59 protein-coding genes (2 of these 59 cut by a window edge) are annotated in these 57,396 nt (G+C 53.7%); all 59 read right to left on the bottom strand.

Annotated elements, in window-relative coordinates:
* Positions 1-253, bottom strand: the 5' portion of a protein-coding gene (locus ACI7RC_RS02025) for a DUF503 domain-containing protein (protein ID WP_408106540.1). The gene continues 29 nt to the left of window position 1, outside the view; 253 of the gene's 282 nt are visible here — the first part of the coding sequence; the start codon lies at positions 251-253; its stop codon lies off the left edge, out of view.
* Positions 253-2,706 (bottom strand): translation initiation factor IF-2, encoded by a 2,454-nt coding sequence (gene infB / locus ACI7RC_RS02020; protein WP_408106539.1) that lies wholly within the window; start codon positions 2,704-2,706, stop codon positions 253-255. Before infB ends, ACI7RC_RS02025 begins: the two co-directional genes overlap by 1 nt.
* Positions 2,707-2,717: 11 nt before the next feature.
* Entirely contained in the window at positions 2,718-3,029 is a 312-nt protein-coding gene (locus ACI7RC_RS02015) for a YlxQ family RNA-binding protein (protein ID WP_408106538.1), read from the bottom strand.
* Positions 3,026-3,316 (bottom strand): RNase P modulator RnpM, encoded by a 291-nt coding sequence (gene rnpM / locus ACI7RC_RS02010; RefSeq protein WP_408106537.1) that lies wholly within the window; start codon positions 3,314-3,316, stop codon positions 3,026-3,028. The genes ACI7RC_RS02015 and rnpM overlap by 4 nt, the downstream gene beginning before the upstream one ends.
* Positions 3,313-4,410, bottom strand: coding sequence for a transcription termination factor NusA (nusA, locus tag ACI7RC_RS02005; RefSeq protein WP_408106536.1), 1,098 nt, complete (start codon positions 4,408-4,410; stop codon positions 3,313-3,315). Before nusA ends, rnpM begins: the two co-directional genes overlap by 4 nt.
* 27 nt (positions 4,411-4,437) lie before the next feature.
* On the bottom strand, positions 4,438-4,896 hold the full coding sequence (rimP, locus tag ACI7RC_RS02000; RefSeq protein ID WP_408106535.1) for a ribosome maturation factor RimP: 459 nt from the start codon (positions 4,894-4,896) through the stop codon (positions 4,438-4,440).
* Positions 4,897-5,072: 176 nt separating this feature from the next.
* On the bottom strand, positions 5,073-9,383 hold the full coding sequence (locus tag ACI7RC_RS01995; protein WP_408106534.1) for a PolC-type DNA polymerase III: 4,311 nt from the start codon (positions 9,381-9,383) through the stop codon (positions 5,073-5,075).
* A gap of 108 nt (positions 9,384-9,491) precedes the next feature.
* On the bottom strand, positions 9,492-11,213 hold the full coding sequence (locus tag ACI7RC_RS01990; protein WP_408106718.1) for a proline--tRNA ligase: 1,722 nt from the start codon (positions 11,211-11,213) through the stop codon (positions 9,492-9,494).
* Positions 11,214-11,320: 107 nt separating this feature from the next.
* Positions 11,321-12,376: a flavodoxin-dependent (E)-4-hydroxy-3-methylbut-2-enyl-diphosphate synthase gene (gene ispG, locus ACI7RC_RS01985; protein WP_408106533.1), complete on the bottom strand. Its 1,056-nt coding sequence runs from the start codon at positions 12,374-12,376 to the stop codon at positions 11,321-11,323.
* A 61-nt stretch (positions 12,377-12,437) separates the two neighbouring features.
* Entirely contained in the window at positions 12,438-13,703 is a 1,266-nt protein-coding gene (gene rseP / locus ACI7RC_RS01980) for an RIP metalloprotease RseP (RefSeq protein ID WP_408106532.1), read from the bottom strand.
* A gap of 54 nt (positions 13,704-13,757) precedes the next feature.
* The gene (locus tag ACI7RC_RS01975; RefSeq protein ID WP_408106531.1) at positions 13,758-14,900 is read right to left on the bottom strand and encodes a 1-deoxy-D-xylulose-5-phosphate reductoisomerase; all 1,143 of its coding nucleotides are present in this window, start codon (positions 14,898-14,900) and stop codon (positions 13,758-13,760) included.
* A 53-nt stretch (positions 14,901-14,953) separates the two neighbouring features.
* On the bottom strand, positions 14,954-15,748 hold the full coding sequence (locus tag ACI7RC_RS01970) for a phosphatidate cytidylyltransferase (RefSeq protein WP_408106530.1): 795 nt from the start codon (positions 15,746-15,748) through the stop codon (positions 14,954-14,956).
* A 20-nt stretch (positions 15,749-15,768) separates the two neighbouring features.
* Entirely contained in the window at positions 15,769-16,542 is a 774-nt protein-coding gene (gene uppS / locus ACI7RC_RS01965) for an undecaprenyl pyrophosphate synthase (RefSeq protein WP_408106529.1), read from the bottom strand.
* A gap of 86 nt (positions 16,543-16,628) precedes the next feature.
* Complete coding sequence (gene frr / locus ACI7RC_RS01960) at positions 16,629-17,186, bottom strand: ribosome recycling factor (protein WP_408106528.1); 558 nt, start codon at positions 17,184-17,186, stop codon at positions 16,629-16,631.
* Positions 17,186-17,911 carry a UMP kinase gene (gene pyrH, locus ACI7RC_RS01955; protein WP_019119150.1) on the bottom strand — a complete coding sequence of 242 codons (726 nt, stop codon included), beginning with the start codon at positions 17,909-17,911 and terminating at the stop codon, positions 17,186-17,188. Before pyrH ends, frr begins: the two co-directional genes overlap by 1 nt.
* Before the next feature lie 100 nt (positions 17,912-18,011).
* Positions 18,012-18,899: a translation elongation factor Ts gene (gene tsf / locus ACI7RC_RS01950; protein WP_408106527.1), complete on the bottom strand. Its 888-nt coding sequence runs from the start codon at positions 18,897-18,899 to the stop codon at positions 18,012-18,014.
* A gap of 106 nt (positions 18,900-19,005) precedes the next feature.
* Positions 19,006-19,710 (bottom strand): 30S ribosomal protein S2, encoded by a 705-nt coding sequence (rpsB, locus tag ACI7RC_RS01945; protein WP_408106526.1) that lies wholly within the window; start codon positions 19,708-19,710, stop codon positions 19,006-19,008.
* A 185-nt stretch (positions 19,711-19,895) separates the two neighbouring features.
* The gene (locus ACI7RC_RS01940; protein ID WP_408106525.1) at positions 19,896-20,420 is read right to left on the bottom strand and encodes a hypothetical protein; all 525 of its coding nucleotides are present in this window, start codon (positions 20,418-20,420) and stop codon (positions 19,896-19,898) included.
* Positions 20,413-20,931: a DUF6115 domain-containing protein gene (locus tag ACI7RC_RS01935; protein WP_408106524.1), complete on the bottom strand. Its 519-nt coding sequence runs from the start codon at positions 20,929-20,931 to the stop codon at positions 20,413-20,415. The genes ACI7RC_RS01940 and ACI7RC_RS01935 overlap by 8 nt, the downstream gene beginning before the upstream one ends.
* 24 nt (positions 20,932-20,955) lie before the next feature.
* Positions 20,956-21,282 carry a hypothetical protein gene (locus tag ACI7RC_RS01930; RefSeq protein ID WP_408106523.1) on the bottom strand — a complete coding sequence of 109 codons (327 nt, stop codon included), beginning with the start codon at positions 21,280-21,282 and terminating at the stop codon, positions 20,956-20,958.
* Positions 21,283-21,310: 28 nt separating this feature from the next.
* The gene (locus ACI7RC_RS01925) at positions 21,311-22,711 is read right to left on the bottom strand and encodes a flagellar assembly protein A (RefSeq protein WP_408106522.1); all 1,401 of its coding nucleotides are present in this window, start codon (positions 22,709-22,711) and stop codon (positions 21,311-21,313) included.
* A gap of 27 nt (positions 22,712-22,738) precedes the next feature.
* Positions 22,739-23,527, bottom strand: a complete 789-nt coding sequence (locus ACI7RC_RS01920) for a FliA/WhiG family RNA polymerase sigma factor (RefSeq protein ID WP_408106521.1) — start codon at positions 23,525-23,527, stop codon at positions 22,739-22,741.
* 14 nt (positions 23,528-23,541) lie between these two features.
* Complete coding sequence (locus ACI7RC_RS01915; RefSeq protein WP_408106520.1) at positions 23,542-23,964, bottom strand: hypothetical protein; 423 nt, start codon at positions 23,962-23,964, stop codon at positions 23,542-23,544.
* A 3-nt stretch (positions 23,965-23,967) separates the two neighbouring features.
* Positions 23,968-24,453: a chemotaxis protein CheD gene (locus tag ACI7RC_RS01910; RefSeq protein WP_408106519.1), complete on the bottom strand. Its 486-nt coding sequence runs from the start codon at positions 24,451-24,453 to the stop codon at positions 23,968-23,970.
* Complete coding sequence (locus tag ACI7RC_RS01905; RefSeq protein WP_408106518.1) at positions 24,440-25,072, bottom strand: chemotaxis protein CheC; 633 nt, start codon at positions 25,070-25,072, stop codon at positions 24,440-24,442. Before ACI7RC_RS01905 ends, ACI7RC_RS01910 begins: the two co-directional genes overlap by 14 nt.
* A gap of 2 nt (positions 25,073-25,074) precedes the next feature.
* Positions 25,075-25,551, bottom strand: a complete 477-nt coding sequence (locus ACI7RC_RS01900; protein WP_408106517.1) for a chemotaxis protein CheW — start codon at positions 25,549-25,551, stop codon at positions 25,075-25,077.
* A 15-nt stretch (positions 25,552-25,566) separates the two neighbouring features.
* The gene (locus ACI7RC_RS01895) at positions 25,567-27,606 is read right to left on the bottom strand and encodes a chemotaxis protein CheW (protein ID WP_408106516.1); all 2,040 of its coding nucleotides are present in this window, start codon (positions 27,604-27,606) and stop codon (positions 25,567-25,569) included.
* An 18-nt stretch (positions 27,607-27,624) separates the two neighbouring features.
* Positions 27,625-28,671, bottom strand: coding sequence for a protein-glutamate methylesterase/protein-glutamine glutaminase (locus tag ACI7RC_RS01890; RefSeq protein ID WP_408106515.1), 1,047 nt, complete (start codon positions 28,669-28,671; stop codon positions 27,625-27,627).
* Between the two features lie 31 nt (positions 28,672-28,702).
* Complete coding sequence (locus tag ACI7RC_RS01885; RefSeq protein WP_408106514.1) at positions 28,703-29,566, bottom strand: MinD/ParA family protein; 864 nt, start codon at positions 29,564-29,566, stop codon at positions 28,703-28,705.
* Positions 29,559-30,797, bottom strand: a complete 1,239-nt coding sequence (gene flhF / locus ACI7RC_RS01880) for a flagellar biosynthesis GTPase FlhF (RefSeq protein ID WP_408106513.1) — start codon at positions 30,795-30,797, stop codon at positions 29,559-29,561. Before flhF ends, ACI7RC_RS01885 begins: the two co-directional genes overlap by 8 nt.
* Positions 30,794-32,836, bottom strand: coding sequence for a flagellar biosynthesis protein FlhA (flhA, locus tag ACI7RC_RS01875; protein WP_408106512.1), 2,043 nt, complete (start codon positions 32,834-32,836; stop codon positions 30,794-30,796). Before flhA ends, flhF begins: the two co-directional genes overlap by 4 nt.
* Before the next feature lie 21 nt (positions 32,837-32,857).
* Positions 32,858-33,964, bottom strand: a complete 1,107-nt coding sequence (gene flhB, locus ACI7RC_RS01870; protein ID WP_408106511.1) for a flagellar biosynthesis protein FlhB — start codon at positions 33,962-33,964, stop codon at positions 32,858-32,860.
* A complete protein-coding gene (fliR, locus tag ACI7RC_RS01865; protein ID WP_408106510.1) occupies positions 33,964-34,743 on the bottom strand; it encodes a flagellar biosynthetic protein FliR in 780 nt (259 codons plus the stop codon). Before fliR ends, flhB begins: the two co-directional genes overlap by 1 nt.
* A 3-nt stretch (positions 34,744-34,746) precedes the next feature.
* Positions 34,747-35,016: a flagellar biosynthesis protein FliQ gene (gene fliQ / locus ACI7RC_RS01860; RefSeq protein ID WP_408106509.1), complete on the bottom strand. Its 270-nt coding sequence runs from the start codon at positions 35,014-35,016 to the stop codon at positions 34,747-34,749.
* A 28-nt stretch (positions 35,017-35,044) separates the two neighbouring features.
* Positions 35,045-35,761, bottom strand: a complete 717-nt coding sequence (gene fliP / locus ACI7RC_RS01855; protein WP_408106717.1) for a flagellar type III secretion system pore protein FliP — start codon at positions 35,759-35,761, stop codon at positions 35,045-35,047.
* A gap of 37 nt (positions 35,762-35,798) precedes the next feature.
* A complete protein-coding gene (locus ACI7RC_RS01850; protein ID WP_408106508.1) occupies positions 35,799-36,488 on the bottom strand; it encodes a flagellar biosynthetic protein FliO in 690 nt (229 codons plus the stop codon).
* 7 nt (positions 36,489-36,495) lie between these two features.
* Positions 36,496-36,858 carry a response regulator gene (locus ACI7RC_RS01845; RefSeq protein ID WP_408106507.1) on the bottom strand — a complete coding sequence of 121 codons (363 nt, stop codon included), beginning with the start codon at positions 36,856-36,858 and terminating at the stop codon, positions 36,496-36,498.
* A 27-nt stretch (positions 36,859-36,885) separates the two neighbouring features.
* Positions 36,886-38,133: a flagellar motor switch phosphatase FliY gene (gene fliY, locus ACI7RC_RS01840; protein ID WP_408106506.1), complete on the bottom strand. Its 1,248-nt coding sequence runs from the start codon at positions 38,131-38,133 to the stop codon at positions 36,886-36,888.
* The gene (gene fliM, locus ACI7RC_RS01835; protein WP_408106505.1) at positions 38,126-39,118 is read right to left on the bottom strand and encodes a flagellar motor switch protein FliM; all 993 of its coding nucleotides are present in this window, start codon (positions 39,116-39,118) and stop codon (positions 38,126-38,128) included. Before fliM ends, fliY begins: the two co-directional genes overlap by 8 nt.
* A gap of 37 nt (positions 39,119-39,155) precedes the next feature.
* Complete coding sequence (locus tag ACI7RC_RS01830; protein ID WP_408106504.1) at positions 39,156-39,596, bottom strand: flagellar basal body-associated FliL family protein; 441 nt, start codon at positions 39,594-39,596, stop codon at positions 39,156-39,158.
* A gap of 13 nt (positions 39,597-39,609) precedes the next feature.
* Positions 39,610-39,831 carry a flagellar FlbD family protein gene (locus tag ACI7RC_RS01825; protein WP_408106503.1) on the bottom strand — a complete coding sequence of 74 codons (222 nt, stop codon included), beginning with the start codon at positions 39,829-39,831 and terminating at the stop codon, positions 39,610-39,612.
* Between the two features lie 75 nt (positions 39,832-39,906).
* The gene (flgG, locus tag ACI7RC_RS01820; RefSeq protein WP_408106502.1) at positions 39,907-40,722 is read right to left on the bottom strand and encodes a flagellar basal body rod protein FlgG; all 816 of its coding nucleotides are present in this window, start codon (positions 40,720-40,722) and stop codon (positions 39,907-39,909) included.
* Positions 40,723-40,803: 81 nt separating this feature from the next.
* Positions 40,804-41,211: a TIGR02530 family flagellar biosynthesis protein gene (locus ACI7RC_RS01815; protein WP_408106501.1), complete on the bottom strand. Its 408-nt coding sequence runs from the start codon at positions 41,209-41,211 to the stop codon at positions 40,804-40,806.
* 14 nt (positions 41,212-41,225) lie between these two features.
* On the bottom strand, positions 41,226-42,560 hold the full coding sequence (locus ACI7RC_RS01810; protein WP_408106500.1) for a flagellar hook-length control protein FliK: 1,335 nt from the start codon (positions 42,558-42,560) through the stop codon (positions 41,226-41,228).
* A 64-nt stretch (positions 42,561-42,624) separates the two neighbouring features.
* Entirely contained in the window at positions 42,625-43,509 is an 885-nt protein-coding gene (locus tag ACI7RC_RS01805; RefSeq protein WP_408106499.1) for a magnesium transporter MgtE N-terminal domain-containing protein, read from the bottom strand.
* Positions 43,510-43,522: 13 nt separating this feature from the next.
* Positions 43,523-43,975, bottom strand: a complete 453-nt coding sequence (fliJ, locus tag ACI7RC_RS01800) for a flagellar export protein FliJ (RefSeq protein WP_408106498.1) — start codon at positions 43,973-43,975, stop codon at positions 43,523-43,525.
* Entirely contained in the window at positions 43,972-45,297 is a 1,326-nt protein-coding gene (gene fliI / locus ACI7RC_RS01795; RefSeq protein ID WP_408106497.1) for a flagellar protein export ATPase FliI, read from the bottom strand. Before fliI ends, fliJ begins: the two co-directional genes overlap by 4 nt.
* Complete coding sequence (gene fliH / locus ACI7RC_RS01790; RefSeq protein ID WP_408106496.1) at positions 45,284-46,111, bottom strand: flagellar assembly protein FliH; 828 nt, start codon at positions 46,109-46,111, stop codon at positions 45,284-45,286. The genes fliI and fliH overlap by 14 nt, the downstream gene beginning before the upstream one ends.
* Positions 46,095-47,108, bottom strand: coding sequence for a flagellar motor switch protein FliG (fliG, locus tag ACI7RC_RS01785; RefSeq protein WP_019119116.1), 1,014 nt, complete (start codon positions 47,106-47,108; stop codon positions 46,095-46,097). The genes fliH and fliG overlap by 17 nt, the downstream gene beginning before the upstream one ends.
* A 13-nt stretch (positions 47,109-47,121) precedes the next feature.
* Complete coding sequence (fliF, locus tag ACI7RC_RS01780; protein ID WP_408106495.1) at positions 47,122-48,708, bottom strand: flagellar basal-body MS-ring/collar protein FliF; 1,587 nt, start codon at positions 48,706-48,708, stop codon at positions 47,122-47,124.
* A 31-nt stretch (positions 48,709-48,739) separates the two neighbouring features.
* The gene (fliE, locus tag ACI7RC_RS01775) at positions 48,740-49,039 is read right to left on the bottom strand and encodes a flagellar hook-basal body complex protein FliE (protein ID WP_408106494.1); all 300 of its coding nucleotides are present in this window, start codon (positions 49,037-49,039) and stop codon (positions 48,740-48,742) included.
* A 15-nt stretch (positions 49,040-49,054) separates the two neighbouring features.
* Positions 49,055-49,516 (bottom strand): flagellar basal body rod protein FlgC, encoded by a 462-nt coding sequence (gene flgC, locus ACI7RC_RS01770; RefSeq protein ID WP_408106493.1) that lies wholly within the window; start codon positions 49,514-49,516, stop codon positions 49,055-49,057.
* 6 nt (positions 49,517-49,522) lie between these two features.
* Positions 49,523-49,939, bottom strand: coding sequence for a flagellar basal body rod protein FlgB (gene flgB / locus ACI7RC_RS01765; RefSeq protein WP_408106492.1), 417 nt, complete (start codon positions 49,937-49,939; stop codon positions 49,523-49,525).
* A 470-nt stretch (positions 49,940-50,409) separates the two neighbouring features.
* Positions 50,410-51,189, bottom strand: a complete 780-nt coding sequence (gene codY / locus ACI7RC_RS01760) for a GTP-sensing pleiotropic transcriptional regulator CodY (RefSeq protein ID WP_408106491.1) — start codon at positions 51,187-51,189, stop codon at positions 50,410-50,412.
* 37 nt (positions 51,190-51,226) lie between these two features.
* Complete coding sequence (hslU, locus tag ACI7RC_RS01755; protein WP_408106490.1) at positions 51,227-52,621, bottom strand: ATP-dependent protease ATPase subunit HslU; 1,395 nt, start codon at positions 52,619-52,621, stop codon at positions 51,227-51,229.
* Between the two features lie 7 nt (positions 52,622-52,628).
* Positions 52,629-53,183: an ATP-dependent protease subunit HslV gene (gene hslV, locus ACI7RC_RS01750; protein ID WP_408106489.1), complete on the bottom strand. Its 555-nt coding sequence runs from the start codon at positions 53,181-53,183 to the stop codon at positions 52,629-52,631.
* Positions 53,134-54,114, bottom strand: coding sequence for a tyrosine recombinase XerC (xerC, locus tag ACI7RC_RS01745; RefSeq protein ID WP_408106488.1), 981 nt, complete (start codon positions 54,112-54,114; stop codon positions 53,134-53,136). Before xerC ends, hslV begins: the two co-directional genes overlap by 50 nt.
* 60 nt (positions 54,115-54,174) lie before the next feature.
* Positions 54,175-55,488 (bottom strand): FADH(2)-oxidizing methylenetetrahydrofolate--tRNA-(uracil(54)-C(5))-methyltransferase TrmFO, encoded by a 1,314-nt coding sequence (gene trmFO / locus ACI7RC_RS01740; RefSeq protein WP_408106487.1) that lies wholly within the window; start codon positions 55,486-55,488, stop codon positions 54,175-54,177.
* Between the two features lie 19 nt (positions 55,489-55,507).
* A protein-coding gene (topA, locus tag ACI7RC_RS01735) for a type I DNA topoisomerase (RefSeq protein ID WP_408106486.1) crosses the window boundary here: on the bottom strand, positions 55,508-57,396 show its 3' portion. The gene runs 190 nt beyond the window's last position; only the last 1,889 of its 2,079 coding nucleotides appear in the window; the start codon falls outside the window, past its right edge — the gene reads right to left on this strand; the stop codon is at positions 55,508-55,510.

Raw genomic sequence — 57,396 nt, 5'->3', positions numbered from 1 at the left:
TCAACTCGACATCCGGGGCGTTCTCGACAAAGCGGACGCACGCGGCCAGCTCTTTTTGTAAAAAGGCCATGTCATTGGCAACGGCAGCGATTACCAATTCGGTACGCTGCCATTGCTCCAGATAGGTCATTTCCGCTACGGAAACATTAAATTTGCCGCGCAGGCGATGAATAGCGCTCTTCACGATCGCGCGTTTATCCTTCAAGTTCTGGCAAGCGGGCAGATGCAATTCTACTCGTGCCACCCCAACCATCAGGCCTTCACTTCCTCCATCACAAACGCTTCAACAATGTCGCCCTCTTTAATGTCGCTGAAGCGCTCCAGGGTAAGACCGCACTCGTACCCGGCTGCCACTTCTTTCGCATCGTCCTTAAAGCGTTTCAACGTATCCAATTTCCCTTCATAAATGACGACGCCGTCGCGGATCAGGCGGGCTCCTGCGTCGCGGGCAAGCTTGCCTTCCGTCACATAGCAGCCGGCGATGTTGCCCACTTTGGACACTCTGAACACTTGACGAATTTCGGCCTGACCGATAACCGCTTCCTTGTACACCGGATCTAGCATACCTTTCAGAGCAGCTTCAATCTCTTCAATTACGCTATAAATAACGCGGTGCAGGCGGATGTCAATCTTTTCTTGTTCCGCCATATTACGGGCATTCGGCTCTGGCCTTACGTTAAACCCGATGATGATCGCATTGGACGCGTTTGCCAACGTAACATCGGATTCGGTAATAGCTCCAACGCCGGTATGAATGATTTTGACCCGCGTTCCGTTCACATCGATTTTTTCCAGCGAACCGCGCATCGCTTCCACAGACCCATGTACGTCTGCCTTGACGATCAGGTTGAGCTCTTTGATATCGCCCTCCTGGATGTGTTGGAACAGATCGTCAAGCGATACCCGGGTGTTGGCTCTGCGTTCGGACTCGCGCTGCTTGGCCGCCCGCGATTCCCCAATCGAGCGGGCCTTTTTCTCGTCCTCAAACACCATAAACTGATCGCCGGCCTGCGGTACGTCGTTCAAACCGGTTATTTCCACCGGTGTCGACGGGGCCGCTTCCTTGATCCGCCGGCCTTTGTCATTCACCATGGCGCGCACGCGTCCAAAAGCGGAACCGACGACGATCGGGTCGCCAATTTTCAGCGTTCCGTGCTGCACCAGGACAGTCGCAACCGGTCCGCGACCTTTATCCAGCTCGGCTTCGACCACTGTACCGCGAGCCCGCTTGTTGGGGTTGGCTTTCAGTTCCTGTACCTCTGCCACCAGCAGAATGTACTCCAAAAGCTCTTCAATGCCGCTGCGCTGTTTGGCCGAAAGCGGGCAGTAGATCGTATCGCCGCCCCATTCTTCTGCAACCAGGCCGTACTCGGTCAGCTCTTGCTTGATCCGATCCGGGTTGGCTTCGGGTTTGTCAATCTTGTTGACCGCGACGATGATCGGCACGTTGGCCGCTTTCGCGTGGCTGATCGCCTCAACGGTTTGCGGCATAACGCCGTCATCTGCAGCGACGACGAGGATCGTGATATCCGTAATCTGCGCTCCGCGGGCACGCATCGTCGTAAAGGCAGCGTGCCCAGGTGTATCCAGGAAGGTGATCTTCTTGCCTTTGATCTCTACCTGATACGCACCGATGTGCTGGGTAATCCCGCCTGCTTCTCCGGCTACGACGTTGGTCGAACGGATCGCGTCAAGCAGCGTCGTCTTCCCGTGGTCGACGTGTCCCATAATCGTCACGACCGGCGGGCGCTCCAGCAATTCTTCCGGATTGTCCGTCTCCTCAATCGTCTCAAAGTTGGTTTCGTCGATGATGATCTTCTCTTCCACCTGTACATTGTACTCGGCGCAGATCAACTCGATGGCCTCTTTTTCAAGATCCTGGTTAATCGTCGCCATAATGCCGAGGTGGAACAGCTTTTTGATGATCTCAGCCGGTTCCTTGCGCAGTTTTTTCGCCAGTTCGCCGACCGTAAGCGACTCGGTAAAGACGATTTTGCTCGGCGGTTCGGCTGCAGGCCGCTGTTGTTCGCGAGATTGATGCGGAGTGCGGCGGTCCTGACGGCGAGGATTCTGCTTGTTAAACGGCTGGTTTTTCTTCGTCTCCTCAAAGGTTTTCTTGCCGGCGGGGCTTTTCTTGATTTTTTCCCGCTTTTCGGTAGAGACTTTAGCGGGAATTTTCACCTTGTCCTCGTAATCGTCGATCTCTTTTTTGGCTGGCGTTTCTTGGCTGCCCTGAATCCCTTGGGTTTCTTCTCTGTTTCGATCGGTTGGTTTTGTCTGTTTTTGATTTTTCATATGGTTTGGTTTGCGCTCCTGATTTTTCCCCTGATTTTGCTGCTGACCGCGCTTTTCCCCATGCTGAGGCTTTCCCTTGCCGTTATGGCGATTGGCGTCAGCCTTGCCTTGTGTTTGACCTCTTCTATCCGTTCTCTCCGGATTTGATTTCGCCTTGTCTGCGGTGTTGCCGGAAGTGTTTTTCGCCCTGTCCGGGGCAACGGACGCCGCCTGCGGAGCGGACGCCGCTGTTTTTTCGGCGCGGGCGGAGTTGCGCAGCTTCTCCAAATGCTGCTCTACCTTTGTGATCGTCGCCTCATCCATGATGCTCATATGATTGGCGACATCTATATTTAACCGCTTGAGCAGGGTGAGAATCTCCTTACTACTCATGTTGTGCTTTTTTGCGTATTCGTACACGCGTGTCTTCATACAATCACCTCTCAAGAATTAGGTGTGTGAAGAAAGTGTTGGATGCGATCAGCGATCTGGGCATCCACGACGGCGACTGCAACACGTGCGTCTTTGCCGATGGCGCGCCCGATCTCGTATCGATCAAACAACATACAGAACGGTACACCGTAGTACGAGCATTTATCTGACACTTTCTTGGCTGTATTGCTGGATGCATCGGAGGCCAGCAGCACCAGATGCGCCCGCTTCGTCCGGATTGCGCGGATCACCAGCTCCTCGCCAGTGATGATCTTGCGGGCGCGCATCGCTATTCCGAGCAATTGTCCCAGCTTTTGATTCACTTGTCGATCAACTCCATCCAATCGCTGCGGAATTGATCGTACTGTTCTTGTGAAATGGTCATATTTAACGCACGTTCCAACACTTTCTTCCACTTTCCGGATGCAAATGTATCCGGGGTCATGCATGTTTCCCGACGGCACACATACGTCCCTCTGCCGGCTGCTCTTCCCGTCATATCGATGACAATTCGTTCATCGGGAGTTCTGACGACGCGGAGCAGTTCCTTTTTGGGGTGCATCTCCTGGCAAACGATGCACTTGCGCAATGGAATCTTCTTTGTTTTCATTGCAGATCAACATCCACCGTTTCTTCGTTTAAGGCGGTTTTAGGATAGGTGATCCCCTCTTGTTCCGCCTGGCTTTCACTCTTTATGTCAATTTTCCAACCGGTCAATTTGGCTGCCAATCTGGCATTTTGCCCCCGTTTGCCGATCGCCAGCGACAGTTGGTAGTCGGGAACGATCACTCGGGTCACTTTCTCTGCCGCGTTGACATCCACATAGACAACTTTTGACGGGCTAAGGGCATTTGCGACGTATTCCGCAGGGTCTTCAGACCAGCGGACGATATCGATTTTTTCGCCTTTCAGCTCGTTGACGATCGCCTGTACCCGCATCCCTTTGGGTCCGACGCAGGCACCCACCGGATCCACCTCCGGATTGATCGAGTGAACGGCGATTTTAGAGCGGTCTCCGGCTTCTCGAGCTACCGATTTGATCTCAACCACCCCGTCGAAAATTTCCGGAACCTCCAGTTCGAACAGCCGTTTCAACAGTCCGGGATGGGTTCGGGAGACGACGATTTGCGGTCCTTTGGTCGTCTTTTCCACCTTGATAATGTATGCTTTTATCCGATCCTGGGGTTTAAAATTGTCGGTCGGCATTTTTTCTGTCAGCGGCATGACGGCCTCTACCTTGCCCAGATCAATGTAGTAGGACCTGGCGTCCTGACGCTGGACAACTCCGGTAATGATGTCGTCTTCGCGTTCAATAAATTCACTGTAGATAAGTCCTCGTTCGGCTTCGCGAATGCGCTGCGTAACCACCTGTTTTGCCGTTTGGGCGGCGATCCGGCCGAAATCGCGCGGAGTCACCTCGATTTCCACGATGTCTTCCAGCCGGTAGTTGGGATCGATCTCCTGAGCGGCCTCGAGCGATATTTCCAACCGCGGATCGAGCACATCCTCCACTACTTCCTTGCGGGCAAAGACGCGAACCTGACCAGTAAAGCGGTTGACGTCAACCCGGACGTTTTGCGCTGAGTTGAAGTTGCGCTTGTAGCCGGAGATCAATGCGGCTTCAATCGCTTCGATCAGCACTTCTTTGGCGATTCCCTTTTCTCTTTCAATTTCATTAAGTGCATCAATAAACTCTGCATTCATTTTGATGCAGTCTCCTCCTTTCGACAACTAAAAGACGACAGCCATACGGGCTGTGTCGATTAACTCCAGCGGAATGGAATGCGTTTGTCTGGCTTCTTTCACCGTCAAATGCACACCGTCAAACGCGGCGAGTTCCCCTTCAAAAATCGTATGCCCATTAATCTCTTCCTTGGTGACGACATGCACGTGTTTGCCGACGGCTTTGTAAAAGTCTTTTTCTTTTCGCAGCGGACGCTCCGCACCTGGAGATGATACTTCGAGAAAATAGGCGTTGGGAATCGGATCCACTTCGTCCAAGCGCTGGCTCAGCCGCTCGCTCACCGTCCCGCAGTCGTCGATGTCAATCGTACCTGTTTCATTGTCAATGTAGACGCGGAGGAACCAGTTGCTGCCCTCTTTTTTGAATTCAACTTCCACCAATTCCAGGTTCATCTCTTCCAGAATCGGCGTAAGCAGATCAGCTACGATTTCCGTTACTTTACTCACAAGTACCTCCCTCACATTTCCATACGCGAATTCACCCAGAAAGAAAGAGTGGGTTTCCCCACTCTCCATCGTCGTGTATCACCAGTATTTCCAAAAAAATTATAGCATAACATCAACCTCTTGACAACCGGACAACCGCGATACATCTGGAGTCCGCAGGGCGCCGGCTGTTTCCATTAAAACAGGCTGAGCTGGTTGGAGTCGGGCAGCCCTTCCAGCGCCCCCTGTTCTTCCAGGTATTCCAGGATCGTTTTGGAGATGCGCGAGCGGTTCAAGAGATCCTCCTTGGAGAGGAACTCCCCTTCCTCCCGCGCTTTTACGATGCTGATCGCGGCATTGGTGCCAAGTCCCGGGAGAGCGTTGAAGGGGGCCAGCAGGCTGTCCCCGTCGATCAGAAACCGGGTCGCATCCGAGCGGTACAGGTCGACATTTTGAAAGCGAAATCCCCGTTCGACCATCTCCAGCGCCATTTCCAATACGGTCAACAGCGCTTTTTCCTTCGGCGGCGCTTCATGCCCCTTTGCTTCGATCTCTTCGATCTTCTGCCTGATCGCCGGCCCGCCTTTGACCATCAGCGGGATGTCGAAGTCGTCTGCGCGAACCGAGAAATACGTCGCGTAGAACGGCAGCGGATGGTGCACCTTAAAGTAGGCGATCCGTACCGCCATCATGACGTATGCGGTGGCGTGGGCTTTCGGGAACATGTACTTGATCTTCTGGCAGGAGTCGATGTACCAATCGGGCACGTTGTTCTTGCGCATCTCTTCCTGATCCTCTTCGTTTACCCCTTTCCCCTTGCGCACGGACTCCATGATCTTGAATGCCCGGGACGGCTCGAGACCCTTGTAGATCAAGTAAACCATGATGTCGTCGCGGCACCCGATGACGTCTGAGAGCTTGCAGGTACCGTTTCTGATCAGTTCCTGGGCGTTGTTCAACCAGACGTCCGTACCGTGCGACAAACCGGAAATCTGCACCAATTCCGCAAAGGTGGTCGGTTTGGTATCTTCGAGCATCTGGCGAACGAATTTGGTCCCGAACTCCGGTATGCCGAGCGTACCCATATTCGTGCGGATCTGCTCCGGCGTGACGCCGATCGCTTCCGTCGTGCTGAAAATGGACATCGTCTGCGGGTCGTCGAGCGGAATGGTCTTCGGATCGATGCCTGTCAAGTCCTGCAGCATCCGAATGACCGTCGGATCGTCGTGTCCGAGAATGTCCAACTTCAACAGGTTGTCGTGAATCGAGTGGAAGTCGAAGTGCGTCGTCCGCCATTCCGACTGGTTGTCGTCAGCAGGATACTGGATGGGGCAAAAATCTTCAATTTCCATGTAGTCGGGTAGGACGATAATGCCGCCGGGATGCTGGCCTGTCGTCCGCTTTACCCCTGTACAGCCTTGCACGAGCCGGGAAATCTCGGCTCCGCGCAGCACCTTGCCCCGTTCCTCGGCAAACTTGCGGACGTATCCGTACGCCGTTTTCTCCGCTACGGTACCGATCGTTCCGGCGCGGAAGACGTTGTCCACCCCGAACAGCTCCTGGGTGTACTTGTGGGCCCGCGGCTGGTAATCCCCGGAAAAATTCAAGTCGATATCGGGGACTTTGTCCCCTTTAAAGCCGAGGAACGTCTCGAACGGGATGTCCTGGCCGTCCTTGGCGTAGCGCTGGCCGCATCGCGGACAGTCCTTGTCCGGAAGGTCGAAGCCGGAGCCGATCGAACCGTCGGTGATAAATTCGCTGTGCTGGCAGTTTGGACACAGATAGTGCGGCGGGAGGGGATTTACCTCGGTGATGTCCGACATCGTCGCAACTAACGAGGAGCCGACCGACCCCCGCGAACCGACCAGATAGCCATCAGACAACGATTTGGTCACCAGACGCTGAGAGATCAGGTAGATGACGCCAAATCCGTGCGTGATGATGCTGTTCAGTTCTTTTTCCAGCCGCTGCTCGACGATTTCCGGCAGCGGATCTCCGTACAGGCGTTTTGCCTTGTTGTAGCAAATGGTCCGCAGCTCCTCGTCCGCCCCCTCGATGATCGGGGTATACAGCTTGTCCGGGATCGGGCTGATCTCCTCAATCATCTCTGCAATCCGATTCGGAGCCTCGACGACTACCTCTCTGGCCAGCTCTTCGCCCAGGTAGCTGAAGGCTTCCAGCATCTCATCGGTCGTCATCAAATACAGCGGCGGCTGGTCGTCCGCATCCGGGTCGCCCTTCGACAGCAAAAAGACTTCGCGAAAGACGTGGTCCTGCGGATTGAGAAAGTGGACATCCCCGGTCGCGACAACCGGTTTTTGCAAGGATTTGCCGATCTCTACCAGCATGGTATGGTAATTTTTTACAACGTCAAGTGACGGAATATTTTCGTTGCGCAAAAGCGGTGCGTAGTGTTCGATCGGCTGCAGTTCGATGAAATCGTAAAAACGGGCTACCTGCTCCAGTTCATCCCGCGATTTTCCCCGCAAAATAGCCTGAAACAACTCGCCTTCCTTACAGGCGGTTCCGACGAGAATGCCCTCCCTGTACTTGTTGATCTGGCTGCGCATAATCCGCGGCACGCGGTAGAAGGTCTCAACGTGGGAGCGGCTTACCAGCCGGTACAGGTTTTTCAAGCCTGCTTGATTCTGGGCCAGCAGGGTGACGTGAAACGGTCGGGTGCTCTTGTAGTCGGCCTCGGCGTTGCTGCGCTCATTGCACTCGCTGAGGCTGCCGATGCCCGCCTCCTTCATCTCCTTCAGCATGTAGCTGAAGACATGGGCCAAGGCTACCGTATCGTCAAGCGCCCGGTGAGCGTTGATCAATTCCACGTTGAGCCGCTTGGCCAGCGTTCCCAGTCGGTAGTTGCGCATGCCCGGATAGATCATACGCGCCAGCGGCAGGGTGTCGAGCACCGGATTGGTCCAGGGCTCCATGCCGATTCGCTTGCCGCAGGCATTCAGGAAGCCCAGGTCAAATTCGGCGTTGTGGGCGACGAGGATTCCGTCTCCCGCGAATTCCCGAAATCTCGGCAGCACCACGTCAAGCGTCTCTTTTCCGCGCAGCATTTCGTTGGTGATTCCCGTAATTTCAGTCGTCTTCGGACCGATCTCCAGCCCGGGATCGATCAACTCGGTCCATTTGTCGACGATTTCCGTACCGCGCATTTTAACAGCGGCAATCTCGATAATCGTATGCTCAGCCGCATTTAATCCGGTCGTCTCCGTATCAAAGACGATATACGTAGCATTCTCGTCCAGTTTGACATCGTTCGAACCCGCCGGGTCCAGGTTGTAGACGATATCGACCCCGTCTTCCACCACATAGGCTTCCAAGCCCAAGATGCACTTGATGTTGTTCTTTTTGGCGATGCCGTAAGCCTCAGGGAATGACTGAACGACACCGTGATCGGTGATGGCAATCGCCTTGTGGCCCCACTTGGCCGCGGTCGTAATTAACGACTTGACGGAAGCGACGCCGTCCAGTGCACTCATCGGCGTATGGCAGTGCAGCTCTACCCGTTTTGCTTCCGCCGTGTCCTTCCGCCCGCCTTGCTCGATCTGGTTGATGTCATTTGCCATCATCGCCAGTTCCCGCATGAAGGTGTCGTACTGCACGCTGCCGCGCACTTTCAGCCACATGCCGGGCGTAATCGCTTCGAGCAGCTTCACATCTTCTTTATCGCGGGAGAAGATCTTGACCGACAGCGAATCGGTGTAATCCGTCATTTGGAAGGAAAGCAAATAGCGCCCGCTTCGCAGCTCCTTCAATTCTGTCTGAAAGACTGTTCCCTGGATCACGATTCGCCGTTCTTCTTCCTGGATCTGCTGAATCGGCACGGCGTCTTCCTTGATCTCATAGCCGATGACGAGCTTCGTAATTGCCTCCGGAGCTGCCTGGGCCTGCTCTTTTTCCTCTTGTGCGCTCATCACCTCTTGCAGCAGAGCCCGCTCTTCCTCCTGCCTCTGCTCAAAAAACGCCTGATACGTCTCGGCTTTTTCTTCTACCGTAAACGCAAAGCGCGGCGTGGTATCGGCTGCTTTGGCAAAGGCCGCTGCCAATTCTTTTTCCACCTGCTTTTTCTTTGCCAGCTCGGCGCTCATCTCGGTAGGCAGGCAGATCCTTACCTCTTCCTCCAGCACCTGCCAATCAGCCTGGCGAATCGTAGCCGCAAGCCCGTTCAGCTTTGGCTCTAGCAGCTTGATCACGACATGGCGATACGACTCCACCACTTGTTCGAGCGAGGGTTTCTGCTCGTATTGGATCATGCTGTCTACTTTTGCCAAATGGGCGAACGCCTGCACGAGCCGGGAGGTAAACGCCAGGTAAACCTCGGCAGGAAGCAGCTGCTTGAGTACAAAGGTAAACATCCATTCGCGATTACTTCTATGTACTTCCAGTTTGGCGATCCGACCTTCGGAAAAATAGGCCGGAATCCATTCCGGCGAAATCTCCAACTGCTGCAGAAGGACAGAAAACCGCTGTTTCTGTACGTCCACGATGTTCACGTAAAAACCACCTCATTTCCGAAACAAAAGAGGTACCCCATCTTCGGGAGTACCTCATCGATTTTCGACAAAATCATTCACGATTCCTGCTTGACATTCGTCTTTTGACTAAGCATCCAGTTTTGTCAGCAAATCCTGAACAAAGCCGGTCAGCTCATGCACGGGGACCTCGTAGGTTTCACCTGTGCGGCGGACGCGGACCTCGACATGGCCCTCCTGCGCCTTATCGGAAACCGTAATACGCAGCGGCAGGCCGATCAAGTCAGCATCCTTGAACTTCACACCTGCGCGTTCCGGACGGTCGTCATACAGGACCTCCAGCCCCGCCGCCGTCAAGGATTCGGTGATCTGCTCGCTTAGCTTGCGCTGTTCTTCCACCTTGGCGTTGATCGGAATCACGTGCACGTGGAACGGCGCGACTGATACCGGCCAGATAATGCCGTTCTCGTCGTTGTTCTGTTCGATGACAGCAGCCAGTGTCCGGGAGACCCCGATGCCGTAACAGCCCATGATCATCAGCTGTTCGCGGCCATTTTCGTCGAGGAAAGTGGCATCCAGCGCCTTGGAGTACTTGGTCCCGAGTTTAAAGACGTGTCCTACTTCTACGCCGCGGGCGAAAGCAATCTTGCCGCCGCCGCGCGGACAGTCATCGCCCTCAACGATATTGCGCAAGTCAGCGTAGCGGGCGACCTGAAAATCACGGCCCGGCACGACGTGTTTTAAGTGGTAGTCGGCTTCGTTGGCGCCGGCTACGCCGTCATGTACGTCCTGAACGTAGTTGTCCGCGATGATCTCTACTTCTTTCGACGCAATGCCGACCGGTCCGACAAAACCTGCGGGGGCTCCCACCAAGCGGCGAACTTCCTCTTCTGTCGCCAAACGCACATCAACGGCGTCGTAAAGATTTTTGAGTTTTACTTCGTTTACTTCGTGGTCGCCGCGAACGAGCACCAGGACGAATTGATCGTCCACCCGGTAGAGCAAGCTCTTGACGATCGCAGAGGCGGCTGCTCCGAGGCTTGCGGTCAACTGCTCGATCGTCCGAACTCCTGGAGTGTGGATCTTTTCAACAGATGGAACTGTCCCCTCCGGCTGTTTTCCAGACGGCTTGTACACGACCTCTGCTTTTTCCAGGTTGGCAGCATACGTGCCGTCTGTCGCGTAGGCGATAGTGTCTTCGCCGATCTCACAGAGGGCCATGAATTCATAGGTCCCGGTCCCGCCGATCGACCCGGCGTCCGCTTCAACTGCACGGAAGTTTAGCCCAACCCTGGTGAAAATCCGCGTATAGGCATCAAACATCGCGTTGAAGCTCTTGTCAAGCCCCTGCTGCGAGGTGTCGAAGGAGTATGCGTCTTTCATGATGAACTCCCGGCAGCGGATCAGCCCGAAACGAGGACGAACTTCATCGCGGAACTTCGTTTGAATCTGATATAGATTGAGCGGAAGTTTTTTGTACGAATTTACCTCGTCGCGAATCAGGCTGGTAATGACCTCTTCATGGGTCGGTCCCAAAGCGAACGGACGGTCATGGCGGTCCCGTAGCCGCATCAATTCCGGTCCGTATGCTTCCCAGCGCCCGCTCTGCTCCCACAGCTCTGCCGGCTGAACCGTCGGCATCAACAGCTCCTGGGCACCCGCGCGGTTCATCTCTTCGCGAACGATCGCCTGAATCTTGTGGATGACACGCAGGGCGAGCGGCAGATAGGTGTACACGCCGGATGCCAGCTGGCGGGCGAGTCCGCTCCGCAGCAGCCATTTGTGGCTGGCAATCTCAGCATCAGCAGGCACTTCGCGAAGCGTGGGGATGAGTAATTGACTTTGCTTCAACACACTTAGGTTCCTCCTTAACTGGCGACAACTACGTCGAACTTGCATCTATGCGAGCCAGTAACGCGGTCCCGACTAGGGGGCTCCTTAACTGGCGGCACTTCATATTACACCATGGAATGAATCTCTTTCATTAATTCTTCGAACAGTTCATCCTCTTTCACCTTACGGATAATTTCTCCGTTGCGGAAGATAAGTCCTTCTCCGTTGCCGCCGGCTACTCCGACGTCCGCTTCCCGAGCTTCGCCCGGGCCATTGACGGCACAGCCCATGACGGCAATTTTCAGAGGCTTTTTAATCGTCGTGACAGCCTCTTCCACTTTGGTTGCCAAGCCGATCAGGTCGATCGCGCAGCGGCCGCAGGATGGGCAGGCGATGACGATTGGATCGTTGTTGACGATGTCGAGGCTGCGCAGGATTTGTTTAGCCGTTTTGATCTCTTCAACCGGATCGGCGGTCAGCGACACCCGGATCGTGTCGCCAATGCCCGCCGCCAGAACGGTGCCAATTCCAACAGCCGATTTGATGCTGCCGGCAAACTGCGTTCCCGCTTCCGTCACACCGACGTGAAGCGGGTAGTTCCGCTTTTCGGCCATCAGTGTGTACGTTTGAATCATCGTCGGCACATCGGACGATTTTAACGAGATCACAATGTTGTCGTAGTTTAGTTCTTCGAGGATGTGAACGTGATCCATCGCACTTTCGACGATTGCCTCCGGGCTTGGGTACCCATATTTTTCCAACAAACGCTTTTCAACCGAACCGGAGTTGACGCCGATCCGGATCGGTACGTTGCGTTCGCGGCACGCTTCCACAACAGCTTTGGTTTTTTCCTTCGAGCCGATATTGCCTGGGTTGATCCGAATTTTGTCAATTCCGCTCTCCAGGGCAATCAGGGCCAATTTATAGTCGAAGTGAATGTCAGCGACGAGCGGCAGCGGAGAACGCTCTTTGATTTTTTTAATCGCTCGCGCCGCATCCTCATTAATCACAGCCAGACGAACAATTTGACAACCCACGTCGTTCAATCGGTTGATTTGCTCCAACGTCGCTTCGACGTCGCGCGTATCTGTCGTCGTCATCGATTGAATGACAACGCTCTTCTGTCCGCCGATCTGAACGTCCCCTACAAAAACCGGTTTTGTCTCCTCACGTGTAAACATGTCAGGCACCCCTTTGGGCTTTTTAATTTTTTGCTTCTCAGTACCTTATCTATTGTTCATGCTAAAAGAAAAAGCGATGCAAATCATTCCACGTCACAACCAGGATCAACAGCATCAGGAAGGCAAAACCCAGGAAGTGAACCATCCCTTCCTTGTTGGGATCCACCGGCCGGCCGCGCAGTGCTTCAATGACCAAAAAGACGATGCGGCCGCCATCCAGTGCCGGCAGCGGCAGCAGGTTGAACAGACCAAGGTTGACACTGAGCAGGGCCGCCCAGCGCATCAGCATTTCGATCCCTTCCTGGGCAAATTTGCCCGTCATGACAAAAATCCCTGCAGGACCGCTTAAATCTTTCATCCCGACCGCGCCGGTAAACAACTGCCCAAGGCCCTTCAAAATAAGCATCGTATAGCCGTAGGTCTCCTTGGCACCGCCGATCACCGCATCAACCGGCGAGTAGGTAACCGGCTGGTACACCATCATCTTGCCCATCCGGTCTTCTTCTCCGATGTGGACAGGCACGGACTTCTCTTCACCATTCCTGCTGATCACAAAGGTAAGCGTCTTGCCGGGCGAGCTGCTGACCGTCTGGACGATCTCGCTCCAGGTCGAGACCGGCTTTCCCTGGATGGAAATGACACGGTCGCCCTCCTGCAGCCCCGCCATCGCAGCCGGGCCGCCTGCCTTGACCTCGCCGATGAACGGCTTGTCGGAAGGCACTCCATATAATAAACCGGCCGCTGCGAACAAGACAAAAGCTAGCAGGAAGTTCGCTGCCGGACCGGCAAAAATCGTCCAGAAACGCTGCAGTATCGTCTTTCCCTTGAACTGCCGGTCCAGTGGGGCAATCTGGACTTCATGACCGTCAACGATCAAATTGGCCGCCGGGTCGACAGCAAATGTCTGCTGCTCTCCCGCGATGTCTAACGTCATAGTCAAACGGCGTTCTAAATCGCTGCGGATGACTGTCCCGCGAACGAGATTGGGCTGGTCGGCTTTTTGCGGCTCCGGGTACAGGCGGTACACGCGGCCTGCCTTGTCGAGCAGTACGCCGATCTCCATGTTCGGCTTGACCAACTCCATCTCCGGATCTTCGCCGGCCATCCGCACCATCCCGCCAATCGGGAGCAGACGAATCGTATACTCTGTCTCCCCCCGTTTGAAACGGAACAACTTCGGCCCCATCCCCAGCGCAAACTCCCGGCAAAGTATACCGGCCCTTTTCGCAAGCAGGAAGTGTCCCAACTCATGAATCAGCACCAGTAAGCTAAACACCACGACAATTGCAAGTATGGTTCCCAATGAGTTTAAGCTAGGTATAGGCAAAGGGATTATCCACCTTTCTCTCCAAATGGTATCGCCGGATCAGGTCTGCCGCAGTTACCGTGCAGCCGCCTGCCTCGCCCATGCGTCAGCGGCAAAAATCGCTTCCAGCGTCGGCTGCTTCACGACATCGTGGCTCTCGCAGACAGATTCGACGATCTGTTCGATTTGCAAAAACGTGACCTCTCCCTGTAGAAAACGCGCGACCGCCACCTCATTGGCCGCATTTAGCACCGTGGGCATCGTACCGCCCAGCCGTCCGCATTCATACGCCAGCTTCAACATCGGAAAACGGGCGAAATCCATGCGGGCAAAGTGCAGGGTTCCCGCTTTGATGAGATCAAGCGGTTCTGTCTGCAGGCCGAGCCTCCTCGGGTAGCTAAGAGCGTATTGAATCGGCACCTTCATGTCTGGAGTCCCCAGCTGCGCGATCACTGCTCTATCTTTGTATTCTACCATAGAGTGTATGATACTTTCACGGTGGAGCACACACTCGATTTGGTCAAAGGACAGGTCAAACAGCCAATGGGCCTCCAAAACCTCAAATCCTTTATTCATCATTGTTGCCGAATCGATCGTAATTTTTGCACCCATGCTCCAATTTGGGTGATTGAGGGCGTCGGTGACCGTAACGTCAGCCAACTGTTCACGGGTAAGGTCGCGGAAGGAACCACCCGAGGCGGTCAGAATGATCTTCGCCACGTCTTCACGCCGCCCCCCGTGCAGGCACTGAAAGATGGCCGAATGTTCGCTGTCGACCGGTATAATCTCTACACCGTGCTTCTTGGCTGTTTCCATGACGATGTGGCCGGCACTGACGAGGGTCTCCTTGTTGGCAAGTCCAATGGACTTGCCCGCTTCAATCGCCGCCAGCGTCGGGGACACCCCTCTGCTCCCTACCACTGCCGTCATGACGAAGTTGGCGGAAGGGTGGCTAGCTACCTGCAGCAGTCCTTCTTCACCGTGGACGATCTCCGGCTTGTACGACGCTCCCAGGCTGTGGCGGAGCTCGTCGGCCAGCTCTTTGGACCCCACCGATACCAGTTCCGGCCGATATAGCTTGATTTGTTCCTGCAGGAGGCGAATGTTGCTCCCGGCAGCCAAAGCCACAATTTGGAATTCATCGGGCTGCTGTGCCACTACTTCAAGTGTATTCTTACCGACTGAACCCGTCGAGCCGAGCAAGGCGATCTTTTTCACCCGGTTCACTCCTTCCCGTTATTCGAGTGTCTCTTCTGATCCATTTTTGGCTGCTATAACAGATGGAGCAAATGCAAGATGGGAAATACGAACAAAAAGCTGTCGAATCTGTCCAAAACGCCTCCATGCCCGGGAAAAATTCGTCCGGAGTCCTTGACGCCGAAGTGCCGCTTCATCGCAGATTCAACCAAATCTCCTATCTGGGCGGCAATCGCCGTAACAAAAGCGATCGCCGCAGCTTGCCCGAAGGAAAGCAGCCCGATGATGGCATTGATGCCTACTACCACGATCAAGGCGATCACCAATCCGCCGATCGAGCCTTCCACTGTCTTGTTCGGGCTGATGGCTGGCCACAGCTTCCGCTTCCCCATCGCCCGGCCGACGAAGTAAGCTCCCGAATCGGTCGACCAAATTCCGAGCAAGACAAGAATGGTCAGCCACAATCCGACATCGCCGGGAGCGATATCACGAGTAGCTGCCATGTACCTGAAACCGTATCCTATGTATAACGCCCCTAAAACCAGCAGGGCGATGTGTTCGATGTGAAGTTGATTTTTGCTCAGCACGGAGTAAAAGAGCATGAGCAGCAGTATCGGCATCAACACGCTGGATAAATCAACGCCGGCAAACGTACCTGAGAAAAGAAAAGGCCAAATCGTGCCAAGCAATAGCAGGTAACTGAGGAGACCAGGCAGTCCCAACGGCCGGAACCCTGCCATTCGCAAGAACTCATAGAGGCCAATCAGGGCTAACAAAAGAATAAAGATGGAGTACCATAGCCCCCCCATAAACACCATGGCCAGGAAAATGATCCCCCCCAGGACTCCTGTAATGATACGTTGCTTCAATTTTGTTCCACCTCTTCGATTCAAACCCCGCCATAGCGACGAGCTCGACCTTGATATTCAGCGATAGCTTGATGGAAATGCTGTATGGTAAAATCCGGCCAGAGCACATCAGTAAACCACAGTTCCGTATATGCTAATTGCCATAGCATGAAGTTACTTATCCGAATCTCGCCGCTAGTGCGTATTAAAAGATCCGGATCTGGGATATCAGATGTGTACAGATGCTGGGAGATCACAGCTTCATCAACTTGTTCCGGCTTCAACTTCCCCGCCTGAACCAGTTGGGCGAGCTCTGTTACAGCCTTCACGATGTCTGTACGACCGCCGTAATTCAGGGCAAAGTTAAGCTTCAGACCGGTGTTCTCTTTGGTCCTCGACTCTGCCATTTCCATTGCAGACAGCGTGTAGTCAGGCAATCTGTCCCGACTGCCTACCATGCGAATGCAAACGTTTCGTTCAATCAATTCTTCCAATTCTGTAGAGAGAAACTCTTGCGGAAGCTTCATTAAAAAGTCGACTTCATCTCGCGGACGCTTCCAGTTTTCTGTAGAAAAAGCATACATGGTCAAGACTTTCACGCCAATTCCATCCGCCGCTTTGACGATTTCCTTCACCGTTTTCATACCGGCGCGATGTCCAGCAATGCGCGGCAAGCTGCGCTGCTTCGCCCATCTTCCGTTGCCGTCCATGATGATGGCAACATGCTGCGGAACCTCTCCGTTCAGATCCGGAGCGGATAACCTTTCTGCTGCATTGGGCTTGTTCGTCAAGAATTGACCGAGTCGTTCTAACATAAAGTGTTCCCCCAGAAAGAGAGATGTAGACGTGATTACTCCCCCTCGGCAGAGGGGAAGGGAATCCGTCATCCGGTAAAAGCCGATTAGACTTCCAAAATATCTTTTTCTTTATCTTTTACCAGCTTATCTACATCTGCAATGTACTTGTCTGTCGTTTTTTGAACGGTTTCCTGGTGACGGCGCGATTCATCCTCGGAGATGGTTCCCGCTTTTTCCAGCTTCTTTAACTCATCGTTGGCGTCGCGGCGGATGTTGCGGATCGCCACTTTTGCCTCCTCGCCGTCTTTTGACGCGACTTTAACCAATTCCTTGCGGCGCTCTTCCGTAAGCGGCGGGATGGCAATTCGAATGACATTGCCGTCATTGGATGGGGTTAACCCCAGGTCCGATTGCATGATCGCCTTTTCGATGTCCTTCATCGCCGATTTGTCCCACGGTTGAATTTGCAGCAGGCGCGGCTCGGGTGCATTGACATTCGCCAGCTGGCTGATCGGCGTTGGCGTTCCGTAATAGTCGACGACAACCTTGTCAAGCAGAGCAGGATTGGCACGGCCTGCTCGCAGCGAAGCCAGATCTTTCTTTAATGTAGCGATCGCCTTTGACATGCGTTCTTCTGCATTTTTTAAAATGGATTGTGGCATTAGGCATCCCCCTTAATGATCGTTCCAATTTTTTCACCCATCACAGCGCGGCGGATATTGCCGGGTTGTTCGATGGAAAAGACAATCAGTGGAATGTGGTTATCCATGCACAGGCTGGATGCTGTCGAATCCATGACACCCAACCCTTGATTGAGCACTTCCAGGAAGGTAAGCTCATCGTATTTTTTCGCGGACGAATCAACAGTCGGATCGGCGGTGTAGACCCCGTCCACTTTGTTTTTTGCCATCAGGATCACTTCTGCTTCGATCTCGGCAGCCCGCAGTGCCGCAGTCGTATCCGTTGAAAAATACGGATTGCCAGTACCCGCTGCGAAAATCACCACTCTGTTTTTCTCCAGATGGCGAATGGCCCGACGGCGTATGTAAGGCTCGGCGACCTGGCGCATTTCGATCGACGTCTGTACTCTCGTCGGGACGTTGACACTCTCCAGCCCGTCCTGCAGGGCCAGTGAATTCATCACAGTTGCCAGCATGCCCATGTAATCGGCAGTTGCCCTGTCCATTCCTTTGGAGCTTCCGGACAATCCCCGCCAGATGTTACCTCCGCCGACGACAACGGCTACTTGCACGCCAGACTCGACAATTTCCTTGATTTGGTTAGCAATGGAAAAGATTACATTTGGGTCAATTCCGTACCCAACTTCCCCGGCCAGCGCTTCTCCACTTAACTTTAACACAACACGTTTATATACAGGAAGTGGCATCAGGAAAAGCCTCCCATCATCTATCAGTTCTCGAACGTTTTTTTAAAAAGAGGGAACACACAGGTGTTCCCTACTTCTTCTTGGATATAGCTGTATGACGTTACTGCTTGTTGACTTGCGCCATTACCTCTGCAGCAAAATCTTCTTGTTTCTTCTCGATGCCCTCGCCCACTTGGAAACGGGTGAACGCTTTCAGGCTGGCTCCAGCTTCCTTCAACAGAGCAGATACCTTTTTGTCAGGGTCTTTCACGAATGGCTGCTCAACCAATACGTATTCTTCGAAGTACTTGGACAGGCGGCCTTCTACCATTTTCTCCACGATATTGGCCGGTTTTCCTTCGGACAAAGCCTGATTCTTCAACACTTCGCGCTCGCGCTCGATCTCGTCCTGGGATACTTCTTCACGGTTGGCAAAGCGCGGGTTGGCTGCTGCTGCGTGCATGGCGATATCTTTAGCCAGCTCCTTGTTGTCAGTGCCTTCAAGCGCTACCAGAACGCCAATTTTCCCGCCCATGTGCAGATATTCGCCAAACACGCCGTTATCCGACTTTTCCAATACGGCAAAGCGGCGCAGCGAAAGGTTTTCTCCGATGGTGGCGATTTTTTCGTTGATCACATGGGCCAGGTTTTCGCCTTGTCCCTTGAATGGTTGTTCGAGGGCAGCTTCTACTGTTGCAGGACGCTGGGAGACTACATGCTCAGCAATGTCTTTCACCAGTGTTTGGAATTCAGGGTTTTTCGCAACGAAGTCAGTTTCGCAGTTGACCTCGACAATCGCGCCTACATTTCCCGTAACAGCGGTTGCTGTCAGGCCCTCAGCGGCAATTCGTCCCGCTTTTTTCGCAGCTTTGGCAATGCCGCGTTCGCGGAGCAAGTCAATCGCCTTTTCCATATCTCCGTTCGTTTCTTCCAACGCTTTTTTGCAGTCCATCATCCCTGCGCCCGTTCTTTCGCGCAGTTCTTTTACGGATTGAGCACTAATTGCCATGGATAAAATCCTCCTCATCTGATATTGCATACTATTTCACAAGATATGCGATACGGTGCAAAAAAAGGTGGACGGGGTTCTGAAACCCTCAGTCCACCCTCGTTACTTATGCCGTCGTGGTTTGTTCTCCGCCTTGGCTTCCTTCCATGAGGGCATCAGCCATTTTGCCGGCCAACAGCTTAACGGCACGGATCGCGTCGTCGTTCCCTGGAATGACATAATCGATCTCATCCGGGTCACAGTTTGTATCGACAATCGCTACGATCGGAATACCAAGCTTGCGAGCTTCGGCAACCGCGATGCGCTCTTTGCGCGGGTCGATGATGAAAAGCGCGTCCGGCAGTTCATGCATTTCGGCAATACCGCCCAGGAATTTTTCCAGGCGCTCTTTTTCTTTGCGAAGAATGATGACTTCTTTTTTCGGCAGGACTTCAAACGTTCCGTCCTCTTCCATCCGCTTCAGCTCAGCCAAGCGAGCTGTACGCTTTTGAATCGTAGCAAAGTTAGTCAAGGTTCCCCCCAACCAACGTTGGTTGATGTAGTAGTGGCCTGTGCGCTCAGCTTCTTCCTTCACAGACTCCTGAGCTTGCTTCTTGGTGCCGACAAACAGCATTTTTCCGCCGTTTGCAGCCAATTCGCGCACGAAGTTGTACGCTTCTTCCACTTTTTTGACCGTTTTTTGCAGGTCGATGATGTAGATACCGTTACGTTCGGTGAAAATATAGCGATCCATTTTCGGGTTCCAACGGCGAGTTTGGTGACCGAAGTGAACACCAGCCTCGAGCAGTTGTTTCATGGAAATTACCGCCATATTGTCACACCTCCTCTGATTTGGTTTTGTTGTGTCTCCCCTCCGCCTCCCGCATCTTCCAAAGCGAGACTACCGAAAAAGTAGCACCGTCGCTGGAATTGGCAGACGTGTGAATTTAACACCTAGAAAACTATAACACATGGATTTTGCAAATGCAAGAAAGCATCCGGTAAAAAAAATCCCCCTCAATTTGGCGGGGGAGTCGTCATGACGCGGATGATTTCCTCGACACTGGTGCCTTTGGCGAACTGGTAGGTCCCGGTTCGAATGCGGTTCAGTTTCTGCTTGGTCCGCAGCGTGTCGACAAAGCGGTTGTCCGCATCAAGCAGCCCTGCATTGACGAGCATGCGGGCGACTGCGGTACCGGACATTTTGGGGGTAACCTTCACTGTGACCAGCTCGGGCTTCGGTTCCGCTGGCTTGGCAGCAGTTTCCGCCGGCGAAGCGCCTCCCTGTGGCAGCGACTCCGCCGGCAGCGCTTGTTCCGCGGGCGGTACTGGTGGTTTTTCCGGCGTCGGCTGCGGTTTTTTGCCTCTCTCGACCAGCTCGTCATACTCTTGCTGTGACAGCACGATGAGCTGCTGCTGCATCGCCGCCGTGCGCAGCTTTTCTTCCGTCGCCACTGCCGGTTCTTGGGCCAGCCCAAGTATGTACAAAAAGGCTGCCGCCGCAATCAAGCCGGTCCCGAAGCCAAACAGCCATCTACCCATGGGCCCCTCCTTTTCCCGTCGGTGCGGCAAGCGAGAAGATCAGCTCAATTTCACCCTGTCCTGCTCTTAGTTGTTTGGCTATTTCCTCAATCGGCATACCCTTCGCTTTCAAATCGAAGGCCTGGCGGTAACGCTCCCGCAGCAGCAGCGCATCTGCCGCTGCGGATTCACCTGTCTGCTCCTCCTCTGGAGCAGGCGCAGACGCGGAACTGCCGCTGCGAGTGTGCCCGGCCATCTCCTCTTCGAGGGCTCGAAGCCGTTCACGCAGTTCCCGCACCTCCGAGAACAGCTCCGATTTGGTTTCCCGCATGTTATCTATTACTCGCTGATTGTCTGCTTTCACTTGCTCAACAAAGTGCTGCAGAGTCATTTCCAGTTCTTTGTGCTCCGCCTGATTCTGCGGTTCGAACTGTTTTTGTCGGGAATCCCGGCGCGTCCGGCGGGGGAATAAGAGAGATACGATAACGATAAGAACTCCTGCCGCAAGCAGCAGATAAAATGGCTGCTCCATCTATAACTCTTCACCTTTCATGCGCTACAGCGTGATGTCAATATGGCGTCCGCGAACGGGATCGACCGGCTGACCTGTTTCCCCGCCTGCTGTCTTGTTTGCCGCCTGGCTGCGGCTGCCTGCCTCACTGCGCCGGCGCTTCTTCGGTTTCTCCTGTTTGTCCCGAACCTCCAAAGGACTGGGTTCATTCACCTCTGCCGGCCGCTGGCGCATCGCTTCATCCTGCGACTTGCGGTCGGCAATCATCGCCTGCTGCTCATGCATGGAACGCTGCAGGTGCTGGTCCTGAATCCGGCCGACCTCCTGTGTCCTGGGTATGGCAATTTGCAGCTCTACAGCCTTGAGACTCACAAACGGTCATCTCCTTTAGATAGATACCTCAGTATAGTGGGGAAAACGTGATTTCTCCATCTTTCACGTGAAATCGGCAGCGGGAAAACTCTTGTTTGATAAAACGCACCAGCTTGCCGAACACAAGCTTAACTCCAGGATACATCACGACTTGTGCTTCGACAACGGCAGGAATCTCGTCACGAAGCTCCTCTTCCAGCTCCCGGTAGCGGTTTTCCAGCTCTTTGATCTGTTTATCCAGCGCCATCCGCGTGTTGGTTAACTTGATCTGCAGCAGTTTCTTGTCGGGAGGGAGCTGGCCTGCCGTGTTCATTACTTTGTCGATCACACCAAGGCCCTGATCCGTCTTTTTCAGCGTTTCGTACAAGCTTTGAAGTTCGTTTGAAATCGATTGCATTTCCTTGCGGATTTCTGGTCTGGCTCCTACTTCCACGTTGGTCGGAGTTGAGCTTGAATTGCCGATAACGCGTGCCACAACCATTTTTCCCGCCTGTATCAACCCGCCGATGATGCTTCCCTTTGTCGACGTACAGATGACATTTCTGCCTGCCCGCACCTGGGAAAACATGATGCTCTGCGCTACGGTAATATCATTTCCGGCAGTCACGTTGCCATTTTGTATATAGGAAGCGACGACGTCATATCCGGCGTTGACATGCCCTTTGTCCTGCGCGGCAATTCCGTTTTTAATGTGTACGGAGCCGCCCGCCTCCAGTTCTGCCCCTTCAACGCTGCCATAAATGCGAATATCCCCTGAGGCTTTGATGCGAAATCCGCTGGGGACATTGCCGCGTACGACGACAGTGCCGACAAAATCGATGTTGCCCACGCTAAAATCGACGTCGCCGTTTACTTCGTACACGGGAAAAATATTTAATTTGCCGCCTTCTGAAAAGGAGGCCTGTCCGTCGATTGCCGCATACAGCAAGGTCTTGGTTTGGTCAAGCAACACGTTTTTTCCTGCTTTCAGCGGGAGATCCCGTCCCGCCTTTGCGGCAATCGGCGCTCCGTCCACACCCATACCGTCGATCCCCGGTGTAGGCGGATGCTTCCGCGCCAGCAATTGCCCGCGGACAATGTTGGAGATCTGGGTGACGTTGTAAAAATCGACACGCCCGCCATCCAGCTCCTTCGGTTTCGAGGCGTCCTTCTTTTGTTCAAAGGTGTACTCTACTTGTGCGTCTACTCCATTCTCAGGCGGTTTGCCGACTGCTACGGTGACAGGGATATCCATGTACGACTGTGGAGAGTTGCAAACTCGGTCGACCACATCCTGCAAGATTCCGTACGTGACCTCATGTTTCTGCAGCTCAGTCATCAGCTGGTTCGCAGTGAGTGAAAGATGGCTCCCATCTCCTCGCAAAATGAGGTCAGCAGCAAGCTTGTCGGCTGATACGCGCACTTCCATTTGAAAGGGTTGCTGTGCCATACATTACCTCCCAGGTTAAGTAATGTCTTACATCAATTGGCTTTTCCACCGTGTCAGCGATGAACGCAGACGAGAGACTGCTTTTGAATGCAATTGGGAGATTCGTGATGGGGATAGATTCATTACCTCAGCAATTTCAGTAAGTGTCAACTCCTCAAAATAAAACAGGGATACGACTAGACGCTCTTTTTCCGGCAGCTTGTCTATCGAGCGGGACAACACCTCCTTTAGACTTCCCAGTTCAGCCACCCGCTCGGGTCCCGGCGTCGTATCGTCGACAATGTATGTATGGCGGGCGGTTTTTTGCTCGTCTTCATCCCCTACAGCTTCGTCAATGGAGATCATCGTCGAAATCGAAGTGTCGTAGTAGACCTGCCTGAGCTCCTTTTCGGTGATTCCAAGATACTCGCTTACTTCCTGATCGGTCGGTGTCCTCAGGCAGCTTTGTTCCAGTACCGTGTGGGCTTCCTCGATTTTCTTCGCCTTGTCGCGAATCGTTCGGGGGATCCAGTCTGCCTCCCGCAAGCCGTCAATCATCGCGCCGCGGATCCGCCACATCGCATAGGTTTCAAACTGGAGGCCGCGGGTATGGTCAAATTTGGCCAGGGCATCCAGCAATCCGAAGCGGCCGTAGCTGATGAGATCGTCTTTTTCCACGCTTGCCGGCAACCCGATGGACAATCGGTTTGCTACCTTGCCCACCAGCGGCAAAAACTGCTCGACAAGTTCTTCTTCAGCCGACCTGCTGCCTTCCTCTTTCCACAGAACCCACTTGTCAAACTCTTTGGCTTTGTCACGAACACTTGCGCGAGCCATGCAAAACACCACCTTTACTCATCAGAAAATCGTCGAATGGTATGGACTAGATCGGACGTCCGGTAAGCGTCATCCTGCTTTTCCAGCCGCGGAATCAGCAGCGGTGAAAACTGAGCATCCCCTTCTTTGGGCTGCGGTGCCGGTTCACCTGTTTCCGTATTCGCCGGCATCGGTTGACCCTCTCCGCCCTCGTCTGGTGTTGCCTCGTCAGGCGTGACCAGATCGACGCGATTGCCGGTGCTCTCCTCTTCCGGCGGTTTCCCGAGTATCAACTGAAATGCCCAGCGCACCACAAAGGCAGCCAGAAAGAAGATGACGAACGCGTAACAGCCCCGCACCAGTGAAACCGAGAGCAGATTGCCGGGGAGCGCAAATATGAACGTCAAGATAAAGGCAGTGAGGCCAAGTGACAGATTGATAGAAAGAGATCTGATCATTGCTCAAACTTCCTTCGTTCCTTGATTTACTGTGCGGATCATCAGCATTCCGGTTTGCGAATCCAATTCGATGGTCCGGCCGAAGCTGCCGCCTGTATCCTCTGCCACAATCGGTATGTTTTTCAACGCTAGCATCTCTTTGCAGGCGTCGACATTCCGCGGACCAATCCGCATCGTATCGCTGCCGGAGAGGAAGGAAAACATCTGGGCCCCTCCAGCCAGCTTTGCTACGGTATGGCGAAGGTGGGCTCCGGCTGTTTCCATCTGCTCAATCAGCGCCGGAATCGCGGTATCGGCATATTTTCCGACGCTGGTTGCAGCCGTTTTGCCGAGTGTTGAGTGGGGCAGCATCACGTGGGCCATGCCGGCGACCTTGTTCCTCTCGTCGTAAAGTACGACACCGACGCAAGAACCAAGGCCCGTCGTCCTCAGCCGGCTCGGCGGTCTTGCCACCCCCAGGTCAGCCATGCCAATTTTAATAATTTCCATCGAACGGAACTCCTAATGAAGTAAATAGTTTTTCAAAAGATCCTGGATCGGGAATCAGCGAGAAATGGCCCTGAACCGCCTCGCTGCCTTCAAAAAACAAGGTATCGATCGTCAGTGCGTAATCCCCCACCTGTCCCAGCTGGGTCAGCCCGTGGCTAAGCAGCGCACCGGCCATGTCGATCGCCAGCGACGGCACAGAGGGCTGCATGGCCAGTTGGGTAAAATCGGCAAGGGAGGACAGGTAGGAACCAGCCAGAATGTTCCCGATCTCCCGAAGCGCGGAAACCTCAATTTCCGACATCGGCTCCTCTTCGTCCTTTTGCTCCAGGCCGAGCAGCTCAGTCAGCATATTGCGGGCGGACGGCAGATCGATGATGAAAAACATATTTCCCGGACAGTCCCCTTCCACCCGTAAAAACACCGAGACGACAACTTCTTCGGGCCCTCCGACGAACTCGGCGATTTCGTCAAAAGGAATGATGTTAACCTGCGGCACTCTCATGTCAATGTTTTTCTGAATCAATTGCGATAAGGCCGTAGCCGCGTGACCGGCACCGATGTTGCCTACCTCGCGGAGTACGTCTAGCTGAAAAGCGTCAAGCTTCGTAAGATTTGCCATACTTAAACCTCGAGAACATCAAGCTGTTTCATTTCATCGGTGTTGAGCACCTTGTCCAGGTTAAGCAGGATCAACAGGCGCTTGTCCAGTTTGGCTACCCCGCGCAAATAAGTGGCTTTCACTCCGCCTACGACCTCAGGCGGCGGTTCAATCGCGCTCTGCGGTATGTCAATGACGTCGTTCGCGGCGTCGACGATTAAGCCTACTTCCAGTTCGCCGAATGCAACGATGATAATCCTCGTCGACTCCGTATAATCTCCCTCTTCAAGACCGAAGCGGCTGCGCAAGTCGATGATCGGCGTGACTACGCCGCGCAGGTTGATCACGCCCTTGACGAATTTTGGCGTCCGCGGAACACGGGTGATGTGCTCCAGCTTCTCAATCGAGTTCACCTGGCTGACCTCTACTCCGTACTCTTCGTCCCGCAGCCGGAACACGATGACCTTCACTTCTGCCTCAAGCTCTTTATGCTCGATCATGAAAAATCCCTCCCTTTATCTAATCAACATATTGCAATCGAGGATCAGCGCGACCTGTCCGTCACCGAGAATGGTCGCCCCTGAGATTGCAAATACATTCGTCAGGTATTTGCCCAATGTTTTCAAGACGATTTCCTGCTGTCCGATGAAGGAGTCTACGACAATCCCGGCCATTTTATCTCCTTTCCGGACGATGACGACGGACACTTCGTCCGTCTCGGCAGGGTTCGGAATCGAGAAGATCTCCTTCAACATGACGAGCGGTACGACCCTGCCGCGGAAATCAATCACCTTTTGACCGTGAACCATCATGATCTCCTCTTTGCGGTATACGGCAGTCTCAATGATCGAACTGAGCGGAACCGCGTACTTTTCGTCGCCGATTTGTACCAGCATGGCCGAGATGATCGAAAGGGTCAGCGGCAATTGAATGAGGAACGTGGTTCCCATCCCCAGCTTCGAGTCTACGCTGACCGATCCGCCGAGCGATTCGATCTTCGTCTTGACGACATCTAGGCCGACGCCGCGTCCGGAGATGTCGGAGACGACTGCCGCCGTGCTGAACCCGGAGTGGAACAGGAAGTCGAACACCTGTTTGTCACTCAGGCCCTCCGCTTGTGCCGGCGTGATGATGCCCCGTTCGATTGCCTTGTTCAGAATCTTGTCCCTGGGAATGCCGCCCCCGTCGTCGCTGACCTCAATCAACACGTAATTGCCGCTGTGATAAGCCTTCAAAGCAACGGTTCCTTCCTCCGGCTTGCCGGAAGCGAGGCGAACCTGCGGCGATTCGATGCCGTGGTCGATCGAGTTGCGTAGCAGATGGACAAGCGGGTCGGCGATTTCATCGATAAAGGTACGGTCCAACTCCGTTTCCGCGCCCTCGATTTCCAAATTCACCTTTTTGTTCAATTCCTTCGCCAAGTCGCGTACCATGCGAGGGAAGCGATTAAACACTTGTTCTACCGGCACCATCCGCATCGTCAAGATGATGTTCTGCAGATCTCCGCTGATGCGGCTCATATGCTCTACCGTTTCCTGCAGCTCGCTCTTGCCTAAATCGCGGGCCAGCTGTTCCAGTCTTCCGCGGTCGATGACCAGCTCACTAAACAGATTCATCAAGATATCGAGCCGCTCGATATCCACCCGGATCGTCTTGCCGCCCTGCCGTTTTACCGCCGGAGCAGTACCGGTTTCAGCAGGTTTTTTGTCGGGTGATGCCGGTGCGGAGGCCGCGACCTCCTGGGCGGCGCTAACAACTTCAACGGTTTGCTTCGGCAGCTTGATTACTTCAATCGCTACATCGCTGATTTCGGAAACGCCCTCGATCAGGGAGCGAACCTCAGCTTCCGTCTTCGTCGACACGTACACGACCTCAAAAAACGTGTCAAAGCGCTCATTTTCAATCTCCTCGACGGATGGGACCGCTTTGATCACTTCCCCGTTATTCTCCAATTGGTCAAATACCATATAGGCGCGGGCCGCTTTTAGCACGCAATCCTCACGCAGACTGATGCGGATGCCAAACAGGTTGTAACCGTTGGCTTGCGACTCTTTCATCACGGAGACGGCGTAGTCGTCCAGCTGGTAATGGCGCAGGCCGTCTGCCGAATCCGCAGAATCTTTGCCGCCGGATTGTTTTGGCTCCTCAGACGGGCCGCCTGCGATTGCCTGCAGGTCGCCTGCGACGATCGCCCGCAGCTTTGCCACCGGTTCAGATACATCTGCCGAACCGTCACCGCCGTCAATGATGTTGTACACCATCGTCTCTATCAAATCGACACTTTGAAAGATGACGTCCATGATGCTGCTGTTGATCGTCAGCTTGTGGTTGCGAACCAGATCGAGAACGTTCTCCGCTTCGTGCGTCAGACTTGCCATGTCCTCAAAACCCATCGTAGCCGCCATCCCTTTCAACGTGTGGGCAGAGCGGAAAATTTCATTGACAATCGCTACGTCATCCGGTTGGTTTTCCAGCTGCAGCAGGTTTGCGTTAATCGCCTGCAGGTGTTCTTTTGACTCCTCGATAAACATATCCAGGTATTGATTTAAATCCATACCTTCCACCTCCCGCGGTCAGATCACAATTCGTACAAGCGTTTCAGCGATTTGTTCCAGCGGGACGATCTGGTCCGCCAGGCCGGCCTGAATCGCTGATCGCGGCATTCCAAACACGACACAGCTGGATTCCGCTTCGATTACGCTCGTCACCGTTCCTTGTTCTTTCATTATTTTTAAACCCTTCGTACCGTCGCTGCCCATTCCGGTCATGATGACCGCCCACTTTTTTATGTTTTGCAGCTTTCCAACCGATTCAAACAACACGTCGACAGCAGGGCGAAGCCCGCCACGCGGTTCGCTTTGATTCAAGCTGGCGTACAATCTGCCATCGTCATTTTCTCTCACCTGCAGGTGGTACCCTCCGGGAGCGATATACGCGGTCCCGGGAAGGATCTCGTCTCCTTCTGCGGCCTCCACGACGCGAATCGCCGACAGTGCGTCCAGACGCTGCGCAAGTGATTTGGTGAAGCCTGGCGGCATATGCTGGACGATCAGAATCGGTGCTGGAAAAGAAGCGGGCAATGACGTGAGCACACTTTGCAGTGCCTTGGGACCGCCTGTACTCGTGCCAAGGGCGACGATTTTGCGGCCCGGCTTCACGTTGGGCAAAGGGGTATACAGCTTGGGCGCTTTGGGCAGCGGAACCTGCCACGGTTTACGCTTGGCGACAGACGCCAGCTTGACCCGTTCGATCAGTTCATCTGCAACTTTATGTATATCAAGTGAGATCGGGCCTGACGGCTTGGCGACAAAATCAAATGCCCCAAGTTCCAGTGCTTGAACGGTCGCTGTCGCCCCTTCCGTCGTCAAGCTGCTCAGCATGATCACCGGCAGCGGGGAGAGGCTCATCAGCTTTTCCAATGTCTCCAGGCCATTCATCACGGGCATTTCGATATCTAATGTAACGACATCAGGCGAGTGCTCTTTCACTTTTTGCAGACACTCCCGGCCGTTTCTGGCCTGGCCTACCACTTCGATGCCGGGATCATTGCCCAGGATGTCGGTTATAACCTTACGCATGAAGGCTGAGTCGTCAACGACGAGGACACGGATGTTTTTCATGACGGACAAATCCCTTCCTTATCGGTTCACATCACTTACGAATCCATTTTGTTATCCGGGTTAAAAACCCGCCTATTCCTTCTCCTTGCACCCCTTCGGCCCCTTTCTGCAAAAAGGCGTCAACAAGCGAACTGATGCTTTTAGACGCTTGTGTCTGGGGGTAGAGAAGGAAAAACGGAGTTTGCTGCTTTACCGCTTTTGATACCCGGATATCGTCAGCTATGTATCCCAAGGTCTCTACGTCCATCCCGAGAAATTGACGCGCGACCAAGGTCAGCTTGTCGGCTGTCTGTTTGCCTTCCCGTTCGGATGCGACCCGATTGATCACCATTCGAATCCGCATTTGTGCGTTGTGGGAATGAATCATTTTGATCACTGCATAAGCGTCCATGATGGCGGTCGGCTCAGGTGTCGTAACCAGCAGGACTTCGTCGGCAGAGAGCATAAACTGCAAGGACTCATTGGTGATTCCACCTCCGGTATCGAGCAGGACGGTATCGACATGCCCCTGCAGAGAGCTGATCTTGCCCAGAAACCGGGACAGATCCGCATCGTCAAATTGCGTTAATTGGGTAAATCCGGAGCCGCCGGCGATGAACTCCAACCCGTCCGGACCGCGTTCGACGACATCCCAGACCGTTTTATCCGGCTGCAGCAGATCAAGCAAATGGTGCTTGGGGGATATCCCCATCAGGACATCCAAATTGGCGAATCCGATATCGACGTCAAGGATCATCACCTTTTGCCCTTGGGCTTTCAGTCCCAAAGCGAAATTCAATGTGAAGTTTGACTTGCCAACCCCGCCCTTGCCGCTTGTGATCGTCACGATCCGCGTCTTGCGCATTCCCTCTCGCAGAAAAAGGCGTTCGCGAAGCTGCTTGGCCTGATCATGCATCAGCATCGTCTCCCAAAATGTAGTTGGCTACGACCTCCGATGTAGCTTCGACGATATCATCCGGCACATTTTGACCTGTTGTGATGTACGAAAGAGAAAGGTGGAATCGACAGGCGACGTTGACGATCGAACCGTACGTGTTGGTTTCATCCGATTTCGTAAAAATCACTTTGCTGACGGGAACGTCGGAAAAATTCTCGATGATCGCTTTCGTATCCTCATATTTTGCGGCGAGACTGAGCGTCAGATAATGTTCGCACTGTTCTCCCTGGCGCAAGAGCGCTTTGATCTCGCGGATAAACTCTTCGTTGCGGTAGTTGCGTCCGGCTGTGTCTACCAGGATCAGATCGCAGGCGCCGAGCCTGTCCTTTGCCGCGTCTATCTCTTCCGGAGTGAAGACAACCTCCAGCGGCGCGTTGAGGATGTTCGCATAAGTCTTCAACTGCTCCACTGCTGCAATCCGATAGGTGTCAGAGGTGATAAAGCCAACCCTGCGCCTTTCCTTGAGCATGGCCTCCGCAGCCAGCTTGGCGATGGTCGTCGTCTTGCCCACCCCTGTCGGTCCAAAGAAGAAAGCGTATTTGACAGCCCGGGGGATCGTCCGCGACCTGGCCATACTGTTGTCGAGCATTTGCTTCAGCAGCTCCGCGGCACGGGCAAATACCTCAGTCCGGCTTGCCGCAACCGGATCGGCAAACTGCCCCAAAAGCCGGGTCATGAGTTCTGCAACGATCTCGCGCTCTACCTCCTGATTCAGCAAACGATTCCTGACGTCGAGAAAAGCCGATGGCAGCGTGCTGCTTGCTTCCTCCTGGAATAGCATTTTTTGGAATAAAGAGCGCATCTGGCGAAGTTCGCTGACCAACTCCTCGCTTTGCGGTTTCACCGGGACCGGTTCCGGCTTGCGTCCGGCCTGGACTGGGTTCTGCACCCTGGGCGGTTCCGCCACCGAGGTGCCGCCCCGCCCGTATGCTTGCCTGGCCGCAGCCATCGGCACCGCTGTCGCTGCAGGCGCTGGCGCACTCCTGGCTGCCTCGCTAGGCTGTCTCTGCTCGTTCTGATTGGGTTCGACGGCTGCGATCACCTCAATCTTTTCCTTGCCAAAAAATCCGAGGAACCCCCTGGTCTTCACCGGTTTGGTGCCCAGGATAATCGCGTCCTTCCCAAAGTCGACCTTGATCTGTTCCAAAGCGTCCGGCATTGAATCGACAACATACCGCTTTACCCTCATGACAAGTTCACCATCCCTACGCTTTGTACTTCAATATGGGGTTCAAGCTCGTTGTAAGAGATCACAGGGATATCGGGCATCATTCGCTCCATCAGCTGCCGCAGATACATGCGGATGGCCGGCGAAGCCAAGACGATCGGCTGCTGCCCGGAATTGACCATTCTGCTGATCTCCTCTGACATGCTGTGATAAATCCGCTGTGAGGTTTCGGGATCCATCGCCAGGTAGCTTCCCTGTTCCGTTTGCTCGATTCTCTCCGATATCGCCTTCTCCAGCGACGGTCCAGCCGTAATGACGCGAAGCGGTTGGCCTGGCTCCGTATACTGTTGGGTGATCTGTCTGGATATGCCCTGCCTCACGTACTCCGTCAGAACTTCCGGGTCTTTGGTGTAAATGGCGTGGTCAGCCAACACCTCCAAGATAGCCGGCAGATTTCGAATCGACACTTTTTCCTTCAAGAGCTTCTGCAGGACTTTTTGTACCTCGCCAATCGACAGGAGTCCCGGAATTAATTCGTCGACCAGTACGGGACTGGTTTCCCTGATGTTGTCGATCAACGTGCGGGTCTCCTGGCGTCCGAGCAGTTCGTGAGCATGGCGTTTGATCACTTCGGTCAGGTGTGTCGCAACCACGGACGGCGGGTCGACTACCGTGTAGCCGGAAAGTTCGGCAATCTCCTTATTTTCTTCTGTTACCCATAATGCCGGCAGTCCAAACGCGGGCTCCGTTGTTTCTATTCCGACAACCGCATCATCCTCAAAACCCGGGTTCATCGCGAGGTAGTGATCGAGCAGAATTTCGCCCGCCGCCACCTGATTCCCTTTGATTTTGATCACGTACTCATTCGGGCGAAGCTGAATGTTGTCGCGGATGCGGATGACCGGAACCACGATTCCCAGTTCGAGGGCGCACTGGCGGCGGATCATGATCACCCGGTCGAGCAGGTCCCCGCCCTGCTTCGAATCCGCCAATGGAATCAATCCGTAGCCAAATTCAAACTCAATCGGATCGACCTGCAGCAGACTGACGACGCTTTCCGGACTGCGAACTTCCTCAATTTGCTGTTCTTCCTCCTGCAGCGCCGTCTCCACCATCTGCGTCTTTCTGCTCCGGTCAAGCTGCCAGCCGAGAAAAGCCAGCAGCAGTCCGACCGGGATGGTCGACAACGGACCGATCGGCGTGACGATGCCAAGCAGCGCGATCACCCCTGCAACGATGTAGAGCAGCCTGGGGTATGCAAACAATTGCGCCGTGATATCGTCGCCGAGTCCGCCTTCCGAAGCGGCCCGGGTCACGATGATGCCGGTTGCAGTCGAGATCAGCAAAGCCGGAATTTGTGCGACCAGCGCGTCGCCGATCGATAGCTTGGTAAAGGTCTTGAGCGAAGTGGCAAAGTCCATGCCGTGGATGGCCATCCCAATGATGAAGCCGCCCAATACGTTGATAATAAAAATGATGATTCCCGCAATGGCGTCCCCTTTTACAAACTTGCTCGCGCCATCCATGGCTCCGTAGAAATCTGCTTCCCGCTCGATTTTTTGGCGGCGGCTGCGCGCTTCCCCTTCCGAGATCATCCCGGCATTCAGGTCGGCGTCAATGCTCATCTGCTTCCCTGGCATCGCATCCAGCGTAAAGCGGGCTGCAACCTCCGCGACCCTCTCCGACCCCTTGGTGATGACGATGAATTGGATCACAATCAAGATCAGAAACACGACAAAACCCACTACTTCGTTGCCGCCTACGACAAAACTGCCGAACGCTTCGATGACTTTCCCGCTTTTCCCTTCATTGAGGATATTCCGGGTAGTCGATACGTTCAGGGCCAGACGAAACAGTGTCGTGATCAACAGCATCGTCGGAAAGATGGAGAATTGCAGCGCTTCCTTGGTGTTCATCGAGACGAGCAGGATGACCAGAGCGAGAGAGATATTCATCACCAGAAGAACGTCCAGCAGCGCCGCAGGCAAAGGGATGACCATTGCGACCACGATGCTGATGACGAAGAATATGACTCCAAATTCTTTCAGCTTGCTTCCCACGTCGTCTCTTCCTTTCGTTCTCTATCTTCTTCTTGCTGCCTTTCCTTGCAGCTTGTACACGTATGCCAGCACTTCTGCTACTGCTTTGAACAGTTCCTCGGGAATTTGCTGGCCGATCTCCACTTGGCTGTACAGCGCTCTGGCAAGTGGCTTGTTTTCCATGACTACGATCCTGTTTTCCTTGGCGATCTGCTTGATTTTTAATGCCAGGTAGTCCTGCCCCTTGGCAATCACAGTCGGCGCGCTCATCTGGGCCGCCTCGTACTTGATCGCCACAGCGAAGTGCGTCGGGTTGGTAATCACGACATCCGCCTTGGGCAATTCCTGCATCATCCGGCGCATCGCCATCTGACGTTGGCGCTCCCTGATCTTGCTTTTGATCAGCGGGTCCCCTTCCGTCTTCTTATACTCGTCTTTAATGTCTTGCTTGGACATCCGCAGGTTCTTTTCGTATTCGTACCGCTGATACAGGTAGTCAAAACACGCCCAGACCAGCAGCAGAACACCGATCATCAGCCCCAGCTTGACAGCCTGTCCGGCGGTAAAGGAGAGCACGATTTCCACTGTCTTCATCGGCAGTTTGATCAACTCGTCCTTGGCTGCCAGCAGGATGACGTAAGCGATGTACAAACCGGTACTGATCTTAAGCAGGGACTTGGCCAGTTCTACCAGGCTGCGCAGAGAAAAGATGCGCTTGAAGCCTTTGATCGGATTGATCTTTTCCAGCTTTGGCTTGATCGGTTCGACGGTGAACAGATTGCCTACCTGCAAGTAATTGGTCATTACCGCCGAGATGAAGATGACGCCCAATACCGGAGCTGCGATCTTCCCTCCTGCAAAGGCAACCTGCTGGATCATGACCTTCAGATTCTCCTCGTTTACCTCCCACAGCGTGTAGGTCATAAGCGACTGGCGGAGAATGCTCTGGAACACTTCCAACATCCACGAGCCTGACATCAGCAACAGAAAAAACGTCATGACAAGCGTGATCGCCGGCGACAGCTCAGAGCTTTTTGCCACCTGGCCTTTTTTTCGCGCATCCTGCTTTTTTCGCGGCGTCGCCTTTTCCGTCTTTTCGCCGTTAAAGTACTGCAGGTCGATTGGAAACAGCATGTTTGTCTGTCTCATCACGTGCCTCCCAGGAGCTTCATCATGTCGGACATCGCGGCAAACATCTTTCCGAACAATCCGCTCAAGACGTAGAAGAAACCGGGCAGGACGATAAACAGGATGAGCAGGCCAGAGACAATTTTTATTGGCAAACCGACCACAAAGATATTAAACTGCGGCACGGTTTTGGCGATAATACCAAGAGAGAGATCTACGAGAAAAATTGCCACGACGACTGGCGCGGCCATCATGAAGCCGCTCATGAACATGTAGGAAAATACCTTTAGGACCAGTTGAACGAGCGACTCGCTGCCAAACGAAAGCCACGCCCGGTCGATCGGAACCGCCTGATAGCTGGCGAGTATGCCGCGAATGATCATGTGATGGCCATTCGTCGCAAGCAAAAACAAGGTGGCCAAGACGTTTTTAAAACTGCCGGTAAGCGGCACGTAAGCGCCCGTTCGCGGATCGATCACGTTGGCCAGCGCAAGGCCGAGCTGCATATCGATCATCCCGCCGGCAACCTGAACGGCGTAAAACAACAGCTGCAGGATCGTTCCCAGCAGCAGGCCGACCAGCGCTTCCTTGACAGCGTAAAGGACAAAGCCCAAGTCCAGCGGGATCGGACCGGTATAAGGTACGAGCGAGTAGCTGATAAAAGCTGTTGCAAGCGCCAGGCCGATTTTAAACTGATTGGGCACGCCACGGAAAGAAAATACCGGCGCCGAGACGAAAAAAGCGGTCAAGCGGACAAACACGAGTAAAAAAACGGATAATTGCTGCTGAATCAACTCCATATGCTATCCCACAAATCGGTGTAAATTTCCGTAGATGCTCATTGTAAACTCAACGAGAGTTTTCAACATCCACGGAGCAAATACGAGCAGGGCCAGCATGACCGCGACAATCTTCGGGATGAAGGCAAGCGTCTGTTCCTGAATTTGCGTGGTCGCCTGAAAAATACTGACCAGCAATCCGACGACCAAGCCAATCCCCAGCGCCGGAGCGGTGACCATCAAGATGGTGGAAACGGCTCCCTGGGCTATCTGCAATATCAATTCTGTACTCATTTCGCCCTCCTTCGCCTGTTCAACCGGCCTAGTAGCTGGCCAGAAGCGATTTCACAACCAGATGCCAACCGTCGACCATAATAAATAGAAGAATTTTAAACGGAAGCGAAATCATGACTGGCGGAAGCATCATCATTCCCATCCCCATCAGGATGCTTGACACCACCATGTCGATGACAAGAAACGGGATAAACAGCATAAACCCGATCTGAAAAGCTGTCTTCAACTCGGAGATGGCGTAGGCTGGAACGAGTGCGGTCAGCGGAATGTCTTGGACACTCGTCGGCCGCTCTGCCTTCATGTAATCGAGAAACAGTGCCAAATCCTTAGCCCTCGTCTGCTTCGCCATAAATTCCTTAAAGGGAATGACTGCCTGACTCAGTGCCTGCTGCTGTGAAATCTGGCCTTGCAAAAACGGTTGGACCGCCGTTTCATTCACCGCGGAAAAGGTCGGAGCCATGATGAAAAAGGTCAGAAACAGAGCGAGCCCGATCAGCACCTGATTCGGCGGCATCTGCTGAGTGGCAAGCGCATTGCGGACAAATGACAGGACGATGACAATGCGCGTAAAGCTGGTCGCGAGCAGCAAAATCGCGGGAGCCACGGAAAGGACTGTCAGAATCAAAAGCAGCTGTACAGTCGTGGCGGTCTCCGACGGACTGCCGGGATCCCCTCCGCCGATTTTGATGTCGATTCCCGGCACAGCGGAAAGCTCTGGTGCAGCGTGCACCTGCGCTGGGAGCATGACTAACAGAAAAAGGATAAGTAGAATGGACAAACGCTTATTCATCTCTGTTCCCCTTTTGCCGCTGATCGCCTTCCCACAAAGCCGATTTGCTGTTTAATTCCTGCAAGGCATTCAACTGTTTTTCCAGTGTCTGATCAAAAGAACCTGTTTCGTTTTCGAACAGCTCTCCCTGTACCCCTGCCTTTTTACCGGACCTAAGTTCAGACAGCCATCCGGCCAATCCCTTCGCAGCCAGCGGTTGCATTTCAACTTCTTGGAAAATCGAGTCAAGTTCGTCCCCTGCCGGTATGTGGCGCAGCAACTGAATGTTCTCGCCAACCCCCAATACGTAAAGAGAGTCGCCGATCATGACGCACTGTACTGATTTACCACTTCCCAGCGGTATGGCCCCGATGACTTTAAACGGCCCTCTGCCCATACTCCCCATCTGTTGATGCTTGAGAAACCGCAGCAGCAGGTAAATGAGCACGATGATGACCCCTAAGGAAAACAGGATCTGCAGGAGAATCTTCCATCCGCTGGGGGCAAAGTTGTCTGCCGATTCTGTTGCCGTAGGCAAATTGCTCTCCGTTTGCGGCGTCAAGCTGCCCGATTTGTCGAACTCTTCCATCACAGTCGTATCATTGCCTGTGCTTTCAGCGTGGACGGCAGCGGGCAGACAGCCAAACAGCAAGAGCAAGATGCCGCATAAACCTGCCAGCATTGCCTTTCTGCAGTGAAACATCATCGTGTCAACCCAGCGTCTTCTTGATCGCTTCGATTACGCGGTCGGCTTGGAACGGTTTGACGATAAAGTCTTTTGCCCCCGCCTGGATGGCGTCGATTACCATTGCCTGTTGACCCATTGCGGAGCACATGATGATCCGGGCGTTAGGATCCAGCTTCTTGATCTCCTTGAGCGCGGCAATTCCATCCATCTCCGGCATGGTAATATCCATCGTCACCAGATCAGGGCCGAGCTCCTTGTACTTTTCCACGGCCTGTGCGCCGTCGCTCGCTTCTCCGACGACCGTAAAGCCGTTCTTCGTCAAGATTTCCTTGATCATCATCCTCATGAAAGCAGCGTCATCCACAACCAACACTTTGTTGGACATTTTCGTTTCCTCCTTGTTTATGAAAGATTATTGCAGTTTTTGGACGCGATCCCATTGACTGATAATATCTGTGACCCGTACGCCAAAATTTTCGTCGATCACCACGACCTCGCCTTTGGCGATCAGCTTGTTGTTGACTAAGATATCAACCGGTTCACCGGCAAGCTTGTCCAATTCGATAATGGAACCGGAAGACAGCTCCAGGATCTCCTTGATCAATTTCTTGGTCCTGCCCAGTTCAACCGTCACCTTTAACGGAATATCCAGCAAAAGCCCCAGATTGTCCTCCGTCAAGGTTGCCGGACTTGGCGTCAGCGGCATAAATTCCGCCGGACGAACATTTGCCGTAGCGTTCCCGTAAGAGCTAAATCCCCCGATGTGCTGCGGCGTATGCCCATAAGCGGGAATCCCTGCCGGTGCTGAAGGAGCCATTGGCGGCATCTGCGGTGCCGGCTGGCTGTACAGTCCTGCAGCAGGCGGTTGTTGCGCTGCCGGGATTGCCGGCTCCGCAAACGCAGCAGCAGCGGCAACCGGTGCCGGATCGTACGTTACAGTTGGGCTGGCCAGTTGTGCGGTCTCTGTCGAATCATCCCCGGCTCCCATCAGCCGATCGATCATTTGCTTGGCAAATTGGACCGGGATGAGCTGCATGATTTGGGAATCGATCAAATCTCCCACTTTCAGGCGGAAGGAGACCTTGATCAGTGTATCTTCATCAGGGATGACTTCGGCGCCGCTCCCTTGCGCCAAGTCCATAATGTCGACGCTTGGCGGCGAAATGTTGACAAACTGATTGAACATCGTCGACATCGAGGTCGCCGCCGAACCCATCATTTGGTTCATCGCTTCCTGAACCGCGCTGATCTGGATATCGGTAAATTCAATTGCATTCGGGTCCCCGACACCGCCCATCATCAGGTCGGCAATAATAGCGGCATCAACCATCTGAAAGACCAGCACATTGACTCCCTGGAAACCATCTGTGTATTTCACGTGAACAGACACATGCGGCTGCGGAAATTCGGCGCTCAATTCGCTTTTGCGTATGGCGGAGACCGTCGGAGTCGTAATGTCAACCTTTTGGCTCAGCAATGTGGAAAGTGCGGTTGCCGCACTGCCCAGCGAAATGTTCCCGATTTCACCCAGTGCATCCTGCTCCAATGGCGTAAGCAGTTCTGACACATCCAGGCCATCTCCAGGTTCTTCATCTGCTGATGAGTTGCTGGCGCGAAGCAGCGCATCAATTTCGTCCTGCGACAACATATCTTTACTCATCATGTTCCTCCCTTTGCTCCACGACTTCGTCGATCTGAACAGCGATCCTGCCCTTCATGGTTCCGGCCTGACCGCGAAACTTGACGGTGCTGCCGACGAGGACGTTCAGCTTTTGATCGATAGACTGGTCTAATTGGATAACGTCCCCTTTGTTCAGGTGAAGCAGTTCCCCGACACTGATGGTCGCGGTACCGATTTCTGCGATTAGTGGGAGCTTGGCCGTTTTGACCCGCTCTTCCAAAATCCGCTGCGCCCCCTCATTAGGCGTCTTGCGTGAGGAAAACCAGTACTGCCCGGACAGCTTTGGCATGATTTGCTCAAGAACCACGTGCGGCAGACACAAGTTGATCATGCCGGTGGTATCGCCAATTTTGGTGCTGAAGGAGATCACGGCGACGATTTCATTCGGGGAGACGATTTGCATGAACTGCGGATTCATCTCCATCATATCCAAGTAGGGCTCCAGGTCTGTTACCTGTTTCCACGCTTCTGAAAAACTTTCCAGGGCATTCCTGAAGATTCGTTCCATGACAGTCGACTCAATTTCCGTCAGCGCCCCTGTTTTGACCGGGATGTTTCCCTGCCCCCCGAGCAGACGATCAAGCATGGCATACGCGACGTTGGGATTTACCTCCATCACCATTCGCCCTTCAAGCGGAGGGGCTTCAAAAATGTTGAGAATGGTCATTTTGGGAATGGAGCGGATAAACTCGTCGTATGGTAATTGATCAACAGAGGCGACATGAATCTGCACAAAGGTTCTGAGCTGCGCTGAGAAGTAGGTTGTAAGCAATCTGGCGTAATTCTCATGTATGCGCGTCAGTGCGCGAATCTGGTCTTTGGAAAAACGCAGCGCCCGTTTGAAGTCATACACCCTGACTTTCCGTTCGCTCTCTTCCTTTTTCAATTCATTCGCATCCATCTCCCCCGAAGACAGAGCAGCCAACAGCGCATCAATCTCATTCTGTGAGAGAACCTCGGCCATAGCGGTCACCTCCTTTATCGTAAACCCTGCGAAAACGCTAGGTCATTTTTTTCACGGTTGTGATGACTTGCAAAATCTTGCCGTCTTGCATGATCGCGCTAATCTCATTCATGATCTTGGCTTCCAGTTTGTTCAGACCCTCTGTTCCCTTGAGGTCTTCCGGAGTCAGTCCCGCTAGTGTTTTATTGATGATATTCAACACCTGGGGTTTCCGTTTCTCCAGCTCTTCCTTGGCGGATTTGCTGTCTGCCGTAATGCTGAAACGTACGACAATAAAGTTGTTTGTCAACAAATTGGTGGTGATTTCATCCGTGTCTACCGTGTATTTCAGCATTTCATCGGCAGTTAAAGCCGTCGTCTCTTTGGCATCTGCCGGAGAAGCGTAATACGTTTGCCATAAGACAAAACTGACCACGCCGAGCAAAGTAATTGCAATAATAATGATAAGCGCCATATTAAATAACCGGTTTTGAAACATGGGTAGCCTCCCGCTATTCATCTGATTCGCTCGTCGACCGCGAAACCGTAGAGGCCATCGGAACCGCCTGATAAAACGAAGTGATACGCGCGGCTATCTCCTCGGCAGCCTCTTTGACGATGTATTTTTTCCCGCTGGTCAGGGTAATGACCGTATCAGGAGTTGACTCAACTGACTCGATGTGAGTGATATTGAGGTAAAACGTTGTTCCGTTAAAACGGGTCAGGAAAACCATCAAATATCCCCCTAAAAGATGGCAGTCAGGAGGGGCGAGCTTCCCGCCCGCTCCCATCTCCACCCTTGTTAGCTATTACCGCTTCAGGTTGACGACTTCTTCCAAGATACTGTCGGACGTGGTGATGATTCGCGAGTTGGCTTGGAAGCCGCGCTGAGCGACGATCATTTCGGTAAACTCTTCCGTCAGATCGACGTTGGACATCTCAAGCTGGCCAGAAATGATCGAGGAGTTCGCCTCAGCCGGAGTTGTCACTTCGAACTCTCCGTCCGGATGCGCATTCGGCGTCAATTCGAACAAGGAATTGCCCACCTTCTTCAAGCCGCCTGGATTGCTGACGACTCCTACGCCAATCGTGCCGATCTCTTCATTGGTTCCTTCCGGAGTCGTCCCGGTGACAACCCCGTTTTTGCCGATGGAGTATGACACATACTGGTCGCGCGGAATCTCAATCGGTCCGGATCCGCTGTCATCCATCACGTAATACCCCTGCGAGGTGACCAAAAATCCATTGGCATCCCGCGTAAAGTTGCCGGCCCGAGTCAAATAGAATGGTTCTCCATCCTGTGTGGGGCTGACGATGAAAAAGCCATCGCCTTCAATCGCCAAATCGGAAATCAGGTTGGTCATCATCGGACTTCCTGGCGAATGGACGACGTCGATGGCTGCCACGGTCGAACCCAAGCCGACCTGGCGTGGGTTGACACCGCCAATACCGTCATCAGTCGGCGCGGTTGCACCGGAGATATTTTGGCTTAAGATATCCTGGAACATCACCCGGCTCTTCTTGAACCCGACCGTGTTGACGTTGGCGATATTGTTACCGATCACATCCAGCTTGGTTTGAAAGCCGCGCATCCCGGAAACTCCTGAATACAAAGAACGAAGCATGTTTACTACCCCCTTATACTGTTATGACGGTTGCTTCAGTCAGTCCGCAACCGCGGGCTTCCTCGATGAGGGCCGGCCCATTTATGCAAATACTGCACTGTCAATATTGGTAAAGACGTTTTCCTTCATATGTGCCTGATCGAGTGCCGTCACCACTTTGCGACTCCTGATGTTGACGACGTATGCGACATTGTCCATCAAGACGAGGGCGTCTTTGGCCCCCTTCGCTGCAGCCCGCTGAACAGCTCCTTCCAGCCTGGCCACTTCTTCATCCGCCAGGTGTATGCCGCGTTCCTGCAATCGGTTTAATGCGTGATGGCTAAACGACAACTTTGGTCCTTCGACTGCAGCTGCCGTGTTTTGCTGGAGTGTCTCATCCAGCCAATGTTGAAAGGGCTTTGTGACAGCAGCGGCCGGATTTGGCTGATTGCCGATTCCACCCGGCTTTGATGGATAGTACGCCTGCCCGACGCGAAACGATTGATTCATGTCGGCACAACTCCTTACACCCTGCGCATAGTCCCGGACGAAGCGTCATCGGCTTCCTCTAGCAGACTGTCGAGCGAAAAAGCTTCCGTCTCTTCCTCCTGCTGCTGGTTCTGCCGCTCCGGTGTCTGCTGGCGGCGGCCCTCCTGCTGCTGGAAGTCGTATGACGGCTGTTGCTGTTGCTGTTGCTGTTGCTGCAATACCTCCAGGCGATCCACCTGCAATCCCTGCTGCACCAATGCTGCCCGAAGCTGCGGCAGCTGGTTGTCCAGCAAGTCTTTCCCCGCTTTCGAATCAGCCAGGAACTGAGCCGATATCAATCCGTTGTGAACGACGATTCTTACGTCCACCTGTCCCAATGAGCGCGGGAACAACAGCAGCTTCGCATGAGAAATGCCATCTTGGTTCTCCAGCTTCATCTGTTTGACAAACAGGCTGCTGACGTCCTGGGCAAGGTGGTCACCCCGTGTCTGATAGACGGCTGCCCCGTTGCTTGCCGCACCTGACGCAAACTGCGTTCCCACACTAGCCGGGGAAGGTGCAGCGGGCACCGGAATAGCGCTGCTGTCAGGCTGTTCTGCCAGCTTAGGATCCAAATTTGCCAGTTCTCCGCCCGCCTGGGTCACATTGACTGCAGGTTGGCGGACTTGCACCGCTGCCTGGGCTTGATAGCTGAGCAAGGCCTGATTAACCCGCATCGGTTGAATAGGGGCCGTCGTCCCAGCCATGGCCTGTGTCATGAACGGCTGATATCCCGATCCTTTGGAACCGGTCTGCTTCACGGTCGGAACCTGGCTGCCATCCGTTTCGCTTTTGTTCCCTTCAAGCCCTAATTGACTCAGCAATAACTTCAGCTGGTCTGTCCCCGTCAGGTTTGGGCTCAGCTGAACGGACTGCCCCTCCTTGGCCGAGGCTTGCAGAAGCTGAAGGACTTGTGCGTACGCACTTTGCTGTCCCGGCTGCTCACCGGCCTTGAACAATGGAAGCAGCTGCTCCGGGGAAACGGAGAGAGTTGCCGCCTGCTGTCCTCCTGCGAGATCCGCTTGCTGAAGCGGCTGCAGATTCGCCGCATCCATAAACGGCTGCAAATCGTCATTCAGGTTTACCTGTCCACCCGCAAGCGACTGCTGCAGCAGAGCCAGCAGCATTTCCATCTGCTCTTCGCCGGGCTCGTCCTGCAGCGGCAAAAGCTCACTGGTCCGGCCTGTTTCGTCCGTATTCTGGAGCGCACTGCCGAGCTGCAGGGCAAAAAGCATCCCGAGCAGATCTGTCGGAGTCGAGGCTTGTCCCTTTTCTCCAGGGAGTCCCGGCACTGTGCCTGGCACCGCCGGCGTCGTCATCATGACATTCATTTCGTCACCTCCTCGTATTTGACAAAGAATAGTTGCTATGTAAACGATAAGCGGATCATACCGGTTATCGGAGCAACTCGCCAGTTAAACGAGCGGCCAGCGCCTCGTCTTTCTTGGACAGCGAAGCCAATATCTGCGCCCGCCTGTCGCTTTCCATGCCGGCAAGGATGGAAATCACTTTTTTTCGATCGGATGCGGCCATGCTTTGCAAAATGTTGCCTGCGTCGTCTGCGTTCATCTGGGAAAAGCTGCTGATCAGCGACTCGAGGGTAGCCGAATCCTTGCGAGCCGCAGCCAATTCGCCGGTTAAGGCTTGTACGCGCTGCTGCAGGGCGGCGATGTCTTCATCCTTGTTGACTGTCGTGTCCTTTAGCAGAATCGAAATATCGGCGGCCTTTTTCGGATCCATTTTGGCCAGGATGTCAGCCTGCTGTTCGGGTTTCATCTTGCCCAGCACGGCGACGGCTTCCTGGTCGGACAAGTTCCCTACGATCGAGGCGGCATTGCGCGACGACATCGAGGTGTAGACCTTGGCCAGATCCTGATACTGTTTCTGCCTCGCCTCTTCGTCTGCCCGTTTGTCGTCCAATTCCCGTTTCAGGTCGTCCACCTGTTTCTGCATGGCCTGGATTGTCGTGTCTTTTTCAGCCGCTGCTGATTTCAATTGTTCGATTGTCTGGTTCGTTTCGGCCTGCTTTGTCTGAAGCGGCTTTTCCTGTGGATTTGCCGGCGGTGCAGCTGGATCGCTGCCGCTTTTTTTCTCGCCGCCTGCAAGCTGTCCGACGTACGGGATCGCTTTCGCCGCGGAAGTCAGTTTTCCGACGACGTCTACGCCGAGCAGGCTCAGGAGAACTCCGCCCAGAAGGCTGGCAAAGAGCGCCGGTATGATCAACATGTAAAAAAACCATTCCCATTTGCTATACGCTCTCTCTTCCTGGATCTCTTCCATGGGGAACCTCCCTTCAGGCTTGCTTCACTCGCTGGATGTAGCGGGCTACGCCCATTTCGTCCAGCTCTTTCTGCTCCCGCTTTCGCTCGCTGTCTTCAAATTGCTCCTTGGCCCTCTCACGCATTCGCTCCCATAATTTGGACTCCTGCATGTGGTAGGTCAACCTGCGCTTGCAGCGTTCCAACTCCTGCTCACAACCGAACAAGGTCTTCTGCTGCGTTGCAATCGCCCTCTCCACCGAATGCCGGTAGCGGGCGATCTCCATCAATTCGGCTGCACTGCAGGACTGATGCTGCAACTCAAACAACGACTGGGTCACTTCTTCGCGATGCTGGTCAAGCTGCATCAGCTTTTGCTCTTCTTCCGCCTTGCGCTGCTGGGAGAGGCCAAACGCCCACTCAGCCTGTTCCTTCTCTTTTTCCTTCAAATCGACGATTTTTTGCAGTTGGAAGCGAAATGTACTCATCTGTGCCCACCCCCAAATTTTGCAATCAGCTCGCTAACGCTTGTTGAAAGCTCCGCCGGCTCGTGCGTCCCCTGTACGGCAAACTGGTGAATCAGCTCACGGCTGCGAATCGCCTCGTCAATTTCCCGATTCGTCCCCAGTTTGTACGCGCCAATATTGATCAAGTCCTCTGACTCCCGGTATGTTGCCAGCAGCTGCTTCAACCGGCGGGCCGCTGCCAGGTGTTCGTCGGTACAGATCTCATTCATCACACGGCTTACGCTCGCCAGCACATCTATGGCCGGAAACTGCCCTTTTTGGGCAATTTTACGGTCGAGCACGATATGGCCGTCGAGAATTCCGCGAACCGCGTCGGCAATCGGATCATTCATGTCGTCCGAATCGACCAGCACGGTGTAAAAAGCGGTGATGCTGCCTTTCTTCGCCGTACCGGCCCGCTCCAGCAGCTTCGGCAGCAGAGCAAATACCGACGGCGTGTATCCGCGGGTTGCCGGCGGTTCTCCAATCGCCAAGCCGACCTCGCGCTGAGCCATCGCAAAACGCGTAACGGAATCCATCATCAGCATCACGTTAAGACCCCGATCGCGAAAATACTCTGCGATGGAGGTGGCGATCATCGCTCCCTTGATCCTGATCATGGCTGGCTGGTCTGATGTGGCGACTACAACGATCGACCGCTTCAAACCTTCTTCGCCAAGGTCGCGATGAATAAATTCCATCACTTCCCGTCCGCGCTCTCCAATCAGACCGATGACATTAATATCGGCACTGGTATTGCGGGCAATCATCCCGAGGAGCGTACTCTTTCCCACGCCTGATCCGGCGAAAATTCCTACCCGCTGGCCTTTCCCCACGGACAAGAGGCCGTCGATGGCTCGAACGCCAACACCCAGCGGCTCCGAAATCCTTGGGCGCTGCAGCGGATTGGGCGGCAAGTTGTTCGTCGGATATACCGCCAAGCCGGACGGCAGGCTTGTCCCGTCCAAAGGACGTCCCAAACCGTCAAGCACCGTCCCGAGAATTTCCGGTCCCACTTTTACCGAAAGCGGCTTGCCGGTCGCGACCACGTCGCATCCGGGGCCAATCGCCGACAGCTCTCCGAGCGGCATTAGCAATACCTTGTGATCGCGAAACCCGACGACTTCCGCGATCAGCGGTTCCTGGTTGTGCTGCGGATAGATGAGACAGATCTCGCCAAGCTTGGCCTCGGGTCCCTGGGCTTCCACAGTCAATCCGACGACCTGGGTCACTTTTCCGTTGACGCGGACCGGATCGAGCATCTGCAGGGCCTGCGTGTATTTCGTGAGATCAAGTAGCCTCATATGCTTCACTTCCCCGCGCGATCTCCAGCAAAACCTGCTTGATCTCCTTCAGTTGTGTGTCCACTTTTGCATCCACGCTGCCGAGCGGAGTCCGGATGACACACCCTTCGTCCTGAACGGAGTAATCCGGGATGATCGACAATTCGGCTTGTCCGTCCAACAGCGCCAACAGCTCGGCTCGATTTTCCGCGACTAAATCGTAGAAGCGGTGGTTGACGCAAACGGTAATCTCGCCATGCACGCGAGAGCGGCGCAGAACCTCGGCAACCATCGCCAGCACCTGCTCGGGCGCGGCAGCCAGCTCCTTGCCGATGATCTTCCTGGCGATCTCGGTGCTGAGACCGACGAGAAACGGCTCCGCTTCGTTGATCATGCGCTGTTTTTCGCTCTGTGCCTGCTCCAACAGCCGGCCTGCCCGTTCAACCCGCTCCCGCTCTTCATCCAAGGCAGCTTGCTTGCCGGCCTCGTGTCCGGCAGCAAACCCTTCCTGCTGCGCCTGCTCATAGCGCTGCCGGGCGATCTCCTCTATTTCCTGCAAGCGTTCTTCTCGCCATTGGGCGATTTCCTTTTCCGCCTGTTCGCGCTGCAGCTCTGCCTGCCTGGCAGCTTCCGCCAGCAGCTTTTCCGCAGTTTCTTCCGCGTCGCGAATGATGGCGTCCGCTTCTTTTTTGGCTTCTAAAAAAATTTTTTGATTTTCCTGCAACCTTTCCTGAACTTGTTCCGTCTTTAATGTCGGAGCGGTTACGGAAAGGGCGATTTTTTCAGAAGAAGGCAAATATCCCGAAGCTTTGATAATCCTAGACAATGATATCATCCCCTCCGCCGCGGGCGATGATGATCTCACCCGCCTCTTCTAGGCGGCGAATGGTCGCGACGATCCGCGACTGAGCCTCTTCAACATCCCGCAAACGGACAGGCCCCATAAATTCCATTTCTTCCTTGAACGTCTCGGCCATCCGTTTGGACATATTCCGGAAAATCGTCTCTTTCACTTCTTCGCTGGACACTTTCAGCGCCAATTGCAAATCGGCGCCGTCGACATCCCGGATGACCCGCTGGATGGAGCGGTTGTCAAGGGTAGCGATATCTTCAAAGACAAACATGCGCTTCTTGATTTCTTCTGCCAACTCAGGATCCTGGATTTCCAGAGAGTCAAGGATCGTGCGCTCGGTACTTCGGTCTACTCCGTTGAGGACCTTGACGATTGCCTCTATGCCGCCTGCCTGCGTGTAATCGTGGCTGACGGTGGCTGACAGCTTCTGTTCCAGCACCTGCTCTACCTGGGCAATCACCTCGGGAGATGTGCTGTCCATCATGGCGATGCGCTTTGCCACGTCTGCTTGCCGATCCTGCGGGAGCGCCGACAGGATCATCGCTGCCTGCTCCGGGTCCAGGTAGGACAAGACCAGTGCAATCGTCTGCGAGTGTTCATTTTGAATAAAGTTGTAAATTTGGCTGGCGTCGGCTTTGCGGGCAAAATCGAACGGACGCACCTGCAAATTTGCGGTCAGGCGGTTGATGATATCGATCGCCTTGGATGCACCCAGCGCTTTCTCCAGAATTTCCTTGGCGTAGGTGATCCCGCCTTGGGCGATCACTTCATTCGCTACGGCTATCTGATGAAATTCTGCCAATACCTTTTCTTTTTCCAGGTTGTCTACCTTTCGCACATTGGCAATTTCCAAGGTCAGCTGTTCGATCTCGTCTTCACGCAAGTTTTTAAACACTTGAGCGGATACCTCTGGACCAAGCGTGATCAGCAGAATTGCCGCTTTTTGTCTGCCCGTCAGTTCTTTCGTTCCGCGAACCATCTGTTGTTCACTCCTAATCCTCAGCCAGCCAAGTTCGCAGCAGTGTGACAAATTCGTCGGGCTTGCTGCGGGCCAGCTTCTCTAATTGTTTGCGGACAATGACTTCTTCGCTATCTTCACGCTGAATATCCGGGATTTCGCTCAACTGCGGAGCAGGCATATCATCGATTGCTTCCTCCAACGGCTGATCCGTACGGCTTCTGCGGCGGATAACAAGAAAGGCAACGGCGCCAAGAGCGAGCAGCGCCAATGCGCCGGCACCGTAAAGAAGGTAAGGACTGACCGCAGCTTGCTGCTGATCTGTCGCTTTTCCGGCAAAGGTGCGTGGAATCACAGTGATTCGCTCGTCGAGGTCTTGTTCAGACAACTGTACGTTCTTTCTGCTTAGCGTTACCCTGACGACATTGCGCAGCACCTGTTTGATATTGTCTAATGTCGCCTGATCCAGCTGCCCACCGTCAGGCGGTTCGACGCCGACGTTGATCGTCAAGTCTTCAATTTGGTAGGGACTTGTCGTGATATTCCGGGTGATCCGGTTGACTTCCCGGTTGACCTTGTCATGCAATTCCTCGTAGTCGCTGTCAGCACCTTGTCCGGCAGCGGAAGGAAAACTAGGAACGTCATTGGGACCTGTTCCGGCGATGCCGCCGGCCGGGGCGCCTTTTCCGCTAAAGGTCTTGGAGATCTTCTCGGCACTGATGATAATCCCTTCGTTATTCTCCTTGTCCACCGGCTCTACCAAGTTTTCGACGCGGTTTTCCTTGTCGAAGTTCATCTGGACGGCCGCGTGAACGATCACCTTGTCTCTGCCCATGATCGTACCGAGCAGATTGTACAGATTTTGCTGGATTTCTCTTTCGATGTTGGCTTTGATTTTTTCTTGCTGTTGGAATCCGGTCAAGCTGCCAGCGCTGTCCTCGTCACCCGTCATCTCCAACGGATTGAAGTACTGGTCCGTAACGGTAATATTTTCGACTGGAAGCTTTTCCACACTGCGGGAAATGAGATGGTATAAGGCCTTGATTTGCTGCTGGTTTAACTGTGTACCCGGCTCCACATCGACAACGACGGAGGCCGTGGCAGAATCCGGCTTGTCCGTTACCCAGACTCCCTCTTCAGGCAGGGTCAACATAACTTTCGCTGAGCGAACTCCGCGGACCCGCTCCAGCATTTTTTGCAGATCCAGCTGCAGGGCGTCCTTTTTCAGCATGTGAAACTGATTGTCAGTGATGCCAAACGGGCCGGCACTGGAAAAAATATCAGAGCTGATGCTGGCTTCTCGCGGTATTCCCTGGGCCGCTAATTCTACGATCGTGTCCTGGGCGACAGCCTGCGGCACTTCAATACCCGTTCCATTTCCGACGATACGGTACGGAATCTGCCTGCTGTCTAATTCCTGCTTGATCGTCCCTACTTCTTGTTCACTCAATCTTTGGTTGTACAAGGAGACGTACACCGGTTTTGAAGCTATGTATGCATAGAGGCCGAGTGAGATCAGCAGAAAGAGCACGGTCCCTGTGATCAGAAGCTTTTGCTTGCCTGTTAGCCGATTCCACGTCTGCGTGATTCGTTCTTTATATAGCGTCAGTCGTTCGTTCATAATTCACCTCACCAAGAAATTACCAACCGTATCAGAGCGGCATGCGCATGATCTCTTGGTAGGATTCTATGACTTTATTTCGCACTTGCACGGCAAGCTGCAGTTCCGTCGACGACTTCACTCCTGCGAGCATCACCTGGTGAACATCCTGGATTTCTCCTGCGACAAACTTTTCGGTCAGTGTCGCTGCCTCTACCTGAGAATTGTTTAACTGCTCAAGTGAATCAGATAAAAATGAGGCAAAAGATTTCGCGGTATCCGCAGCCGATGCCTTTTCTGCCGGCGCCGCTTGCGGCAGCATCGCGACCTTTGCTATCTGGTTTATTTCCATTAATAATTACTCCCCTTATCTCCCGTTGATTTCCAACGCTTTGATCATCATGCTTTTAGCGGCATTTAACACTGTCACGTTGGCCTCGTATGATCGAGAGGCGGAAATCATGTCGACCATCTCCTTCATGATGTCGACATTTGGCATAAGCACATAGCCGTCTGCATCAGCATCGGGCGACTCGGGATTGTACACGCGTTGAAACGGGGTTTCATCTTCCCGAATCGCCGAAACTCTCACGCCTTGTTCGGGGCGGCTGCTGACGTTTCCAACGGCTGCCTGCAGCAAATTCTCAAATGACTGATTCGTCTTGGGCTGCACCTCGACGACCTTGCGCCGGTACGGCTCCCAAACGCCGTTTACCATCCGGGCGCGGGTCGATTTCGCATTGGCCACGTTGGCAGCAATCGTATCAAGCCGGAGCCGGTTGGCCGTCAAAGCCGATGCCGATGTATCCATTCCCTGAAACAAGCTCACTTCAGATTACCTCCCCCCGCCGTCGATTACGGTCTTCAATTTGGTAAAATACCCGTTAGTCATCTGAACTAAACCGTTGTACCAGATCGTATTTTTCGCAAGCTGATTCATTTCGTATTCAACATCCACGTCGTTGCCGTTGTTCTGCACCAGAGCGTCCGGATTGGAGACGATCTGCGGAGCTGGAATCGCTCCAGCTTGTCCCGAACCAAAGGAAAGATGGCGCGGGTCCGTTCTGTAGGCGGCCAGTCCGCTGCCTCCTGCTTCACTCAACTGTTGGTGCAGCAGGTCTTCAAAGACGACCTGTTTGCTTTTAAATTGCGGAGTATCCATGTTGGCAATGTTGTTGGCGATCGTACGCTGCCTGAGCATCCCCACGTCCAACGACCTGGCCAACAGCTGCAATTGATCCATGCTCATCAACCGTTCCTCCTCCGTTTGCCTTATAGATACAAATACCCTCTTCACCCATAACAAAAACATCTAACTGTGAAATTCTGTGAAAAAATGTCGATTTTTTGGGATTATCCGTACTACCCTACAAAAGATAAGAAGATTCCTGTTTTTTCGACATTACAACTCGAATAAATCATATCAAAATCAATTTCGTTAAAAAAGCTTTTTTTTACAATATGATACAATTCCATACCAAAGACTCAATTCATCAGCCATCATGCGCCACCCGGCAAACTGTTTTACCTATTTGCCAGTTTCAATCATATTAAAAAAAGGGACTTTTGTCATGAAAAAATCCCCTCTCACTTCTCCAGACTAAAATCCGTGATTCCTGCTGCTTCCAATGCTTCTTGCGTGTCATCAGAGCCCGTATTCTCAAAACAGAAAGCAGCCGCGTCATTGCGGCTGCCCTGTTTGTTACATTCTTATGAAATATTCTACGTGGTTTTCAGTTTTTCCAGTTCCGGAAGCAATTTTTCGTTCAGCACCTTGATAAAGGTCCCTTTCATTCCCAAAGATCGAGATTCGATTACCCCTGCGCTCTCCAATTTACGCAGAGCGTTCACAATCACCGAACGGGTGATACCGACGCGATCGGCAATTTTTGAAGCGACCAGAAGACCTTCTTTTCCGTCCAGTTCCTCAAAAATGTGTTCAACTGCTTCCAATTCGCTGTAGGAGAGCGAGCTGATCGCCATTTGGACGACAGCTTTGCTGCGCGCTTCTTCTTCGATCGCCTCGGCGCGCTCGCGCAGAATTTCCATACCGACGACTGTCGCCCCTACTTCAGCGAGGATCAATTCGTCTTCACCAAATTGCTTGTTGACGCGGGCGAGAAGCAGGGTGCCCAGGCGATCGCCGCCGCCGATGATCGGAACGACCGTTGTCAATCCGGAGCTGAATACTTCTTTCATCTCTACCGGGAATGCGGTGTACGGGCTGTCTACCCCAAGGTTTGCCGATGTCTCTTCCACTTTCAGCAGGTTTGCGCTGTAGTCTTCCGGAAAACGGCGTTCGCTTAACATAGCGCGAATGCGCTCATTGTCGATTTCCTGGGCGATGCCGTAGCCGAGCATTTTGCCTTTGCGGCTGACGACGAAGATGTTGGCGTCGATGACATCACTCAAGACCTGCGACATTTCGTTGAAGTTGACTGCATGACCTGCTGACTTTTGCAGCATCCGGTTGATTCTTCTGATTTTCGATAACAAATCCATGACTCTTTTCCTCCTAAACTTCTCTGCGATTGATGCCCTACAAGATGTACTGGCTTAAATCTCTATTTTGTACAATACTACCTAACTTTTCCCGAACATACTCGGGTGTAATCGTCACAACTTCAAGATGGATATCGGGAGCCTCGAAGGAGAGGTCTTCCAGCAGTTTTTCCAGCAGCGTATGCAAGCGCCTCGCTCCGATGTTGTCAGTGGTCTGGTTCACCTCTGTTGCCAGTCGGGCGATCTCGAATATCGCCTCCTGGGTAAATTCGATGCGGATGCCCTCTGTTTCCAGGAGGGCGACGTACTGCTTGATCAAGGCGTTTTTCGGCTCAGTGAGGATTCTTACAAAGTCCTCCACTTTCAAACTGGTGAGCTCGACCCGGATCGGAAAACGTCCTTGCAGCTCGGGAATCAGGTCGGACGGTTTTGCCGTATGAAAGGCTCCCGCTGATATGAACAAGATGTAGTCTGTTTTGATTGGACCGTACTTGGTCATCACCGTAGATCCTTCCACAATCGGCAGGATATCGCGTTGGACGCCTTCGCGGGAAACGTCGGGTCCCCGGCCGTCTTTACCGGCGATTTTGTCAATCTCGTCGATAAAGATGATTCCATGCTGCTCTGCCCGATAAATGGACTCTTGAATCACTTCATCCATATCTACCAGTTTTTGCGCTTCTTGTTGAATTAATACCTTTCGCGCTTCTTTAATTCGCAATTTTCTCTTCTTGGTCCGTTTTGGCAGGAAGTTTCCGAGCATGTCTTGCATTTGCATGCCCATCTGTTCCGCCCCGGGAATCTGGAAGAGGTCAAGCATCGGCGAAGATTGATCTTCCACATCAATCTCGATTACCTGGTCTTCCAGCTGCCCGGAGGCGAGCTGAAAGGCCGCTTGTCTGCGCTGCTGCTGAAGCGAAGCCTCTTCGCCGTCGTTTTGCTGCGACTGGTTTTGCTGGTTCTGAAACAGCATCTCAAACGGATTTTTAAAACCGCTTTGCTGCTTTTTCGACGGCACGAGAATGTGAACGATCGCTTCGTCTGCCAGCTTTTCCGCCTTCTCTTTGACTGTTTCCATCTTCTCGCTTTTCACCATGCGAATCGCCGTCTCAATCAGATCGCGTACCATGGATTCAACATCGCGTCCAACGTACCCAACCTCAGTAAACTTCGTCGCTTCTACTTTGATGAACGGCGCTCCCGTCAGGCGGGCAATCCGGCGGGCTATCTCCGTCTTTCCCACCCCAGTCGGCCCGATCATCAGGATGTTTTTCGGAACGACTTCCTCAATCAATCCTTCCGGCAGGCGGCTGCGGCGGTAGCGGTTGCGCAGTGCCACGGCAATCGCCCGCTTCGCTTGCGACTGACCTACAATGTATTTATCAAGGTGTTCCACGATCATTTTCGGAGTAAGCTGTTCGAGTTTGAGCATTCCGTTTTCACCCCTTCGTGGTGGTCATCTCTTCGACAACAAGGTTGCTGTTGGTAAACACACAGATTTCCGCAGCGGTCAAGAGTGCGGCCTCGGCTATCTCTTTGGCGCGCAAATGGGGTGCAAATTTTTTCAGGGCGCGGCCTGCAGCCAGAGCGAATCCGCTTCCCGAGCCGATTGACAAGATCCCGTCGTCGGGCTCAATGATCTCCCCGTTTCCGGAGATGAGCAGCAAGTTTTCCCGATTCATCACGATCATCATCGCTTCGAGGCGGCGCAGGACTTTGTCGGAGCGCCACTCCTTTGCCAGCTCAACGGCTGCCCGCTGCAGGTTTCCATGAAATTCTTCCAGCTTTGCTTCAAACTTTTCAAACAAGGTGATTGCGTCAGCGACGGAACCGGCAAAGCCGGCAATGACTTCTCCGCGAAAGAGCCTGCGGACTTTCTTCGCACCATGCTTCATGACCATGCTGTTGCCGATCGTCACCTGGCCGTCTCCGGCCATCGCAGCTTCACCGTTGTGGTGAACCGCGAAAATGGTCGTGGCGTGAAATTGTTCCATCTTCGGAACGACCTCCTCGTTTTTCTGCCCGCGGATGTGCCGAATCATACACTTCCCGCAAACGCTCCTTTGTCACATGTGTGTAGATCTGGGTTGTCGAGATGTTTACGTGGCCTAACAGCTCTTGGACTGTACGCAAATCTGCACCGGCGTTCAGCATGTGTGTGGCAAAAGTGTGCCTCAGTGTATGGGGCGAGATTGAAAGCCGCAAAGCCGCAGCCTGCACGTATTTGTCCACCACTCGGCGTACGCTACGGTCAGAAAGCGGTTCTCCACGGTAATTGAGTAACAATACTCCGTTCTCCTGTTTATCCGCAAGCAAAGAAATTCTACCCACTTCTATGTATTGCCGAATGGAGCTCACAGCATAACTGCCAATCGGGACATATCGCTCTTTGGCCCCTTTTCCGTACACCAGGGCGACACCGTTCGACAAATCAATCCTGTCGCAAGTGAGCGTCACCAATTCAGAGACGCGAATTCCTGATGCGTACAACAGCTCAAAGATGACCAAGTCACGCTGTCCGAGCGAAGTTGTTGAATCCGGCAACATAAGGAGAGTTTGAATCTCCTGTGGGTAGAGAAAAGACGGGAGTTTCTTTTCCAGTTTGGGTGTAGACACAAGTTGAAACGGATTTTCCGAGATGCGGCCTTCGCGCATGTGAAAGCGAAAAAAACTGCGTAAACTGGAGAGTTTACGTGCCATACTCCGCCGAGATAAACCGCGTTTGGTCAGATGGGCGAGAAAAGAACGTCCGTGAAAGTACGAAACGGCAGCCAAAGTGTCGATCTGGTGCTGTTCCATAAACTCGGCAAATTCAGAGACGTCCCCCATGTACTGTTTGAGAGTATGGGGTGAGGCGTTTTTTTCCACCTTCAGATAGCGTACAAAGTCTTCGATCCAAACAGCCAGATCGGCTTTATTGTCCATCTCACACGCACTCCTTGAAGGCAATACTATATTACCACAGTAAAAAAAGAGTTATCAACTTCAGTTGTGTCTATTTTGTGTAAAATTCAGAATAGTGGACAACGCCCGCTTAGCCAACTGCTCGTTTTTCTCTTTTTTGTTGCGGATTCTGACCGGCAGTTCGGCAACCAGCCCGAAGTTGGCGTTCATCGGCTGGAAGTGCTTTGGCTCCGCCGTCGTGATGTAATGGGCCATGCTTCCGATCACTGTCTCCTGTGGAAGGACAACCAGTTCTTCCTTCTTCGCCAGACGGGCAGCATTCATGCCAGCCATCAGCCCGGATGCCGCCGATTCCACGTACCCTTCTACCCCGGTCATCTGTCCGGCAAAAAACAGCGTCTCCCGTTCCTTGTACTGATAGGTCGGGTGCAGCAGCTTCGGAGAGTTGATAAACGTATTGCGGTGCATGACGCCGTAGCGGACGATCTCACACTGCTCCAATCCCGGTATCAAGGAGAAGACCCGCTTCTGCTCCGGCCACTTCAAATGCGTTTGGAACCCGACGATGTTATACAGGGTGGCGGCACTGTTGTCCTGGCGGAGCTGAACGACGGCAAACGGCTGTTTTCCCGTGCGCGGATCGATTAAACCGACCGGTTTGAGCGGGCCGAACAGCATCGTCTGGCGCCCCCGTTTGGCCATGACTTCAATCGGCATGCAGCCCTCGAAGTACACCTCTTTTTCAAACTCTTTCAGCGGTGCCGCTTCTGCCGTAATCAGCGCTTCGTAGAAGCGGTCAAACTCTTCTTCGTTCATCGGGCAGTTGAGGTAGGCCGCTTCCCCTTTGTCGTAACGGGAAGCGACAAACACCTTGTCCATGTCGATGGAATCCTTTTCCAGAATCGGCGCGGCTGCATCGTAAAAGTACAAATACTCTTCTCCGGTCAGCTTTTTCAGCTCCTCGGAGAGAGCAGGCGAGGTCAGCGGGCCGGTCGCAATCACGACGATCCCCTCCGGGATCTGGGTAATCTCTTCCGTTTTCACCTCGATCAACGGGTGATTGCGGACAGCCTCGGTCACATAGGCGGCAAATTCATGCCGGTCGACAGCCAATGCTCCTCCCGCAGGTACGGCACACTTGTCGGCTGCCGCGATGATCACCGAGCAGAGACTGCGCATTTCCTCTTTCAACACGCCAACAGCATTGGTAAGGGAATTGGCCCGCAGCGAGTTGCTGCAGACCAACTCGGCGAATTTATCGGTATGGTGGGCGGGCGTTTGCTTTTGCGGACGCATTTCATACAGTGTCACTGCGACTCCCGCTTCAGCGATCTGCCAGGCAGCCTCGCTGCCTGCCAGGCCGGCCCCGACGACCGTTACATGTGGTTGAGTCATGATGAACCCTCACTATCTGTTAAGAATCGGCTTCCTCTTGATAATCGCACTGGGTGCAGACGACGCTGACCCCTTGCTTTTTGCGCTTTTTTTCTACCATCAAGCTGGAGCATTTGGGGCAGGGGCGAGCGATCGGCTTATCCCATGAGACGTACTCGCACTCGGGGTAATTGGAACACCCGTAGAACAACCGGCTCTTCTTGCTCTTGCGCTCGATGATCGAGCCCGTTTTACACGAAGGGCAGCTTACCCCGATTTCCTTGACGATCGGCTTGGTAAAGCGGCACTCCGGAAAGCCTGAGCAGGCCAGGAACTTGCCAAAGCGGCCCAGCTTATACACGAGGTGGCGTCCGCACACTTCACACAATTCGTCGGAAACCTCATCCTTGATCTCCACCTCTTTCATCTGTTCCTCGGCGACTTGGAGGCGCTTGGCGAATTCGCCGTAAAACAGATCAAGCACCTTCACCCAGTCGGCCATGCCCTCCTCGATCTTATCCAGGTCGCTCTCCATCTGCGAGGTAAACTCGACGTCGAGAATCTCGGGGAAGAACTCTTCGATCAGCGTGATGATGATTTCTCCTAATTCGGTGGGAATAAAACGCTTGTCTTCCAGTGCGACGTAGCCGCGCTTCTGGATCGTCTCCAGCGTCGGCGCATAGGTGGAGGGGCGGCCGATGCCGTTTTCCTCCAGCGTTCTGACAAGTCTGGCCTCTGTATAGCGAGGCGGAGGCTGAGTAAAATGCTGATTGGGCTCCGTCACCTGGTGCTCCAGCACTTGTCCCTCTTCCAGCGGCGGAAGCAGGGTATCTTCCTCCTTGCCCCCGTCATCGCTTCCCTCCACATACACCTTCATAAAGCCGGGAAACTTCACTTTCGAGCCGCTGGCACGGAAGTAGATCCCATTCACTTCGATGTCGACGGACATGGTATCGAGGACGGCCGAAGCCATTTGGCTGGCCAAAAAGCGCTCCCAGATCAGCCGGTACAGCCGCATCTGATCGCGGGACAGGTACTCCTTCAAGTCATCAGGGCGGCGCAGCACGGACGTGGGGCGGATACCTTCGTGGGCATCCTGCGCTGTCTCCCGCTTGCTGTGAGTCCGGGCTTCGGCAAGGGCGTACTCCTGGCCAAACTGTTCCGTGATAAAACCTTTTGCCTCTTCTTGGGCGGTGGTCGAAATTCGAGTCGAGTCGGTACGCATATAGGTGATCAAACCGACCGTGCCTTCCTTGCCCAGATCGATCCCTTCGTACAATTGCTGGGCGATCATCATCGTCTTGGCCGTGCGGAAGTTGAGCTTGCGTGCCGCTTCCTGCTGCAGCGTACTGGTGATAAACGGCGGAGCGGGATTGCGCCGCCGCTCCCGCTTGGTCACCTTTTGCACGACGAACGGGCGGTCTTTGATCTGCTCGAGGATTTTTTCTACTTCAGCTTGAGAGCGGATGTCCGCTTTTTCCTCGCCAAAACCGTGGAAGCGGGCTTCAAACGCCTTGCCCTCGGAAAGCAGCCTGCTGGTGATGGTCCAATACTCTTCCGGCACGAACTGCTGGATTTCTTTTTCCCGGTCGATAATCATCTTGACCGTTACCGATTGAACCCGTCCAGCACTCAGTCCTTTGCGAACCTTTTTCCACAGCAGCGGACTGATGTTGTACCCAACCAACCGATCCAGGATTCTTCGCGCCTGCTGAGCATTGACGAGGTCCATATTAATCCGCCGCGGCTGTTTAAAGGCGTCCTTTACCGCATCCTTTGTGATCTCGTTGAACACGACGCGAATCGGATCGGATGTGTTCAAACCCAGATACTGAGCCAAGTGCCAGGCAATCGCTTCCCCTTCGCGGTCCGGGTCGGCTGCGAGATAGACCTTTTTGGCTTTTTTGGCTGCGTCTTTGAGCGTTTTCA

Origin of the sequence: Brevibacillus sp. B_LB10_24 (assembly GCF_046036945.1) — a bacterium.
Lineage (GTDB): Bacteria > Bacillota > Bacilli > Brevibacillales > Brevibacillaceae > Brevibacillus_C.
This window is presented reverse-complemented; position numbering and strand designations above follow the sequence as displayed.

Excerpts from the sequence above, each read along its gene's own strand:
- infB (WP_408106539.1), bottom strand. The coding sequence starts at position 2,706 with ATGAAGACACGCGTGTACGAATACGCAAAAAAGCACAACATGAGTAGT.
- rnpM (WP_408106537.1), bottom strand. The coding sequence starts at position 3,316 with ATGAAAACAAAGAAGATTCCATTGCGCAAGTGCATCGTTTGCCAGGAG.
- nusA (WP_408106536.1), bottom strand. The coding sequence starts at position 4,410 with ATGAATGCAGAGTTTATTGATGCACTTAATGAAATTGAAAGAGAAAAG.
- ispG (WP_408106533.1), bottom strand. The coding sequence starts at position 12,376 with ATGTTTACACGTGAGGAGACAAAACCGGTTTTTGTAGGGGACGTTCAG.
- uppS (WP_408106529.1), bottom strand. The coding sequence starts at position 16,542 with ATGTTAGAACGACTCGGTCAATTCTTGACGAACAAGCCCAATGCAGCA.
- frr (WP_408106528.1), bottom strand. The coding sequence starts at position 17,186 with ATGCCACAATCCATTTTAAAAAATGCAGAAGAACGCATGTCAAAGGCG.
- pyrH (WP_019119150.1), bottom strand. The coding sequence starts at position 17,911 with ATGCCACTTCCTGTATATAAACGTGTTGTGTTAAAGTTAAGTGGAGAA.
- tsf (WP_408106527.1), bottom strand. The coding sequence starts at position 18,899 with ATGGCAATTAGTGCTCAATCCGTAAAAGAACTGCGCGAAAGAACGGGC.
- rpsB (WP_408106526.1), bottom strand. The coding sequence starts at position 19,710 with ATGGCGGTAATTTCCATGAAACAACTGCTCGAGGCTGGTGTTCACTTC.
- ACI7RC_RS01940 (WP_408106525.1), bottom strand. The coding sequence starts at position 20,420 with ATGGGTAGATGGCTGTTTGGCTTCGGGACCGGCTTGATTGCGGCGGCA.
- ACI7RC_RS01935 (WP_408106524.1), bottom strand. The coding sequence starts at position 20,931 with ATGGAGCAGCCATTTTATCTGCTGCTTGCGGCAGGAGTTCTTATCGTT.
- ACI7RC_RS01925 (WP_408106522.1), bottom strand. The coding sequence starts at position 22,711 with ATGGCACAGCAACCCTTTCAAATGGAAGTGCGCGTATCAGCCGACAAG.
- ACI7RC_RS01920 (WP_408106521.1), bottom strand. The coding sequence starts at position 23,527 with ATGGCTCGCGCAAGTGTTCGTGACAAAGCCAAAGAGTTTGACAAGTGG.
- ACI7RC_RS01915 (WP_408106520.1), bottom strand. The coding sequence starts at position 23,964 with ATGATCAGATCTCTTTCTATCAATCTGTCACTTGGCCTCACTGCCTTT.
- ACI7RC_RS01910 (WP_408106519.1), bottom strand. The coding sequence starts at position 24,453 with ATGGAAATTATTAAAATTGGCATGGCTGACCTGGGGGTGGCAAGACCG.
- ACI7RC_RS01905 (WP_408106518.1), bottom strand. The coding sequence starts at position 25,072 with ATGGCAAATCTTACGAAGCTTGACGCTTTTCAGCTAGACGTACTCCGC.
- ACI7RC_RS01900 (WP_408106517.1), bottom strand. The coding sequence starts at position 25,551 with ATGATCGAGCATAAAGAGCTTGAGGCAGAAGTGAAGGTCATCGTGTTC.
- ACI7RC_RS01895 (WP_408106516.1), bottom strand. The coding sequence starts at position 27,606 with ATGGATTTAAATCAATACCTGGATATGTTTATCGAGGAGTCAAAAGAA.
- ACI7RC_RS01890 (WP_408106515.1), bottom strand. The coding sequence starts at position 28,671 with ATGAAAAACATCCGTGTCCTCGTCGTTGACGACTCAGCCTTCATGCGT.
- ACI7RC_RS01885 (WP_408106514.1), bottom strand. The coding sequence starts at position 29,566 with ATGCATGATCAGGCCAAGCAGCTTCGCGAACGCCTTTTTCTGCGAGAG.
- flhF (WP_408106513.1), bottom strand. The coding sequence starts at position 30,797 with ATGAGGGTAAAGCGGTATGTTGTCGATTCAATGCCGGACGCTTTGGAA.
- flhB (WP_408106511.1), bottom strand. The coding sequence starts at position 33,964 with ATGAGACAGACAAACATGCTGTTTCCAATCGACCTGCAGTACTTTAAC.
- fliR (WP_408106510.1), bottom strand. The coding sequence starts at position 34,743 with ATGGAGTTGATTCAGCAGCAATTATCCGTTTTTTTACTCGTGTTTGTC.
- fliQ (WP_408106509.1), bottom strand. The coding sequence starts at position 35,016 with ATGAGTACAGAATTGATATTGCAGATAGCCCAGGGAGCCGTTTCCACC.
- fliP (WP_408106717.1), bottom strand. The coding sequence starts at position 35,761 with ATGCTCCCAGCGCAGGTGCACGCTGCACCAGAGCTTTCCGCTGTGCCG.
- ACI7RC_RS01850 (WP_408106508.1), bottom strand. The coding sequence starts at position 36,488 with ATGTTTCACTGCAGAAAGGCAATGCTGGCAGGTTTATGCGGCATCTTG.
- ACI7RC_RS01845 (WP_408106507.1), bottom strand. The coding sequence starts at position 36,858 with ATGTCCAACAAAGTGTTGGTTGTGGATGACGCTGCTTTCATGAGGATG.
- fliY (WP_408106506.1), bottom strand. The coding sequence starts at position 38,133 with ATGAGTAAAGATATGTTGTCGCAGGACGAAATTGATGCGCTGCTTCGC.
- fliM (WP_408106505.1), bottom strand. The coding sequence starts at position 39,118 with ATGGCCGAGGTTCTCTCACAGAATGAGATTGATGCGCTGTTGGCTGCT.
- ACI7RC_RS01830 (WP_408106504.1), bottom strand. The coding sequence starts at position 39,596 with ATGTTTCAAAACCGGTTATTTAATATGGCGCTTATCATTATTATTGCA.
- ACI7RC_RS01825 (WP_408106503.1), bottom strand. The coding sequence starts at position 39,831 with ATGGTTTTCCTGACCCGTTTTAACGGAACAACGTTTTACCTCAATATC.
- flgG (WP_408106502.1), bottom strand. The coding sequence starts at position 40,722 with ATGCTTCGTTCTTTGTATTCAGGAGTTTCCGGGATGCGCGGCTTTCAA.
- ACI7RC_RS01815 (WP_408106501.1), bottom strand. The coding sequence starts at position 41,211 with ATGAATCAATCGTTTCGCGTCGGGCAGGCGTACTATCCATCAAAGCCG.
- ACI7RC_RS01810 (WP_408106500.1), bottom strand. The coding sequence starts at position 42,560 with ATGAATGTCATGATGACGACGCCGGCGGTGCCAGGCACAGTGCCGGGA.
- ACI7RC_RS01805 (WP_408106499.1), bottom strand. The coding sequence starts at position 43,509 with ATGGAAGAGATCCAGGAAGAGAGAGCGTATAGCAAATGGGAATGGTTT.
- fliJ (WP_408106498.1), bottom strand. The coding sequence starts at position 43,975 with ATGAGTACATTTCGCTTCCAACTGCAAAAAATCGTCGATTTGAAGGAA.
- fliI (WP_408106497.1), bottom strand. The coding sequence starts at position 45,297 with ATGAGGCTACTTGATCTCACGAAATACACGCAGGCCCTGCAGATGCTC.
- fliH (WP_408106496.1), bottom strand. The coding sequence starts at position 46,111 with ATGATATCATTGTCTAGGATTATCAAAGCTTCGGGATATTTGCCTTCT.
- fliG (WP_019119116.1), bottom strand. The coding sequence starts at position 47,108 with ATGGTTCGCGGAACGAAAGAACTGACGGGCAGACAAAAAGCGGCAATT.
- fliF (WP_408106495.1), bottom strand. The coding sequence starts at position 48,708 with ATGAACGAACGACTGACGCTATATAAAGAACGAATCACGCAGACGTGG.
- fliE (WP_408106494.1), bottom strand. The coding sequence starts at position 49,039 with ATGGAAATAAACCAGATAGCAAAGGTCGCGATGCTGCCGCAAGCGGCG.
- codY (WP_408106491.1), bottom strand. The coding sequence starts at position 51,189 with ATGGATTTGTTATCGAAAATCAGAAGAATCAACCGGATGCTGCAAAAG.
- hslU (WP_408106490.1), bottom strand. The coding sequence starts at position 52,621 with ATGCTCAAACTCGAACAGCTTACTCCGAAAATGATCGTGGAACACCTT.
- hslV (WP_408106489.1), bottom strand. The coding sequence starts at position 53,183 with ATGGAACAATTTCACGCCACGACCATTTTCGCGGTTCACCACAACGGT.
- xerC (WP_408106488.1), bottom strand. The coding sequence starts at position 54,114 with ATGGACAATAAAGCCGATCTGGCTGTTTGGATCGAAGACTTTGTACGC.
- trmFO (WP_408106487.1), bottom strand. The coding sequence starts at position 55,488 with ATGACTCAACCACATGTAACGGTCGTCGGGGCCGGCCTGGCAGGCAGC.